The sequence below is a fragment of the Algoriphagus persicinus genome, from assembly GCF_035156415.1.
GTDB classification, from domain to species: domain Bacteria; phylum Bacteroidota; class Bacteroidia; order Cytophagales; family Cyclobacteriaceae; genus Algoriphagus; species Algoriphagus persicinus.
Window position 1 is genome coordinate 57,672 of record NZ_JAYEEY010000014.1, and the last position, 57,671, is coordinate 115,342.

Annotated in this window: 40 protein-coding genes and 1 other RNA gene (1 of these 41 only partly in view); 20 read left to right on the forward strand and 21 right to left on the reverse strand. The window is 40.9% G+C overall.

Going from position 1 to position 57,671, the window contains the following annotated elements; all coding sequences use genetic code 11:
- Positions 1-950: the 5' portion of a 6-bladed beta-propeller gene (locus U3A58_RS12485; protein ID WP_323823764.1), read on the reverse strand. It extends 151 nt beyond the left edge of the window; 950 of the gene's 1,101 nt are visible here — the first part of the coding sequence; the start codon lies at positions 948-950; its stop codon lies off the left edge, out of view.
- 351 nt (positions 951-1,301) lie between these two features.
- Between U3A58_RS12485 and U3A58_RS12490 the strand changes: the two genes are divergently transcribed.
- From U3A58_RS12490 to U3A58_RS12505, 4 genes are all read left to right on the forward strand, one after another.
- Positions 1,302-3,614 (forward strand): PSD1 and planctomycete cytochrome C domain-containing protein, encoded by a 2,313-nt coding sequence (locus tag U3A58_RS12490; protein WP_323823765.1) that lies wholly within the window; start codon positions 1,302-1,304, stop codon positions 3,612-3,614.
- A gap of 1 nt (position 3,615) precedes the next feature.
- Positions 3,616-5,070, forward strand: a complete 1,455-nt coding sequence (locus tag U3A58_RS12495) for a DUF1501 domain-containing protein (RefSeq protein WP_323823766.1) — start codon at positions 3,616-3,618, stop codon at positions 5,068-5,070.
- A gap of 7 nt (positions 5,071-5,077) precedes the next feature.
- On the forward strand, positions 5,078-7,207 hold the full coding sequence (locus tag U3A58_RS12500; protein WP_323823767.1) for a c-type cytochrome domain-containing protein: 2,130 nt from the start codon (positions 5,078-5,080) through the stop codon (positions 7,205-7,207).
- A gap of 348 nt (positions 7,208-7,555) precedes the next feature.
- Positions 7,556-9,766, forward strand: coding sequence for an adenylate/guanylate cyclase domain-containing protein (locus tag U3A58_RS12505; protein WP_323823768.1), 2,211 nt, complete (start codon positions 7,556-7,558; stop codon positions 9,764-9,766).
- 47 nt (positions 9,767-9,813) lie between these two features.
- Here U3A58_RS12505 and U3A58_RS12510 read toward each other — a convergent pair whose 3' ends face one another.
- Together U3A58_RS12510 and U3A58_RS12515 are read right to left on the reverse strand one after the other, a co-directional pair.
- Entirely contained in the window at positions 9,814-11,199 is a 1,386-nt protein-coding gene (locus U3A58_RS12510; RefSeq protein ID WP_323823769.1) for a S8 family peptidase, read from the reverse strand.
- A gap of 130 nt (positions 11,200-11,329) precedes the next feature.
- Positions 11,330-12,214 (reverse strand): PPK2 family polyphosphate kinase, encoded by an 885-nt coding sequence (locus U3A58_RS12515; protein ID WP_323823770.1) that lies wholly within the window; start codon positions 12,212-12,214, stop codon positions 11,330-11,332.
- A gap of 115 nt (positions 12,215-12,329) precedes the next feature.
- On the opposite strand from U3A58_RS12515, the gene U3A58_RS12520 reads away from it, so the two are divergent.
- The 4 genes from U3A58_RS12520 (at position 12,330) to U3A58_RS12535 (ending at position 17,502) form a co-directional block, all read left to right on the forward strand.
- Positions 12,330-13,475, forward strand: a complete 1,146-nt coding sequence (locus U3A58_RS12520; protein WP_323823771.1) for an acyltransferase family protein — start codon at positions 12,330-12,332, stop codon at positions 13,473-13,475.
- A 76-nt stretch (positions 13,476-13,551) separates the two neighbouring features.
- Positions 13,552-14,553 (forward strand): endonuclease/exonuclease/phosphatase family protein, encoded by a 1,002-nt coding sequence (locus U3A58_RS12525; RefSeq protein ID WP_323823772.1) that lies wholly within the window; start codon positions 13,552-13,554, stop codon positions 14,551-14,553.
- A gap of 226 nt (positions 14,554-14,779) precedes the next feature.
- Positions 14,780-15,115: a DUF5655 domain-containing protein gene (locus U3A58_RS12530; RefSeq protein ID WP_323823773.1), complete on the forward strand. Its 336-nt coding sequence runs from the start codon at positions 14,780-14,782 to the stop codon at positions 15,113-15,115.
- A 101-nt stretch (positions 15,116-15,216) separates the two neighbouring features.
- Positions 15,217-17,502, forward strand: coding sequence for a S9 family peptidase (locus tag U3A58_RS12535; protein WP_323823774.1), 2,286 nt, complete (start codon positions 15,217-15,219; stop codon positions 17,500-17,502).
- A gap of 124 nt (positions 17,503-17,626) precedes the next feature.
- On the opposite strand, the gene U3A58_RS12540 is transcribed toward U3A58_RS12535, so the two are convergent.
- The 4 genes from U3A58_RS12540 to U3A58_RS12555 all read right to left on the reverse strand — a co-directional run bounded on the left by U3A58_RS12540 (position 17,627) and on the right by U3A58_RS12555 (position 23,268).
- Positions 17,627-18,529, reverse strand: a complete 903-nt coding sequence (locus U3A58_RS12540; protein WP_323823775.1) for an NAD-dependent epimerase/dehydratase family protein — start codon at positions 18,527-18,529, stop codon at positions 17,627-17,629.
- Between the two features lie 365 nt (positions 18,530-18,894).
- A complete protein-coding gene (locus tag U3A58_RS12545) occupies positions 18,895-21,306 on the reverse strand; it encodes a TonB-dependent receptor (RefSeq protein ID WP_323823776.1) in 2,412 nt (803 codons plus the stop codon).
- Between the two features lie 14 nt (positions 21,307-21,320).
- On the reverse strand, positions 21,321-21,491 hold the full coding sequence (locus U3A58_RS12550; RefSeq protein WP_323823777.1) for a hypothetical protein: 171 nt from the start codon (positions 21,489-21,491) through the stop codon (positions 21,321-21,323).
- A gap of 433 nt (positions 21,492-21,924) precedes the next feature.
- Positions 21,925-23,268 carry a Gfo/Idh/MocA family protein gene (locus U3A58_RS12555; RefSeq protein WP_323823778.1) on the reverse strand — a complete coding sequence of 448 codons (1,344 nt, stop codon included), beginning with the start codon at positions 23,266-23,268 and terminating at the stop codon, positions 21,925-21,927.
- Positions 23,269-23,572: 304 nt separating this feature from the next.
- On the opposite strand from U3A58_RS12555, the gene U3A58_RS12560 reads away from it, so the two are divergent.
- Entirely contained in the window at positions 23,573-24,580 is a 1,008-nt protein-coding gene (locus U3A58_RS12560; RefSeq protein WP_323823779.1) for a glycoside hydrolase family 43 protein, read from the forward strand.
- A gap of 180 nt (positions 24,581-24,760) precedes the next feature.
- Positions 24,761-25,963 (forward strand): PQQ-dependent sugar dehydrogenase, encoded by a 1,203-nt coding sequence (locus U3A58_RS12565; protein WP_323823780.1) that lies wholly within the window; start codon positions 24,761-24,763, stop codon positions 25,961-25,963.
- A gap of 353 nt (positions 25,964-26,316) precedes the next feature.
- Here the strand turns inward: U3A58_RS12565 and U3A58_RS12570 are convergent, their stop codons facing one another.
- Together U3A58_RS12570 and U3A58_RS12575 are read right to left on the reverse strand one after the other, a co-directional pair.
- On the reverse strand, positions 26,317-26,880 hold the full coding sequence (locus U3A58_RS12570; protein ID WP_323823781.1) for a DUF3109 family protein: 564 nt from the start codon (positions 26,878-26,880) through the stop codon (positions 26,317-26,319).
- 39 nt (positions 26,881-26,919) lie between these two features.
- Positions 26,920-27,399 (reverse strand): DUF4442 domain-containing protein, encoded by a 480-nt coding sequence (locus U3A58_RS12575; RefSeq protein ID WP_323823782.1) that lies wholly within the window; start codon positions 27,397-27,399, stop codon positions 26,920-26,922.
- A 119-nt stretch (positions 27,400-27,518) separates the two neighbouring features.
- On the opposite strand from U3A58_RS12575, the gene rnpB reads away from it, so the two are divergent.
- Together rnpB and U3A58_RS12585 are read left to right on the forward strand one after the other, a co-directional pair.
- An RNA gene (gene rnpB / locus U3A58_RS12580) (RNase P RNA component class A) lies at positions 27,519-27,929 on the forward strand.
- A gap of 17 nt (positions 27,930-27,946) precedes the next feature.
- Positions 27,947-29,104 carry a sigma-54-dependent transcriptional regulator gene (locus U3A58_RS12585; protein ID WP_323823784.1) on the forward strand — a complete coding sequence of 386 codons (1,158 nt, stop codon included), beginning with the start codon at positions 27,947-27,949 and terminating at the stop codon, positions 29,102-29,104.
- A 186-nt stretch (positions 29,105-29,290) separates the two neighbouring features.
- On the opposite strand, the gene U3A58_RS12590 is transcribed toward U3A58_RS12585, so the two are convergent.
- Positions 29,291-30,286 (reverse strand): LuxE/PaaK family acyltransferase, encoded by a 996-nt coding sequence (locus U3A58_RS12590; RefSeq protein WP_323823786.1) that lies wholly within the window; start codon positions 30,284-30,286, stop codon positions 29,291-29,293.
- A gap of 67 nt (positions 30,287-30,353) precedes the next feature.
- Between U3A58_RS12590 and U3A58_RS12595 the strand changes: the two genes are divergently transcribed.
- Complete coding sequence (locus tag U3A58_RS12595) at positions 30,354-31,025, forward strand: hypothetical protein (protein ID WP_323823788.1); 672 nt, start codon at positions 30,354-30,356, stop codon at positions 31,023-31,025.
- A 190-nt stretch (positions 31,026-31,215) separates the two neighbouring features.
- Here the strand turns inward: U3A58_RS12595 and U3A58_RS12600 are convergent, their stop codons facing one another.
- From U3A58_RS12600 to U3A58_RS12610, 3 genes are all read right to left on the reverse strand, one after another.
- Positions 31,216-31,395 carry a hypothetical protein gene (locus U3A58_RS12600; protein ID WP_323823790.1) on the reverse strand — a complete coding sequence of 60 codons (180 nt, stop codon included), beginning with the start codon at positions 31,393-31,395 and terminating at the stop codon, positions 31,216-31,218.
- 53 nt (positions 31,396-31,448) lie between these two features.
- Positions 31,449-32,456, reverse strand: a complete 1,008-nt coding sequence (gene galE, locus U3A58_RS12605; protein ID WP_323823792.1) for a UDP-glucose 4-epimerase GalE — start codon at positions 32,454-32,456, stop codon at positions 31,449-31,451.
- A 159-nt stretch (positions 32,457-32,615) separates the two neighbouring features.
- Entirely contained in the window at positions 32,616-35,720 is a 3,105-nt protein-coding gene (locus U3A58_RS12610; protein WP_323823794.1) for a PKD domain-containing protein, read from the reverse strand.
- A gap of 163 nt (positions 35,721-35,883) precedes the next feature.
- Between U3A58_RS12610 and U3A58_RS12615 the strand changes: the two genes are divergently transcribed.
- The 4 genes from U3A58_RS12615 to U3A58_RS12630 are packed head-to-tail and all read left to right on the forward strand — an operon-like array spanning position 35,884 to position 40,576.
- Entirely contained in the window at positions 35,884-37,503 is a 1,620-nt protein-coding gene (locus U3A58_RS12615; protein WP_323823796.1) for an ABC-F family ATP-binding cassette domain-containing protein, read from the forward strand.
- A 10-nt stretch (positions 37,504-37,513) separates the two neighbouring features.
- Positions 37,514-38,917 (forward strand): high affinity choline transporter 1, encoded by a 1,404-nt coding sequence (locus tag U3A58_RS12620; RefSeq protein ID WP_323823798.1) that lies wholly within the window; start codon positions 37,514-37,516, stop codon positions 38,915-38,917.
- A complete protein-coding gene (locus tag U3A58_RS12625; protein ID WP_323823800.1) occupies positions 38,904-40,085 on the forward strand; it encodes a class I SAM-dependent rRNA methyltransferase in 1,182 nt (393 codons plus the stop codon). Before U3A58_RS12620 ends, U3A58_RS12625 begins: the two co-directional genes overlap by 14 nt.
- Before the next feature lie 56 nt (positions 40,086-40,141).
- Complete coding sequence (locus tag U3A58_RS12630) at positions 40,142-40,576, forward strand: hypothetical protein (protein ID WP_323823802.1); 435 nt, start codon at positions 40,142-40,144, stop codon at positions 40,574-40,576.
- Between the two features lie 413 nt (positions 40,577-40,989).
- Here U3A58_RS12630 and U3A58_RS12635 read toward each other — a convergent pair whose 3' ends face one another.
- The gene (locus tag U3A58_RS12635) at positions 40,990-42,567 is read right to left on the reverse strand and encodes an NAD(P)/FAD-dependent oxidoreductase (RefSeq protein ID WP_323823803.1); all 1,578 of its coding nucleotides are present in this window, start codon (positions 42,565-42,567) and stop codon (positions 40,990-40,992) included.
- A gap of 494 nt (positions 42,568-43,061) precedes the next feature.
- Positions 43,062-45,476, reverse strand: coding sequence for an alpha-ketoacid dehydrogenase subunit alpha/beta (locus tag U3A58_RS12640; RefSeq protein WP_323823805.1), 2,415 nt, complete (start codon positions 45,474-45,476; stop codon positions 43,062-43,064).
- A gap of 434 nt (positions 45,477-45,910) precedes the next feature.
- Between U3A58_RS12640 and ald the strand changes: the two genes are divergently transcribed.
- Positions 45,911-47,029, forward strand: coding sequence for an alanine dehydrogenase (gene ald, locus U3A58_RS12645; protein WP_323823807.1), 1,119 nt, complete (start codon positions 45,911-45,913; stop codon positions 47,027-47,029).
- On the opposite strand, the gene U3A58_RS21850 is transcribed toward ald, so the two are convergent.
- The 3 genes from U3A58_RS21850 to U3A58_RS12655 all read right to left on the reverse strand — a co-directional run bounded on the left by U3A58_RS21850 (position 47,026) and on the right by U3A58_RS12655 (position 49,455).
- Positions 47,026-47,205, reverse strand: coding sequence for a DUF6992 family protein (locus U3A58_RS21850; RefSeq protein ID WP_416377303.1), 180 nt, complete (start codon positions 47,203-47,205; stop codon positions 47,026-47,028). The genes ald and U3A58_RS21850 overlap by 4 nt on opposite strands.
- Before the next feature lie 82 nt (positions 47,206-47,287).
- Positions 47,288-47,908, reverse strand: coding sequence for a LysE family translocator (locus tag U3A58_RS12650; protein ID WP_323823810.1), 621 nt, complete (start codon positions 47,906-47,908; stop codon positions 47,288-47,290).
- Entirely contained in the window at positions 47,905-49,455 is a 1,551-nt protein-coding gene (locus U3A58_RS12655) for a GH3 family acyl-acid amido synthetase (protein WP_323823812.1), read from the reverse strand. The genes U3A58_RS12650 and U3A58_RS12655 overlap by 4 nt, the downstream gene beginning before the upstream one ends.
- Before the next feature lie 48 nt (positions 49,456-49,503).
- On the opposite strand from U3A58_RS12655, the gene U3A58_RS12660 reads away from it, so the two are divergent.
- The gene (locus U3A58_RS12660) at positions 49,504-50,172 is read left to right on the forward strand and encodes a YggS family pyridoxal phosphate-dependent enzyme (RefSeq protein ID WP_323823814.1); all 669 of its coding nucleotides are present in this window, start codon (positions 49,504-49,506) and stop codon (positions 50,170-50,172) included.
- A gap of 292 nt (positions 50,173-50,464) precedes the next feature.
- Here U3A58_RS12660 and U3A58_RS12665 read toward each other — a convergent pair whose 3' ends face one another.
- On the reverse strand, positions 50,465-51,748 hold the full coding sequence (locus U3A58_RS12665; protein ID WP_323823816.1) for a PAS domain-containing sensor histidine kinase: 1,284 nt from the start codon (positions 51,746-51,748) through the stop codon (positions 50,465-50,467).
- Positions 51,749-52,594: 846 nt separating this feature from the next.
- On the reverse strand, positions 52,595-53,626 hold the full coding sequence (locus U3A58_RS12670; protein WP_323823818.1) for a chemotaxis protein CheB: 1,032 nt from the start codon (positions 53,624-53,626) through the stop codon (positions 52,595-52,597).
- Between the two features lie 549 nt (positions 53,627-54,175).
- Here U3A58_RS12670 and U3A58_RS12675 point away from each other — a divergent pair.
- The gene (locus U3A58_RS12675) at positions 54,176-54,625 is read left to right on the forward strand and encodes a KTSC domain-containing protein (RefSeq protein WP_323823820.1); all 450 of its coding nucleotides are present in this window, start codon (positions 54,176-54,178) and stop codon (positions 54,623-54,625) included.
- A gap of 405 nt (positions 54,626-55,030) precedes the next feature.
- Here U3A58_RS12675 and U3A58_RS12680 read toward each other — a convergent pair whose 3' ends face one another.
- Positions 55,031-57,442: an ABC transporter permease gene (locus tag U3A58_RS12680; protein WP_323823822.1), complete on the reverse strand. Its 2,412-nt coding sequence runs from the start codon at positions 57,440-57,442 to the stop codon at positions 55,031-55,033.
- Positions 57,443-57,671 lie beyond the last annotated feature (229 nt).

Genomic DNA, 57,671 nt, shown 5'->3' on the forward strand with positions numbered 1-57,671 from the left:
ACTTCCCGATCAAATAGTTGCTTTAAATGAATTAGTGGACGATTGTTCACTAAATCAATTACCGCATGATAGATACGATTTTCATATACAACACGTAAAAACGCATAACTATCGGACATAACTACATGGTTTATTGCCAACTGCTGTGTATTGTCAAATCCAGTTAAATTAATCAGGTATTCCGGAACCAAGTGATCCTCCTCCTTTCTAAAAATCGTATCCGTGTCACTATGAGATGATATATCGTCCCGAATAATTGGCATATAAAATAAGTTTGTGTTTTTTACCCGGCTTAATATCCTGGGGATTGAATGGATACTTGTGTAATCTGAATGATAGCCGTAAAGCGGCCTTTCCCAGTGTTTGACATCAAGGGTTTTTGGTTCAATCGAGCTTACCAACACCTGCCGGGGTTTTTCTTTGGTACCAATAAGCGTCTCCTGAACTACCAAAAGAGTGTCATTATTCTTGTAAAAGGAGATCGGCTGCCCTGGCAGTCTTTGACTTGACGAATCAAAGGTCCCCTCAAGGTCATACGAAATCACTACCCTTTTCTGCCAATCTAACACAAGGACCACCTTTTCCTTATCATCCAAGTGAATCGCATAGGGCATACTATATTCATCAGGACCTTCTCCCATCTCTCCGATTTTCTGGAGAAAACTACCGCTATTGTCAAACTTTAAAAGGCCCTGTCTGTTATCCAGGATAAGAAAAAAACCCTGGGAAAAAGCAATATCCTGGACTGATGTAAGTGAAGGATTTCCAGGAGCTTCAAGATTTATAGTATCTAGAATTTCAATTTGTAATCCCGGTGAGTCACCCGAAAAAAAATCCCTGGATATCTCTATTGTTTTGAAATCCTGAGATTTATCATCAACCCCTTTATTATTGCAACTCTGCAATAGAGAAACGATAAGAAACAGCAATGTCAGTTTAGCGAATTTCATATTGAATTGTTGAAGGTTTTTATGGTAAAATAATCCGTGAGCGTCATGACCTCTACAGGTGCAAAGTCTTTGAAAATGGATTTGTACGATCTAATTCATAATTTTATTTTTTGTTCTAGACAAAATTCAAAATATTCACACTACAATATTCCTAATAATGCAAATGTAGTTCTTCAAAGCTAAAAACAGAGTTAATTATATAATTAACAAAACAATCTTCTGTTAATTAATATTTAAACTTAAGTAATCATCCTTACATTAAAAGCGAAAGTGAAAATATAAGGGTCAGGATACTATTTGTTCAAATTATCACTAGTTTGAGGATGATTCTGACATTGATTTGACCCAAAAATGACTCTTTCCCAAATTCTAAGGCTCTTGGCTTTCTCTTGCTTTGGCGCGGCTATTTTTAGTTGCAATCCAAAACAAAGCGATGAAATACAGCTATCAGATATCGGACAGGTAAGCTACAATTTTCATATTCGCCCAATTCTTTCTGATAAGTGCTTTGCATGTCACGGACCAGATGCCAATAAGCGAGAATCAGAACTGCGCTTGGATACAGAAGCAGGCGCTTATGCAGCTTTGAAAGATGATCCAAACCAATTTGTCATCAAACCCGGAATCTTAGAAGAATCAACTGTTTACCATAGAATCACATCTGAAGATCCAGGAGAGCTTATGCCTCCACCAGAATCCAATCTTGCCTTATCTGAAGTAGAAATCCAACTAATCAAAAAATGGATCGAACAGGGAGCCAAATATGAGCCTCACTGGGCTTTTGTAAAAGCAGAAAAAGCTAAGCTTCCTGAAGAAACAGATTGGACTATCAATGAAATAGATCGCTTCACTTTGAAAAAAATGAAGCAAAAAGGTCTTCCACCAAATTCTGAAGCGAAACCGTATGAGTTGATCAAGCGAGCAAGTCTTGATTTAACTGGATTGCCACCAAGTCCTGAAGTGTTGGATAGATTTGGAGATTTCACTGGTAAACTTTCCTATGAAGATTTACTGGATGGATTGCTTGAGGATTCAGGATTCGGAGAGAAAATGGCTATCCTTTGGATGGATATCTCCCGATATTCCGACAGCTATGGCTATCAGGATGACAATATCCGTACGCAATGGCCTTATCGGGATTGGGTGATTCATGCATTCAATGAAAATATGCCCTATGACCAATTTGTCACCTGGCAACTAGCAGGTGATCTTTTACCGGATGCAAATAAAGAACAAATTCTAGCTACAGCCTTCAACAGAAATCACAAATACACTGAGGAAGGTGGTGTAATCGATGAAGAATACCGAATAGAATACGTGCTTGACAAAACCAACACCGTGAGCAAAGGTCTTCTAGGCATCACCATGGAATGTGCCCAGTGCCATGATCATAAATATGATCCTGTTTCTCAGAAAGAGTATTATGAGATGTTTGCCTTTTTCAATAACACCCCCGAAAAAGGGTATCAAGGAGATGTATCCCAGTCAAAGCCAGCGAAAACTCCAATTCTCTGGGTAGATCAGGAAGACTTATCTGGTATCATGAGTTTTATAAACTATTCCGACACCTCCAAATTAAGTGTCTCTGTGATGGGAGAATTGGAAGAGCAGCGTCCTACCTTTATTCTCGATCGAGGAGTTTATGACGCACCTACCGTAGAAGTGGAGCCATCCACTCCGTCTTCTATTATGAAATTCCCGGAGGATTTGGAAAAGAACCGCCTAGGGCTGGCAAAATGGATCACAGCAAGGGAAAATCCTTTGACAGCTAGAGTATTTGTCAATCTGATGTGGCAGGAGATTTTCGGACAAGGCATAGTCAAGTCTGCAGGTGATTTTGGGATGCAAGGGGATCTTCCCACCCACCCCGAATTATTGGACTGGCTGGCAGTTGACTTTATGGAAAATGGCTGGGATATCAAGCACCTGATGAAGCAAATTCTAAGTTCGGCTACTTACAAACAGTCTGCTGAAATCTCTGATAAGCATCTCAAGGTAGATCCTGAAAACTTGTACCTGGCCAGAGCTCCCCGTCTGCGTTTACCTGCAGAAAATATACAGGATTTGGTGCTGGCGAGCAGTGGCTTATTGGTGAGAAAACTAGGTGGACCTAGCGTAAAACCCTACATGCCGGAAGGCATCTGGGAAGCAGCGACCTCAGGACGTGGCGTGCTGGCAACTTATATCCAAGACAAGGGTGATAAATTATACCGAAGAGGGCTATACAATTTTATCAAACTAACAGTCCCGCCTCCTAAAGCAATTATCTTTGATTCCAGTAATAGAGATCGATGCGAGATCGGAAGAAGCCGCACAAATACGCCGTTGCAGGCACTGGTGATGATGAATGATCCAATGATATTGGAAGCATCTCGCGTCTTAGCCGGAAAAATGTGGAATGAAAATGAAGATAAAGAAACAGCCATCGCTACCTCATTCAAACGTATCGTTTGTAGAGATTTAAGCAGTAAGGAAAAGTCCATCCTTCTCTCCTATTACGAAGATCAATTAGAGCGATTTAGGGAAAATCCAGATCAGATTCTTCCTACCTTAAGTGTAGGTGAGTATCCATTGGAAGAACAGCATATCAATCCAGAAACCGCCGCACTAATGCAGGTAATCGTGAGTATTTATAATTTGGAGGAAACCATTACCAAGAGCTGATATGGAAAAGGAAATAGTAGAAGAAGGACTGAATCATAATCGAAGGAAGTTTCTATCCAGACTTAGCCTAGGCGTTGGAAGTATTGCACTGGGATCGCTTTTAGTTCCTGATCTTTTTTCAGGAAGATCAGAAGCTGAAGAAGCTATGATGAATGCACTTCCCCATTTTGCTCCCAAAGCCAAAAGAGTAATTTATCTGTTTCAGAATGGCGCTCCAAGTCAATTGGAATCTTTTGATTACAAGCCTCTTTTGAATGAGCGAATGGGAGAGGAACTCCCTGAATCCATTCGAGGCTCACAGCGCCTAACCGGAATGACCTCTGGTCAATCCTCTTTTCCTTTGGTAGGATCCCATTACACGTTTGATCAGTACGGAGAATCAAGAGCTTGGATATCTGAGGTATTTCCACATACCGCCGGCATAGTCGATGATATCTGTATCATAAAATCCATGCATACCGATGCCATTAATCATGATCCCGCACTTACATTCTTCCAAACTGGAGCACAGGTTGGAAACCGACCAAGTATGGGGTCATGGCTGAGCTATGGCCTAGGAAGTGAAAACAGTAATCTTCCCGCATTTTCTGTACTGCTAAGTCGCGGACGTGGTAATGGTCAGGGAGTCTATTCCAAACTTTGGAGTAATGGATTCCTAGATGCAACTCACCAAGGAGTACAGTTTTCCAATTCTGAAGACCCTGTGCTGTATCTCAAGGATCCTGATTCCATGAGCCGTTCGGAGCGTAGAAAAATGATAGATCAAATTGCTGCGATGAATGAGCTAAACATGCAGCAATTCAATGATCCTGAAATCACCGCCAAGGTGAAACAATACGAAATGGCGTATCGCATGCAAACAGCCGTTCCGGAAATGACGGATGTTTCCAAAGAACCTGAGAGCATCATCAAACTTTACGGACCCGATTGCCTGGTTCCAGGGACTTATGCTGCCAATTGCCTATTGGCTAGAAAACTATCAGAAAGTGGCGTTCGATTTGTGCAACTCTATCATCAAGGATGGGATCAGCATGGCAACTTACCCAATGAAATGCGACTACAAGCAGAAGATGTGGATCAGGCTTCAGCAGCTTTGATCACTGATTTGAAACAAAGAGGCTTACTGGATGAGACATTGGTTATCTGGGGCGGTGAATTTGGAAGAACTAATTACTGCCAAGGGAAAATATTGGTGGACAATTACGGCCGTGACCACCACCCTCGTGCATTCTCCATCTGGATGGCTGGTGGTGGAGTGAAATCAGGAATGGTGTATGGAGAAACGGATGAATTTGGCTATAATATCACCGAAAACCCCGTACACGTGCATGATTTCCAAGCTACAGTCCTTCACCTCATGGGCATTGACCATGAGCGAATGACCTACAAGCACCTAGGTAGAAGATATCGCCTGACGGATGTTTCTGGCAAAGTAGTAAAAGACTTAATTGCTTAGAATACTTATGCTCAAGATTTCTTCGATCAGATCCATTCTGGAAAGCACCCTTTTTATCTGGATAGGACTCACACTTATCATCACTCTTGCTGGAAATTCGGTGGTTTTGCCAGATTGGCTACAGGTAGTAGGCAGAAGCCATCCTATTCTTTTACACTTTCCTATTGTATTATTATTGATGGGCGTGCTGTTTTTCTGGATTCCGGGGATTGATAAAAAACCTGAGATCAGAGAAATAGGAGAAATCAGCTTTTTGGCGGGATGCAACTTCGCTGGAATCACAGTGCTTGCTGGGTTGATATTGGCTCAGGAGGAATACACCGGAGATATTCTAACCTGGCACAAATGGGGAGGTCTTCTGGTTTTCTCAGGCTGCATAATCCTCTATTTTTTTAGATCCATCCAAGCCAAACTAATTCGGATTTCCAGTATCGCATTAGCTATTGCGATAATTGCCACGGGGCATTGGGGAGCGGGATTGACACATGGTGAGGATTTTCTTTTGGCCCCTATTCAGTCAAATGAAATTGAGGTAATTCCACTAGCCGAAGCTGAGATTTTTGGAAACGTTGTCCAGCCAATCTTACAAGCAAAATGTATCAGCTGTCATAAAGAAGGCAAGGTAAAAGGTGAACTTAGAATGGATCACATCCAAGGCTTGCAAAAGGGCGGAAAAACAGGGCCGTTTGTACTTGCAGGTGATTTTGAGAAATCCCTACTTATTCAGCGGATTAATCTTCCAATGGATGACAAGAAGCACATGCCTCCAAAAAATAAAACTCAATTGACTGATGAGGAGATGCTGATCCTTAGTGAGTGGGTTGCGACTGGAGCTAGTTTTGATCAAAAACTAGTTTCTCTGCCTGATACAAATGAACTATACCAGTTGGCATCAGTGAAGTTTGAGGGAAATAAAATCTATTCCTTCGAGCCTGCAGACCGAGACGAAATTCAGGCGTTAAACACTTCCTTTCGCTCCGTCCAACCACTTTTCCCAGAATCTCCAGCGTTGGATGTCTCCTACTTTGGTATTTCAGCTTTTCCCCCAAAGTCCCTTTCTGATCTAAAAAAAGTCAAGAATCAAATCGTTCGATTTAGTCTGAATAAGATGCCTTTAGCCAGAATCGACCTTACCTTTATAAAGGATTTCAAACACTTGGAAGAACTCCAATTGAATTTCACTGACTTGGAGGCTGAGCAGCTGAAGGTGATTTCCGAACTCAATACACTTGAAGTTTTGGCGGTTTCTGGTAACACAATTGACCATGCATCGCTACAAAATCTCGCTAACATGAAGTCATTGAAAAAGCTCTATTTATGGGAAACGGGATTGAATACTCAAGATCAGCAAACTATTCAAAGGGCACTTCCAGACACCGAAATAGACTTTGGTTTTGATGGGAAAGGTATAATATATGAGCTGAATAGTCCTATCATCACTCAATCTGAAATTATTTATCAAGACAGTCTTGAGCTAAAACTTTCTCACCCGATTAAGTCAGTCGAAATTCGTTATACCTTGGATGCTACTGAGCCTGATAGTATTTCAAGTGCTGTTTATAGCCATCCGATTTTTGTCAAAACTACGGGCAAGATAATGGCTAAGGCCTATGCCGCAGAGTGGAAAGGTTCAAAAGTAATAGAATCAGTTTTTATGCATTCTGGAATCAAGCCTTCTGAATCATCTCTATTCTACGAGCCAAACTCAAAATATAAGGCCTCAGGCACAGCAACCCTTTTTGATTTGGAGAAAGCTGATGCTACAAACCATGGTCAAAAGTGGCTGGGATTTCAGGATGAGCCGATGGTTTTAGATGTCAGTTTTCTAAGCTCCAAGAAGCCAGCTGAAGTTTCACTCAGTTTACTTTACAATGAAGGCGCACATATTTTCCCTCCTGCAAAGGTGCTAATTCAAGGCTTAGAAAATGGAAAATGGAAGCAATTGGCAAGAAGTACTCCTACACCTTCCTCTAAAGCATCTTCTGCAAGATCTGAATTACTAAGCTTTGAACTTGCAAATACAAATTACGAAAAGCTAAAAATCACAGTAACACCTCTTCCTCATCTACCAAAATGGCATTCAAATGCTGGCAGTAAGGGCTGGGTATTTGTAGATGAGGTGATTTTTAATGAATAGCTATTAAGAGGAGATTTAGAATTCTTTTGAACCTAGTTTAAATGCAAAATAGCTATCCGATATGATTCCAGTAACATGATTCCTACAAATAAGTAGGTTGAAAAAACTTATTTTGCCTGCATAGAAGACTAAAAATAAGTAGCTTTCAATAGGGCAAGTGTTTTGCACATCCTATTTTTATTACATCTCACTACTGGAAAAAATCGGATACGCCTATAAATTACCTATCGAATCGTAAATCAGATTCAAGCAACCCCTGTGATTTTCTAAGCTCCTGAAAAATGCTTAGATTAATTGGCTGACTAGCATGAGTTAATGTAAGGTTATCACCCACTTTTGCGATTTTTTATGAATCAAGAGCTAAATCGGAAGCAATCGATCGTCTATTTTTCTGACATAGTGGGCTATACCCTGCTAATGGGGCAAGACGAAGACCAAGCGTTTGAGCTGATGAAGCAAAACCTAGATCTTCACAATCGCATTCTTCACAAATACCACGGATTAGTAATTAAAGAACTTGGGGATGGAATTCTGGCTACTTTTGAGACAGCCGAAGAAGCCTTAAAAGCAAGTCTTGAGATTCAGCAGGAATGGATCAAAAGAGGAGACCTTAAACTACGAATTGGTCTGCACTGCGGTGGGGTAATCTTAGATCATGGAGACGTTTACGGGGATGCTGTCAATATCGCTTCAAGGGTTCAAAGCATTGGCGTACCCTCCTGTGTCCTTTTTTCTTCCAAAGTATTGGAAGAACTCCCTCCTAATTCAAGCCTTAGCCATGTAAGTTTAGGCTCCTTTAGGTTGAAAAATGTAACAAAAGCGCTGGAGCTTTTTGCCTTATCCAATAGACCTTTGGCTATCCCAAAACGTAAGGAAATGATCCAGACAGTGAAAAGTCAGGAAAAGGAACCTTGGAAATTTTGGGCAGGTCTAGCCGTTTCGTTTGTCCTCTCAGTGTTCCTGATCTATTCCTTACTGTGGAATGAATACACTTGGGAAAAGGATAAATCTGTCGCCGTATTGCCCTTTACCAACATCATTACCAATCCCGATCTGGCGTTTTTTGCAGATGGTCTGACTGAGGATATAATCTCTCACCTTTCCAAAATTGAAAGTATCAAGGTGATTGATAAGGATGCCGTTTCCAACTATCAAGACTCTGATATCCCTTTAGATTCAATAGCTAAAATGCTGGATGTCACCACCATTCTCAAAGGTTCAATAGAATGGATTGGAGATAAAATCCGGATAAATGTCCAGATGATTGATCCTATAGAAAACAAAAATCTTTGGACAGAAACCTTCAATAGAGAGGTAAAGGATATCTTCAAGGTCCAAACAGAGATCGCTTCCAAAATCGCCACCGTCCTCAATAGCAATCTAAGCTCCAAAGAAAAAGAACAGATTTCCAAAGAGCAAACTAACAGTTTTGAGGCCTATGAGCTTTATTTAAAAGCAAAGGAAAGTTATGGTAAAAGCACAAAAAGCGAAACTTTGGAAGCCATAAGGTATTACAAAGCCGCACTTGAAATTGACCCAAATTATGCCTTAGCCTATACCGGGTTGGCTGATTCCTACGCCAGATTGGTGTATTTTGGTGAAGGGGAAAATTGGCTTGATTCCAGTTTAAATGCCAGTGCACATGCCTTGGATATCGATCAATATCTCGGAGAGGCATTTAAGTCTAGAGGATCGGTGTATTACTATCAGGGTAAGATCGAATACGCCCAGATTTCTTTGGAAAAGGCTTTGGTACTCAACCCAAACTTTAGTGGCGCCATGGGGAATTTGGCAACTGTCTATATGACACAAGGTGAACTAATCCCTGCCCTAAAGCTCCAAATCAAATCAGCATCGCTGAATCCTTCAAATTACATTCCCAGTCAAATCACAGGCTGGATTTATAGAATATTAGATCATCCGAAGCTGGCAATAGACTGGCTTGAAGCATCAAAGGCTATCACCTTTGATGCAGTCACCTGCGAACAACTCGCTTATGTCTATCTGGAACAAGGCAAATTGAGAGAAGCAGTAAAGATTATTGATATAATCCTAGAGAATAACACTACCAATTCAGTCTATAATTACTCATCTGCGGGATATATCTCCTTTATGGCTGGGGATATGGACAGGTCTATCGAACTGTTTGAAAAGATCCTTGTACTTAATCCTAATACGCTGAATGACATTTATGATTCCACCCCAATTTTCTTAGCATATGCATATTTACAAAAGGGCTATGAACAACAGGCCAAGGAACTGATAGCAAGCGCAATAGAGGCACGGGAAAATTCCGTGGAATCTATTAAAAATGATTCGAATCTTTGGTTTGATCTAGCCCAATTGGAAGGAATAAGAAAAAACAAAACCAAACTAATCCAATACCTATATCAAGCATTTTCCACTGGCTTCAGGGATGAATTTCAAATTAGAGCTAATCCTATTTTTAGAGACTATATAAAAGATCCTGCGATGCAATCAATTCTCAATCAAATAGATGAAAAATTGTATGAACAAAATCAGCAATTACAATCCAATGATCTCAATCAAGGAAAGTGACAGCAGTAGTTGTTTGCTTCACCAGAGATAGGAATAAGTTAGGCTTGCTAATTTCTTACTTTTGCTATCGGATAAGAAGGGTCGGCAGCTCCTGCGGCGGCACCTCTAGTAATCATCGCTAAGGTATCTGGATTGGAGTTGCCATAAAGAATTCCAGAGAATATAGCTGCTGATATGGATGTACCCGACACTAGCACATATTTACCATCTGGTGCTGTAGTAAATACATCCTCTCCCGGAGTCAAATAATCAATTGAAGGTTTTCCGTAATTTGAGAAGATCGAGTAATAATAGGTTCCAGAAACAGGAACCTCAACAGATCCGATAGTGAAAATTTTAGATTTAACCGAATCAGGTCTGGAATCCAAATTGATACAACCGGGGAAATTGGTCAAGGATTCTTCTGCTTCATTGCCCGCTGACATCACAATATTTACTCCTTTTGATGCCAGTGAATCAATCACTTCATATATTTTATTATATGGGGGATCATCACATTTTTTTGGAGATAAATTTATCCCCCAACTTAAATTCACTATATCTCCCGAAACTGATTGGATCAATATGTACTCTAAAGCAGATGTTATACTACCACTATTTGCTTTACCGTTGTTGTCTTTAAAAATCTTAATAGAAACCATTTTTGCCCCAGGCCACACCCCGTTTACGCCATAGCCCTGTGTATAACTTGGATCTGTAGAGCCTAGTCCGCCGATGGCTCCAGCCAAGAAAGTACCGTGCCCAATGACATCTTTGAATGGGCCACTATTACCGCCACCAATAGTAAAATCTTGAGAAGATGCTACTTCAGCAGGACTAAATTTCAAATCCTGATGCGTAGAATCAATACCAGTATCTACTATCCATACACGATGAGTTGGATTTGAAGAGCCGGGTTGACCTCCGCCGATTTCTTTGATCATCAAGCTTGTTTTAGTTGTTGGATCATACCTCAGTTGCTCCTGCATGATGGGACGTCTAGCCTGCTGAATGTATTCCGTCTGCATAATTGGTCGTCTAATTTGGATTTCAAATGTAGAAGACAATAGGTAATGACCGTTAGCAGCATTCTCTGCCAAATTTTGATATTGAACTGCCGTCAGTCCGCCTAAATAGACAGATACATCTAGGTAAACTCTGATATGTAATTCGTCAACCTGAATAGATTTATCAATCTGATTGATTTTTTCAAGCACTTGATTTTTGAGCATCCTCACATCTTCTTGGCAAGGCTTGCTATCCACTCCACTTAGGCAGTTGGAAGTATTGATGAGTGGTGCCAAACCAGAGGATTCATCAAAAACCAATTCGATGTTATATAAGCCCTGCTCATCTGCTATAATTGAATTAGGTAAAGATTTACTTGAATTATCATCGGGTGCACAGGAAAATAAGACAAATCCAGTTATCAGGAGACTGACTAAGTTTTTCATAGTAGTAAAAATTCAACTAATTAAAAATCAATGGGTTAAAAGTCCATCAAAATACTAAAATTCAACATTAGTCAAAAATAAACCTATACTTTTTTCTGCATTTCTATAGCTTCAGAATACAAATTTCTACCTAACCAGACTCTTTTGCAAGAATATCTTTATACATATCGATATTCTCCATGATGTTATCATCAAGCTCAGGTTCTTGGATATCTTTAAAGGAATTCATGTGTTCCAAAATTGCTTTGGCCACCAATACACGAGCAGCTTCTTTATTGTCAGATGGAATAATGTACCAAGGTGCATGCGGTTTGGAAGTTTTATTAATTGCCTCTTCATAGCACTTCTGATAATTATCCCATAGGTCACGCTCTTTTAGGTCACCGGGGGAAAATTTCCAATTATGCTTCTCTTTATTTAGCCGACGAAGTAATCTCTGCCTTTGCTCCTCTTTTCCCAAGTGCAGGAAGAATTTGAAAATGATCGTTCCATTATCGCTGATCTGCTTTTCGAAATTATTGATTTGCTCAAATCGCTTTTCCCAAAAACCCACTGTGATATCATCTACTGAATTGATCCCGGGAATATTTTCGCCTAGAATATATTCAGGATGAACGCGCGTCACCAATACATTCTCATAATGAGTGCGATTAAAAACGCCATATTTACCACGCTGAGGCAAAGCCACAGTATGCCGCCATAAGTAATCATGCTGAAGTTCTAGTCTGGAAGGCGTTTTGAAACTATGAACCACCACTCCGCGAGGATTAAATTCTTTGAATACCTCCCGAATCAAGCTGTCCTTACCCGCTGTATCCATTCCCTGCAAACAGATCAGGACAGCATATTTATTATGAGCATACATTATATCCTGTTGCTTACTGAGTTTTTCTCTCAATTTATCCAATTCTTTCTCCTTCTTTTTTTCCGAGGCTTCCAGATCTATTGCTGTAGGAATTGATTTAAGGGAAATCGTCTTGGTCACTTTAAAGTCTTCAATGGAAATATCTTTCATGCGATTCGCGATTATATATGGATAAAAAGTAAGTTTTTAAGTAAAGAACAAGATAATATTTTATCTTAAGGCTGCATAAAAACCCAATCTTTCACCCCAATTTACCAACCTTAAAATGGTCCAAAATTCTATCTCTCCAGGTATAACTAATCGATACCTGGCTCTTGACGTGCTGCGCGGATTGACAATTGCATTCATGATCATAGTCAATACAGCCGGTGACTGGAGCAATTTATTTGCGCCTCTTGCTCACGCCAAATGGCATGGATTCACTCCCACTGACCTGGTCTTCCCTACTTTCCTATTTGTGGTCGGCAATGCCATGAGTTTTTCCATGAGAAAACTCCAGCAAATGCCCAGCAATGAGTTCTTTAAAAAAGTAGGGAAACGAACCATATTGATTTTTCTGATAGGATGGCTGCTCAATGCTTTTCCATTTTATGATTTGTCAGATACTGGAGCTATGAGTTTTATTGACATCACTGAAGTGCGTCTTTTCGGAGTTTTACAGCGAATCGCCCTTTGTTATTTCTTTGCAGCCATTGTGCTTTATTATGGAGGCATCAAATTAGGCTGGATTTTCAGTGCAATCGCGCTCCTAGGCTATTGGGCCATCATGTATTTCTTCGGGGAGGCCGCTGACCCATATAGCCTGACTGGCAATGCAGCCATCAAACTTGACCTAGCACTCATAGGTCCCGAGAGAATGTACGGCGGCGAGGGAATCCCTTTCGACCCGGAAGGACTCCTCAGCACTTTACCTGGGATAGTAAATGTAATCGCCGGCTATCTCGCCGGGAAAATGATTCAGAAACTGGGCAACACCATGGAGACTGTTAAAAAACTGCTTATGATAGGCATAGCTTTAATAGTAGTTAGCTACATCTGGGACCTAGCCTTTCCCATCAATAAAAAAATATGGACTAGCTCTTATGTTTTATTGACTATAGGCATTGGCCTATTCTTACTCGCACTGTTGGTTGGAGTTATTGAAATCAAAAAGTGGAAAGGTTGGACCTATTTCTTCGAGGTTTTCGGCAGGAATCCGCTTATCCTTTATGTGCTTTCCGGGTTGGTCATTAGCCTATTGTCTATGATTCCGTTGGGGGACACTACTTTAAGAAGATTCATTTATACTAACTTATTCACCAGTTGGCTGACTCCTAAAATGGCCTCCTTCCTGTTTGCATTCAGCTACATGCTAGTTATTTGGATGATAGGACTATGGATGGACAAAAGAAAAATCTACATCAAAGTATAAATACTACAAATTGTTAGTCAGATAAATATCTATAATAATGTAACTTAAGGTTGATTTTTAACCTAAGTATATTTTTATGATACTAACAATCGGAGTTTACAATGTAGAGTGGATGCGGGATCTTTTTGACACCGACGGAAACCCAAAAACAACCGGAAAAGAACTCACTAGAAGTCAGCAATTGGCAGATGTGATCAAAGCAATGAATCCGGATTTCCTTGGAATAGTAGAAGGTCCAAACACCCTAGTGGACGGATCAAAAACTGCTTCCCAACAAATGGAAATCTGGTGTCAAACCTTTATTCCAGGCTCGAATTACAAAGGTATTCATGGTTTCCCCTCTGCGGGTCAGCAGGAACTCTGCGCAATATACAAACCCGACAAAGTCAAGGTTCTGTTCACACCTGAAACAAAAACCGGAAGTCGATTTGACGAGCCTTTCTTACAAGACACCACAAATCGACTGATCAAAGAGCAATACAGACATTATCGCCCACCACTTGAACTGAGCATTCTAGGTTTAGACGATAGTTTGATCACCCGCGTAATAATCGCACATACTAAGTCAAAAGGAATTTTTGACATGGTAGATTATGCCCGATTCGAGCAGATTTCAGCTCGTGATAGACTCAAGCTATTTGCGGAGTGTATGTCTATTCGTGAGCACTGCGATAAGTATTTGGAGAAAAACCAACAAGTAATGGTGATGGGAGATATCAATGATGGATTTGAGCTGGATTTCTACGAAAATAAATTTTCAAAAAGTGCCGTTGAAATCCTTCTAGGAGATGTCTGGAAACCAGAATTTGTTTTGAAACCGGTTCTACCCAAGCCAAAACTCAATAGCTATGGCTACACGCCAAATTCCAGCAAGTACAAAGACCGAATCACGGGCGATCAAATCAATGTATTGATTGATCACATACTTGCCAGTCAAGGATTAAAGGTAATTCAAGGAACTGTTTGGAATCCATATTTAGAAAAGGATAATGCCACAATTCAAGCTATAAGTAATTCACTCAAGAAAGCCTCAGACCACTTCCCAGTTCTTTGTGAAATAGAAATATCAAACACCTAACATATTATGGATCAAGCTGCTCAAACAATGATCTACAATCTAGGAAAAAATACAGGTAAAAGCCTCGATCAGTTGGATTGCGATTGTTCAAAAAGAAAACTTCGAAAAGCATGGTGAAATAATCAAATTCTTAAAAACAGCACATCAATTTTCCCATGGTTTTGCAAATCTCGTTGCTCACAAAACACTAAAATCAGATGCCGGATCAGCTTATGACACAGATGAATTGATCGGCAAGCAATATAAAGGCAAGGAGCACTTTTTGCCTATTTATGAGAAACTAAGTACTGAAATAAAAGCATTTGGCTCCGACGTGGACTTTGCCCATATGAATTCCTATGTGAGTGTAAAACGTAAAAAGCAATTTGCAATGCTCATCCCTGCCACCAAAACCCGATATGAAATCGGCATTAACCTCAAAGGTCATCCAGCTGAAGGCATATTGGAAATCGACACCAAAACCAATGGTATGTGCAGTCACAAGATTCACTTGGCTAATGAAGCTGAAATAACGAGTGAGGTTATCAATTGGTTGAAAAATGCCTACGCAAATGCTGGATAAATAGTACCACTCACAAAATAAGATCACTTTCGGTCAATTGCTGAAGTGTTTCTTCTGAATTTTGGGGATATCTTGATTTTCAACGCCATATCCCCTTTTTTATGTCTAAAACACAGCCTCACAAATCATTCCTTCGTTCGTCTGTGATCCTTCTCGTCTTGGCTTTCAGTAGTCAATACACTCTTGCCCAGATCACCGAAGACACCTATCATAAAGCAGAATATTTCCTTAGTAATTCTATCCAAAAAGAAGTCTATCATTTGGATGTAAATCCGAATTGGTTGGATGATAACAAACGCTTTTGGCATCAGACCTACACCCGGGATGGCAAGCGGTTTTTTCTAACTGACATTGATAAGGGACAGACTCAAGAGGCCTTTGATCATGAAGAATTAGCCAAATTTCTCAGTGCCCAAAGCGGACAAAAGATAGATTCAAAAAGTCTCCCATTCAATCGAATTCAACTCAAAAATGATGGATCACTGGTCTTTGAATGGCTAAATAAAGATTGGAGTTATACCGATGGAAAGCTTGAATCCAAGAGAGCTTCTTCAGATTCCAGAGATAGAGCTGTTTCTATTTCCCCTGATGGCAACTGGAAAGCCTATGTGAAGAATTACAATCTTTTCGTAGAAAATCTGGAAACCGGCGAAGAAAAGCAACTGAGCTATGACGGGAAAAAAGACTATGAATATGCTTCTTATTGGGGCTGGTCAGATATGATTCTCGGAGAAAATGGTGAACGCCCAGCGCATTTTAGCATCAATTGGTCACCGGATTCTAAGAAAATCCAAACCCAAATAGTGGACTTACGCTTGGCAGAAAAGATGCTGCTAGTAGACAACAGTCAGGATGATAAATTCCGCCCCCAACTGATGGGGTATTACCGGGCATCACCCGGGGATTCTACCGTGGTGATGTACACGCCTGTTTTGTTTGAGATTGAAAGTAAAAAGGAGACAAAGTTCCCAAGACTCTCACTTCCACACTTTATTGGGATGAACTTAAGCTGGGATAGTGAAAGTGAAAATCTCTTCGGCACCTATTTACAAAGAGGATTTAAAAGTTTTGACCTTATCGAGATCAATACAGATTCCAAAGAAATCCGGAAAGTCTATTCCGAGACCTCCCCGACACATATCAATAACAACAATATTTTCAGAAGGCTTGACAAGGGACAATTCATAATTGGCACAGAGAAATCAGGCTGGAATCAACTCTATTTGCTGGATTGGAAGACCGGGAAACTTGTGAATCAAATCACTTCAGGAAATTATGTGGTAAAAAACATCCTATCCATAGATGAGGAAAACAGCACAATTTACTTCGAAGCTGCAGGAAAGGAAGAAAACATAAACCCCTATTATTCATTGGTTTACAAAGTTAATATTGATGGCAGCGGGTTAGAATTATTAACCCCTGAAAACGCTTATCATTCAATCAGTTATAGCAGAGGAAATGAGTATTTCGTCGATAATTTTTCTACAGTGAACCAGCCTACAGTCTCCGTGGTAAGGGAATTGAAAACAGGGAAAATTGTACACGAAATTTCCAAAGCTGACATTTATAATTTACTCAAAAAAGGCTATCAGAGCCCACAGCAATTCACTTCCACAGCTAAGGATGGTAAGACTACCATTTACGGAATCTATTACTTACCTACCGATTTTAACCCCAAAAAGAAATACCCTATTATAGACTATACCTATTCGGGTCCGCACATAGATATTACACCTAAAACTTTTAGGGCCGGATTAATGGGCTTGCAACAGCCCATGGCAGAATTAGGATTTGTGGTAGTGACGGTAGATGGATTAGGAACATCAGGTAGAGGAAAGGCTTTCAATGACATTTCCTACAAAAATCTTGGAGACGGTACAACAGACCATGTCTTAGCCATCACGAACCTTGCTTCCAAACATAAGTTTATAGACATAGACAAAGTCGGGATATTTGGTCACTCAGCTGGTGGATATGATGCAGGTAGAGCCATGCTGCTGTACCCCGATTTCTACAAAGTAGGTGTGGCTTCTGCCGGAGACCACGATCACAGAATGGAAAAAGCCTGGTGGCCAGAAATGTACATGGGTTATCCTGTTGGGCATTTCTACCATGAGCAATCCAACGTCACTAATGCTGCAAACCTAAAAGGATATCTTCTATTGGCGCATGGAGGAATAGATGAAAATGTTAATCCTTCGGCTACTTTCAAATTTGCAGAGGCATTAATCAATGCCGGAAAAGACTTTGACTTATTCATCTGGCCAAGTCGAAACCATAGCTTTGGTAGAACAGATGGTGACTACTTTACCAAAAAGCGCTGGGACTACTTTATTGAGCATCTTATGGGAGAAAAGCCGCTGCGGCACTATCAGATTAAGAAGTGATTCCCAGCCGAAAAGAAATGGAAATAAGGGTGCTGGTGTCTTTACCTAGAATCATAATTTTTCATCTCTCAAGGTAGAAAAAGCCCCTCAAATCTCCTTTGAGGGGCTATTGAAAAACAAGCTATCATTCCCATTGCAGGTATTTCTGCCAGTTATGCTGCTCTTTGAATCCAAGGACTTCACGAATTTTACGGTTTGAAAACAAGGCCTCATGCTCTCCCAATTCACGGGTAATAGGTACACCAGGGAAAAACTGCTCAGCCAATTCCTTGCTAGGAATGATCGCACCGTTTTGATCGTTTCCAGCATTGAAAACCTGAAAACCAAGCTCATCTTTTTGCAAGCATAAATCCACAATCTGTCCCAAGTCACGCGCATCAATATAACAGAATGCATTCCTTCGGCGTACCTCAGGGTGCCTGAAATAATGCGGAAACAGTTCTGCGTATTCATGAGGCTCAATCACATTTCCGATACGAAGGGCATAAATATCAACCCCTGAGCGTCTCTGGAAGCTGCGAGCTGTTTTCTCATTTACCACCTTGGACAACCCGTAACTGTCCATAGGATCTACGTCATAATCCTCCTCCAGAGGCAGCACTTTCGGATCAGTTTTGCCATCCGAAAAACAGATGCCGTAGGTAGTCTCGGAGGAAGCTATAATGATTTTCTTGATTCCAAGCTTTACAGCTGCTTCGATCACATTATAGGTACCGAGGGTGTTTACCCGAAAAGTTTCATTATCCGGATTGATTAAGATCCTAGGTACGGCAGCAAAATGAACTACGGCATCAAATTTAGGCACGCCATTACCCAGTTCCAATTCATCTAACCCGGCATACGAACTCATAGCATTAAACATTTGACCGGAATCCGTAATATCCGCCGTCAGATTATCCACACCCGGGTGATCCAAAGGCACCAAATCTACATTCATCACTTTATGTCCTTGGTCGAGCAGGTAGGTTACCACGTGCCTTCCTGCTTTTCCAGATCCACCAGTAAAAAATATTCGCTTTTTAGTCATGTATTCTTCTTTTTTGAATGAATTTATTTGTCAGCATCTGAGTGTTTATCCAGCAGGTGCCATGTGAATTTCACAAGTAGTGATTACAAATTTAGGGAAAATTGAATACTTTATTTTTTGATAGTGAATGGGAAATAGTGGACGATTTATCTGTCATATGTCATTAAGATAACTTGGACAGAACCCGGCGTAAAAGAAGACTTGAAGGATCAAATTTCAAATTCAAGGAACTGAGAGAATTTTCTATAATCCTATAACTAACCTGCCGCTTTTTCATCTATCGGCCAGGCTAGGGTATCTTGCAGCGGTGCCAACAGCCTATTTCCTGTAGCTTTTTTATGTCATGGTTAAGTCAGCTAAACCCCTTAAAACTTATAACTATATCCAACTCGGAATACTTGCGTCTCATAATAATCAGCACTCGTGTAGCTGAAGTCATTACCATTTATCATCTTATTGATCACCATGGTATTCAGCAGATCAGTCACATTAAAAAACAACTCTCCATTACCCGATTGGATCGCCTTTTTCAGCCCCATATCCAGTGTAAATATCTCCTGAATTTTACCTTGGGGAATGATATCAGGTGCCAGATAAATGGCAGTTAACTGTGCTGTGAAATTCTCCGAGAACTTGAATTTCGAATTCCATTTTGCACTTCCTGAAAAATTCTTCTGCTTGTCTGCAGTGAAAGTGTTTGGCTCAGGGTAGAGGTTCTGCACCTTGAATGCATCGATCTGATTGTGGTATCCATTCAGGTTTAAATCAAATGAATACCAATCATTTACATCCTGATCCCAAATCAATTCAAATCCAGTAGTATAGCTTTTTGCAGCATTTTGGAAGATGGCGTAGATCAATTTGCTATCTCCATAAGTGCTAGAAATCCTGGTGATCGTACCATCCACCTGTCGGTGATAAGCAGCCAAATACAGCGATCCGCTACTCCATCCTGTCTTCCATCCCAGTTCGTAGGAATTGGTAAACTGAGGTTTCAAGGCAGGATTACCCACTTTGATAATCTCCGCATCATCGTACTTCGGAAAGATCCGAATATCCACTTCATTTGGCCTATCCACTCTTCTGTTGTAAGATGCTGTGACTTTATTCAACTCATTGATTTTGTAGGAAATACGAGTATTTGGAAAAGGCTGGAAGTAATTGTAGCCATCACTTTTGTAGGTAGGATGATTTGGATTTACTTCATAGTTCAGCTTTATGTATTCCAGTCTCAATCCTATTTCAGCTTCCATTTTTTTGGACTCAAAAACGTAATTGCCATAAACTGCAGGAATCGTTTCCTTGTAGGTTGCAGCTCCACCGGCCAGAGAATCAATCGGGGAGTTTTCACCTGGGTAAAACTGCATATTGGTCGGAATCCAACGCCCTCTAAATTTCATACCCGTTTCCAACCGACCATTTTTCAAAGGCTTCACATAATCAAGTGTCACATCCACTACATTCTCATCCGAAAGCAATTTGAAAGCATCTTCACCTGAAGAGGAAGGTAGAATATTGGTAAAGAAATACTGCTCATCCTCCCGGTGAAAAGTATAATTAAATCCAGCAGAAAGGCTGTGCCCCGGATCTGTGAAATTATGTTTGTAAGCTGCCGTAGCCATCACAGTTGTCTTGAGCTCATCTTCTAAGAACTGCCAAAGCCGTAATCGCTCTGAATAATCTCTATTGAAAAAAGGTTGATCGCCTCTGTCAATGATCTTTTCACTTCCGAAAAGTCCTGAAATACTCAGCGTATTTGATTGGTCTATCGTCCAATCCATCCCTGCGCGGGTGGTCAGAAAATTGGTATTTCTGTTTCGCTTGAGCTGCTGATTGATGACAGTTCCATCATTATAAGTCCGGGAGACAAACTCATTTTTATTCAGTGTCTGTGTGTAGAGATTATCAGCCGAAAGGAAGAAATTCACATCCTTCTTGCGGTAATTCAGTGATATCGAAGGATTGATTTTTGGAGTACCTTGATATTGAGGTCTAATGTCCGGAAGGTTTGCTTTTTTCTCCCAAAGTGCCCCTAATCCCAGCGCTAGTCCAACTTTCCCGTTGAATCCTTCTTGGGTTTCTTTTTTCAAAATGATATTGATGATGCCTGCATTACCATTGGCATCAAATTTTGCAGATGGATTATTGATGATTTCGATTCGCTCCACTGCAGAAGAAGGAAGATTGTCTAAAGCAGTTTGATTACCAAATCCAGTCAAAGCGGTCTGCTTTCCATCGATCATTACAGCTACGCGGTCATTTCCCCGAATCTGAACTTTGCCATCCTGGACAGTTACCCCCGGAAGATTGGACATAGCCTGAAGAACGGAGCCTCCACTTTGGCTGATATTCTGACCTAAATCATAGGTTTTCTTGTCCATTTTAGTGCTCACAGCCTCCTGTTGTCCAACTACTTCCACCCCACCCAATTCTTGAAAAGAGCCGGACATCAAAATCTCTCCCAGATTCAGAAATGCTGAGCTTGACCCCACATAAACGCCCTTTCGAATAGTCTCATAGCCCATAAAGCTTACTTCCATTTCGTAGTCTCCCGGAACCACCTCAACTAGCGTAAAATGACCAGATTCGTCAGAAATAGCACCAGTTATAAAGCTGGTGTCCGTGGCAGTTTTCAGCACTACATTTACATAGGACAATCCTGCCTTCGAGGCATTATCCATGATTTTACCCGATAGGGTTACTTTTTTATCCTGCGCAAAAAGTACTTGAGGCAACAGTAGAAATACAATTAGAAACCAGTTTTTAATCTTCATCATCTTCTATCTCTTATTTATCTAATAGCTTCCCATTCAGTAGCAGATTCCGTATGCCATGTTACTTTTTTGGCAGCTGTAAATTTCAGAGAAAAAGCTTTTTTCACCAACTCAAGAGCCTTGGAACCCTGCGCACATGCGCTGGAGGTGACCAGTAAACGTGCTACTATAAAGTAGATTGATTTCATCCAGTAAATAAAGTAGGCAATTTGGTAGGAAATTAGAATTTTTGCTGAATTATAAGGAAAAGATTGATTTCACCACAAGCCCACGAAGTGCACAGAGTTTTCGCAACGTGTTTTTTGATGTAGTGAATGAAACCTTACGCGATCTATTGGCGGTCATTGTTGATGATAAAAAACTCAATGGTAAAAGTCAATATTCAGCAATTAGGTCTATTTTAAGTAAAAAAGCTATAAAACGGCTAAAGCCATTCTTCTACGACGGTTTATCAAATAACTATTTGATTCTAAGCCAATCCAAAAACCATTTCAATGGTTTGCCTTTTCGGTTGTCAAAAAATAGAGTTGCATGGTGAAACTGTAAGGGAATCCATAAAAAAACCTGTCAGAAATATGCTCTGACAGGTTTTTAAAGTAGCCAAAAATTAATAACAGTTCTCTAGACTTGATCAGGAACTTCAAATCCCGGTCTATAGTCACGAGTCAACATAGCATCGGCTTCAGAATCATTCACAAACGTCTCTGACTTAGGATCAAAGTCCAAAACTCGTCCTAGTCTGTAGGCGATATTTCCCAAATGTGCCAAGCCAGACGAAAGATGCGCGGTTTCTACCGGTCCGTTTAGGATAGATTTATCATGCTTGCGCACTGCCTCAATGAAGTTGGCAAAGTGACCATCTGTCCCTCCCGCTCCTCTATCCATACCAGAGGCTGCAGCTCCACCATCATCACCTGATTTTCCCGGAGTACCGTCATTACCCAAGAAGGTTTTATACTTGTCATAGCCATCTACCACTAGATACCCCTTATCTCCGTAAAAAATATTTCCCACGGTTGCCCCACCTTCAGCGTTGGTGTACCATGGTCTCACTTCAAACTGGATGATTTTATTTTCCTCTGGATAGTTATAGATAGAAGTCAATACTTCGGGTACTTCCTTACTGTCGTTCCACAGGTATTTCCCGCCCATAGAAGTGATCTTGGTAGGGAATCCGACGTCGAGCCCCCACATACAGAGATCCGTTTCATGGATTCCCTGATTGCCCACATCGCCATTTCCATAATCCCAATGCCAGTGCCAATTGTAATGGACCAGATTACGTGTAAATGGTACTTTAGGCGCTGGACCAGTCCATAAGTCATAATCCAATCCCTCCGGAACTGGAGAATTCCCCTTGTCACCAATATCGCCACGCATTCTAAAAACAAGACCCCGAGCCATATATACTCTTCCTATGTAGCCATCTCTCATTAATTCTATCGCCTCTTGCACTGCTGGAGAGCTCCGTAATTGAACCCCATGCTGTACAATCCTATCGTACTTTGTCGCCGCCTCTATCATCTTGCGACCTTCGGAAATATTATGGGAACCTGGTTTCTCCACATACACATCCTTACCTGCCTGGCATGCCCAAATCGTTGCCAATGCATGCCAATGATTTGGGGTAGCTAAACCTACAACGTCGATGTCCTTATTGTCCATTACCTTTCTAAGGTCTTGTTCCAAGGCCACATCTACTTTATATTTCTCTTTAAAGCTTTTTTGACCTTCCCGTAGGAGATTCATATCCGGATCGCAAAGGGTGGTTACTTGGACGTCCTTCTGTGCCATAAAGCCCTGAATATGGCTTTTTCCTCTGCCATTAATTCCCAAGACCGCCGCATTAATTCGGTCATTTGCTCCAAAAGCTGAAGCTGGGATAAAGGTAGGCAGCACCATCACTGCCGAACTCGCAATGGCAGTTTTTTTAATAAAAGCTCTTCTTGATTTTTCCTTCTTCATTTTATAATTCTATTTTGGGTTGTGATTGATTTCAATTTATTGAAAAAATAGTCCAACTGTTCATAAACTTACATGTACGGATAACTTTAAACAATTATCAATTTGATAATTTACTTATTACCAAAGTAAATTTTGTTTAGCTTGTAAACAAATTCGTTGAGGAAATTTTAAAAGTCCATTGCTGTTCCTAGATGTAAGTGTTTATTTCCCGAAAGTACTCTGTAAAAAACCACGGTTGACGAGCCTGTCGAACCAGAACTGGGTTATTAGACTTTCAGTAAATACACCTTAATTACGCCAAAATATGAAATTCAAACCAAAGAAAAACACCTCTTCTTGGTCTGCTAAACTACTTATTATCAGTCTGTTTATATTAAGTTCAACTACCAGCCTGTTTTCTCAGCAACTGACTAAATATACTTCCTTCAAACCCGGAGGCCAATGGCTTGCAGATGATGGAGTACACATAGATAGTCATGGTGGCAATATCATTTATGTGGAATCAGAGGAGGCCTACTATTGGTATGGGGAGCATCGAGGTACTCCCAGAGGAGCCTCCTGCTATTCTTCGAAGGATTTGTATAATTGGAAAAATGAAGGTGTGGTGTTGGAGAAGGGGGAAATAGAGGTTTTTGAAAGGCCTAAAGTGGTGTATGACGAAGTAAATAAAAAGTATGTCATGTGGTTTCACTTTGACAATTCCGCCTATCGTACTGCCGAGCTGGGGGTGGCAACAAGTGACAATCCAACCGGTCCGTTTGTAGTACAAGATCACTATCGACCAAATGGACATGAATCGCGAGATATAGGAATGTACTTCGAGCCTGACACTAAGAAAGCGTACATTGGCTATGCAGCAGACCATATCAACCAAACTGTCAGAATGGTAGAGTTGTCTGCAGATTATCTCTCTACCACCGCCAATGATGTGGACATAGAGGCGCATTGCGAAGGGCCAGGAATTTTGAAAAAAAACGGTAAATTCTACCTACTTACCAGCGGATGTTCTGGTTGGACTCCCAATCCGGCGACTTACTATACTGCGGAAAATATCATGGGGCCATACACCAAGCATGGCAATCCATTTATCGGCGATGCAGGTAACAATTCATTCAATTCGCAACCGTGTTTTATTTTCAAAATACCGGGATACAAAGACGCTTATCTCTACATGGGTGACCGCTGGAACGGTAGAGGTAAACCTGAATCAGAGTATGTATTTCTTCCCATTACCATCACAGAGGAAGGAGAAATGGAAATCCATTGGTACAATCAGTGGGATCTGAGCATGTTTACTCCTGAGAAAAAGTAATTCAAATAGGTTGTGATGAATATCCTTTTATTTCTAGAGCGCTTAGGATGTTCTAAATTAACCAAACAAAGAAAATACAGCTCCAATCCATTCTAAACAATAGGATTTACGTACGGAATACCAGACAAAGTTTGCTTGTCTAACCAAATTGCATTTATTGATCCTCTAGAAAATTTCAACATGAGTAAAAAACCAAAATACCTTATCACTATGAAGACCTATCTCAACACCTTCCTACTCCTACTTTTATCCTATAGTACGGCTTGTTCCCAAGAAAACTCGACTAATGGCTCTAATCCATCAGGGGATTTTAGAGTAGTAGAAGCCTTTCCTCAGTTGTCTTTCACCAGACCGGTGGATTTTCAGCATGCAGGTGATAACTCCAATAGGGTATTTGTGGTGGAGCAACGAGGAGTTATTTCAGTTCTTCAAAATGACCCAGGAACATCCGATAAGGGTGAATTTCTGGATATTGAAAACCGAGTGGATGATTCCGGAAACGAGGAAGGTTTATTAGGACTGGCATTTCACCCAGACTATGAAAACAACGGCTTTTTCTATGTAAACTATACTGCTTCTAATCCCAATAGAACTGTAATTTCTCGTTTTAGTGTTTCCACATCAAATCCTAATCTGGCAGATCCAGCCAGCGAACTGGTGCTTTTAGAATTTGACCAACCGTATTCTAATCACAATGGAGGGCAAGTTTCATTTGGTCCAGACGGCTATCTCTATATAGCAGTTGGTGACGGAGGGAGTGGTGGAGACCCTCAAGGAAATGGGCAAAATCGAAATTCCTTATTAGGTACTATCTTAAGAATAGACATTGACCAGCAAAATAGATCAACCAACTATTCAATTCCTGAGGACAACCCTTTTGTTGATAATTCAGAAGGCTTCCGAGAGGAAATTTATGCGTATGGCTTGCGCAATCCCTGGAGATTTAGCTTTGACTCTTTCAATGGGCAGCTATGGACAGGGGATGTGGGTCAAAACAAATTTGAAGAAGTAGATATTGTGAAAAAAGGTGGAAACTATGGATGGAACACAATGGAAGGCTTTCATTGCTTCTCGCCGGCTGATTGTAATCAGGAAGGGCTTGAATTGCCAATTTGGGAATATGACCGATCTCAGGGCGATATATCCATCACAGGAGGTTTTGTTTACCGAGGTGCTATCTTGGAAGAATTGGAAGGACTATATATCTATGCAGATTACGTGTCGGGAAGAATTTGGACTTTGGATGGCAGTGATCCAGCAAACCCAGTCAATACAGAATTGCTGAATGCAGATTTCCCTATCTCATCTTTTGGCATAGACCAAAATCAGGAATTGTATATCTGTGGCTTTGATGATAAAATCTATAAGCTTGAGTATGAGTAGGCTCAAATGTTAGTTGGCTCAACCCTGCCTGCTTCAGGCAGGTTGTCCGACTTATTTCTATCAATTTACTCTCGCATTTGTGCTATTATCGAAGCTTGGAATTGATTTTAATTCCTCGCTATCGCTCTACTTGACGGCACAGCCAAACCCACATAAATAATAGAAAACTATCAAGCGTCAGTCCCTATAGGGCAACTAGAACAAATGAGTACTATTTTTTCGCCTCTATTTTGTCATTGGGGAAAAAATTCTACTTTCGATTTACAAAATCAGCAATCAAGGAGAATGCTATTAGGCACTTTCTGGTTTCTAAGGGCTCTTAGCGGTGAAAATACTTGGAATTTCAAATCAACTTACCCCTCTATCTCCTCCACTAATTCAGCATACCATGCCTCCCCATATTTCCGGGTGAGTGCATCTTTCAGGAATTTATAAATCGGAACCTTCAAATTAGATCCAAGTTGACAGGCTGGGTCGCAGATATGCCAGCGATCATAATTCAATGCATCAAATTGATCGTATTTGGTGATACGAATTGGGTACATATGGCAACTGATGGGTTTTTTCCAAGTAATCTTACCATCGAGGTAAGCCTGCTCAATACCGCATTTCAGAATTCCTCTTGTATCATATAAGGCATAGGCACATTCTCTATTGTCGCCGATAGTAGGAGTTCCCTTATCTCCATCCTTATCGATTACCCAAGTTCCTTGTTTTGCGATAGCCTGACGCCCCTCTTCAGTGATGTAGTCTTTCACGATAGGGTAAATGTCTTCGATGATCTTGGTTTCCTCATCTTCCAAAGGAGCACCGGCGTCGCCTTCCACACAGCAAGCGCCCTTGCAAGCCTCTAGGTCACAAACAAAAAAATTCTCCTTAATTTCATCCGAGAGCACGGTATCACCTACTATAATCATGTTCTTTTTCGTTTGCCTGCAAAGGTAAGCAAACAAGCGCTAGGCATGCAGCTTCCCAACCTCTTTTCTTCGCACATACACACCTTTCCTCAACTTGGCAATGATATTCCCCTCCCTATCCTTTACTTCACAGGGAAATTCAAAAACCCCCTTACCATCACGATCAACGGCCATCTTTATCTCAGAAATTTGGGTTGGTGAGAGTTGGAATTCTGCATAAACAGTCTCCTTCCCAGGTTTTACAAATTCAATACTTGCTGTCTTATCCCAAACTAAGTAATCATCATTTAGCTGAGTGATTAGGATAAACATGAAAAATGGATCACACATGGAATAAAGAGATCCACCAAAGGCAGTCCCAATTAAATTCCGATTGTACCAGGTAAGTTTGAGTTTGGTGCGAAACATGGAGAAATCAGCTGCATAATCGATCACCTTGATCCCGCTAAACAAATACGGAGGATACCAATTGATCAGTCTAATAAGTCTTCTAAACTTCCTGCTTTTCCTACTATCCATTTGAAAAAGATAAGTCAAAAGCCTCAGAAAAAGAACGACTTACGATATCACATTTATTATCGATAATTTCCTAAACCACATTTGTAAAACCGATAGCTAGAAATTACCGTACTTTGCAAGGTGCAAGTCGTCTTGTCGCTGTCCTAATTTGGAGAGAGGAAAGTCCGGACAACATAGAGCGCCATACTTCCTAACGGGAAGGGGGCTGACTGGTGACGGTCAGTTTACAGCTAGTGCAACAGAAAATAAACCACCCTTCGGCAAGCTTAGGCAAGTCGATGGGAAAGGGTGAAACGGTGGAGTAAGAGCCCACCGCTTTGGCAGTGATGTCAAAGGCATGGCAAACCTTATGGGTTGAAAGATCAAATAGGTTCCGCGTCGGATTCAGTTCCGGGAAAAGTTGCTCGCTTTTATGCGGAACGGGTAGATCGATGGATCCCAATTGCGAAGTTGGGACTAGATAAATGGCAAGAAACTGATTCTAGAAATAGAAGAGGAAACAGAACCCGGCTTATAGACTTGCACTTTTTTATTTTATATTGAAACTATGTCGAAAATATTGATTATCGATGACGAAAAAGTCATCCGCGCTACCCTACGCGAAATTTTAGAATATGAGAAATACATTGTTACCGAAGCGCAGGATGGCGAAGAAGGATTGTCCAAATTGCAGGAAGAAGATTACGATCTGGTCCTATGCGACGTCAAAATGCCTAAAATGGATGGCCTAGAAGTGCTGGAGAAAGCAAAGGCTCTGGAGAAAGCACCCCAATTCATTATGATCTCCGCACATGGAAGCATAGAAACTGCGGTGGAGGCGACCAAGAAAGGAGCTTTTGATTTTATTCCTAAACCTCCTGACCTCAATCGCCTGTTGCTTACTGTAAGAAATGCGTTGGAGAAAAAGAATTTGGTGACAGAGACGAAGGTTTTGAAGAAGAAACTATCCAAGAAACTGGATATGATAGGAGAATCAGCGGCTATTCATCAAGTGAAGGAAACGATTGAAAAAGTGGCCCCCACTGATGCCAGAGTTCTGATCACAGGTCCTAATGGAACAGGAAAGGAGCTTGTAGCCCATTGGGTGCATGCAAAAAGTAACAGATCTTCAGAGCCATTTGTCGCAGTGAACTGCGCAGCCATTCCTTCAGAACTCATAGAAAGTGAGCTTTTTGGTCATGAAAAGGGGGCTTTCACCTCAGCTCACAAGCTACGTCAGGGGAAATTTGAGCAAGCACAAGGCGGTACGTTATTTTTGGATGAAATCGGAGACATGTCACTTTCTGCCCAGTCTAAGGTATTACGAGCTCTACAGGAAAATCTTATCAGCCGTGTCGGTTCTGATAAAGACATCAAAGTAGATGTGCGAGTACTGGCTGCGACAAATAAGGATCTGAAAAAAGAAATTGAAGAAAATAGATTCCGAGAGGATCTGTACCACAGATTGAGTGTCATTCTGATTCAGGTGCCTGCGCTGAAAGATAGAAAAGATGATATTCCTTTACTTGTAAATAAATTTTTGGATGATATCTCTCAGGAAAATGGAGATGCCAAAAAAAGCTTCAGTAAAGCTGCTCTGGCAAAACTACAGGAATACCCATGGACAGGAAATATCCGTGAACTACGAAATGTGGTAGAAAGACTGGTGATTTTAGGCGAAGCTGAAATTAGCTTGGAAGACATAAAAAAATACGCTGACTATTAAGTCGGCGTATTTTTTTTAGCTATTGGCGTCCTGAGAAGTTGGCGCTTTGGCGTAAGCTGGACATGGTTTACTGGAAGCACATGCTCCCAATGCTAATATTCCAATCAATAATGCTGCAGTGGCTAATTTTTTCATCTTTTAAGTTTTGTTCTGTTCAAATATGTTCAATAAATAGTTAGATAGCAATTACTGCACCAAGAGATTACAGCCTCTAATTTCGCTATTGTCAAATCTCCCAAGTACTTCCAGCATTCCATCTTGATCAAATCTTCCTAAATCCTGCGTTTCTATAAATGCACAGGAATGAAAATTTGCCAAATCAACCACATTGATTCCACCCTGGGATCGCTGTGAAATAGAAAATGGATCGTTCACATCCCTAAGCATAACGCGCATGGAGCTAGGTAAGGTATATCTCCCCCGGCCTTTTGAATATGCCTGAGACATCAGCTCGGTCATTCCGTATTCAGAGTGAATCACATCAACACCGAAAAAAGGCTTGAGTATGTCATGAACTTCCTCTCGAACCATTTCCTTTCTCCTACCCTTCATGCCGCCAGTCTCCATGACAAGGAGATTAGCAGATGGTGAAAAACTTTTTCCCGATTCTGCCAAATCCAACAACGCAAAAGTCACTCCCAGCAGTAATACCTTGCGTTGATCATTGGCTAGCAGCTCTATTTTCTCGATCAATTCATCATGATTGTACAAATAAAAACCTGAATGCGCTGATTTACTTTCACGAATGAAATGGTCAGCCATACTTACTAAGCTACTTCCTTTTCTTTCCAGATAGGCAGGCAAAAGGGCCAATACATGAAAATTATTTAACTCACCGAAAAAACCCTCAAATATGCGCTGAGCATGAGTTAAGTACCATTGCTCTGACCAAATGAAATGTCGGCTGCTGACCATGCCCGTAGTGCCAGAGCTGGAGAAATAATCTGTATAAAGATCCTCTATTCCAGATACTACTTTATGATCTTTGAAAAAGCGAATGGGTAAAAAAGGAATTTGATCCAAGGATTTCACCGATTCCTTATCTACTTTACGCGCCTCTAGATATTTCCTGTAAATTGGATTTGCTTGTGACTGGTATTGAAAAAGTTGTAGCGCAAGATTTTCAAATTCTTCTACCTTCAAATCTCTTAACCTACTTGAAAAACTTTTAAAATCCTGCATCGTTTTATATTTTGCAACAACCAACCAAAGTATTGGTTTAATTTGGTGGTAAATTTACTTTCGCCCTATGCGTTTAAAAAGCTATTTAGGAATATTCTTTTTGCTGGTCAGCACACTAGCCTGTATAAGTCCGCCGGATAACTTCCCTTCAGTACCCAAGATCTCCTTTGAATCAATTGAATATGTTCCTACTTCAGGTGCAGATTCCTTGATTATTGGGATAGATTTTCAGGATGCAGAGGGAGATCTGGGCTTATCAGCTACAGATGATGATCCACCTTTTCAGGATGTGGACTTCCAGCGAGACTCAAACGGTGAATTAATCACCTATAGTACTAGACCACAAACAGCACCTTCGTACAATCCAATAGACTGGTTAGTTGATCCAATCGTCAACAATAAGGTAGTGAAGGATACTATCTGGGTAAAACAGAATCCAAATCAGTTCAATATTTTCGTAAAGTTCTTCATCAAAAGAAATGGTCAATTCACAGAGTTCAAGTGGCAGGATCCGCCATTCTTTACTACTTTTAATGGACGGTTTCCTAGAATCCTGACTTCTGATATTGGGCAAGCTGTAGAAGGTAATATCAGATACGGGATGCTATCCTCAGGCTGGCAATCTATTTTCAGGACAGATACGCTACAAATCGCTGTGGAGATTCAAGATAGGGCGCTGAACAGAAGCAACGAAGTATTCAGCCCTGAGGTGACTCTCTCGCAAATCACACGGCCTTAAAACAAAGCTTTTTTCTAAAAGTCTGTTTTCACAGAGGGCATAGCTCAGTGATAATTGTCAGGCTGAACGCATGTGTCCTTCTGGCTGGAAATGCGATTTCATCTGTTTATATTTTGATTTTCAAAGGTCAGATGGAATCTCGCATGGTAGATATTCATCCCAGTGTGTGACGCTTGAGTCATGCTCGATTTCACATGATTATAATTTGTCTTTTAAAGGTCATAACCTGTCCCGTGACGAAGGAAACGGGATAGCCTGTCCCGTCCGCCGCGGCGGATCGGGAGAATCTCGCATGATTTATAATTATACCTCTGTATGACGTTGAGTGATGCTCGATTTCATCAGTGTTTTTAATGGGAAGCGGTGCCAAAGCGGTTATATCTGAAGATTTAAGAATTTATGTGCTTTTGTGAGCTAACATAATTATAATGCCTTCTGCCAATTCCAACTATCTCTCAAAGAATCTTCCAGCGAATAACTTGGAAACCACTTAAGTATTGAATTGATTTTGGTAGTATCCGCCCAGATCTTCACAATATCTCCTGGTCTTCTTGGACCAATTTCAAAGTTCACTTTTATGCGATTCACTTTTTCAAAGGTTCTGATCACTTCCAAAACGGTATTTCCATTTCCGCTTCCTACATTGAATACGTCATAGAAATCATCCTGCTGCTCTCCCAAGTAAGCCAAAGCCTTCACATGAGCGTCTGCCAAATCCATTACATGAATGAAATCACGAACACAAGATCCATCCTCCGTATCGTAATCATCACCATACACAGTAAGCTTCTCACGAATTCCTGCGGCAGTTTGAGTCACGAAGGGCACCAAGTTAGCCGGAGTTCCAATAGGCAACTCCCCTATTTTCCCGCTTGGATGTGCTCCTACCGGATTGAAATAGCGCAAAGAAATTACCCGGATTCCAGCTTGACTTTTTACTAAATCCACTAAAATATCCTCACAGATTTTCTTTGTATTACCATAGGGACTTTCTGCATCTTGTCTTGGTGTCTCCTCTGTCACAGGTAAAAATTCCGGCTGACCATAAACGGTACAGGAAGATGAAAAAACAAAATCTTTGATTTGCTTAGCCTTTATGAAATCAAGTAGTGTCAACAAGGAGCCTATGTTATTCCGGTAATACTTTAATGGCTCCATGGTACTTTCTCCCACAGCTTTGAAAGCGGCAAAATGAATAACACCCGATATTTCATGCTCTGACGCTATTTGATCTAACAAATTACGATCACTGCAGTCTCCCTTATAAAAAGTAAGTCTTCTGCCGATGATTTCTTCCAGTCTATCTAATACTTTAGACTCAGAATTGGACAAATCATCAATAATGATCGGCTCAAATCCTGATTTAACCAACTCTACTGCAGTATGAGAACCAATATATCCGGCACCTCCTGTGATTAAAATCTTTTTCATTTGGTATAAAAGTTTGCTTATACAAAACTATCCAAAAGGATGGATTATCGAATTCTTTTATGATAAGAGTTAGTCCTGGAATCTATCAATTTCCATACTCAGCGTAATGCTGTTGGTATCAGCAAACTGACTTATTATAGATAGGACTCCAAGGGTAGGCTATCTAATTAGAACAAAATTACCCCGCTTTTCCACAGTCTTAATCTCCCCATCTAAGGGAAAGCTATACTGCATCATGAAAGTGAAGGTTCCTGGACTGGCCTTTTCTCCATTCACCAATCCATTCCAGCCTTCTGCGCCTGAGTAAATCAACTGCCCCCATCTATTAAAAACCCAAAGGTTAAAGTTGATTTCACAATTTGATACACCTGCAAACAGACCTCCATCTCTCGTCGGGTTAAAACCCGTTGGCATTCGTACGTCCGGAGCTTTCTCTGATACCAATCCAATTCCTAGACTTACACAACCTGTAGCATCTAAGACGGAGATAGAATAGGCTCCTTTAGATAAACCGGTAAGTGTGTTATTTGTGGCATTTTCCTCCTCCCAATAATAGATATAGGGAGCTTTGCCTCCAGCTGGAAAGGCAAACAATTCACCATTACTGCCGCCAGGACAGGCTGGTTTGGTCAATCTCACATCCACATCTAAAGCTGCAGGAGATGTGATCTCAAAATTAAGTGGTACAGAGCAACCATTTTGATCTACCACAACAAGTTCATAAATACCTTGGGTCACGTCAGTCAAATTCAATTGACCCGTAAATTCAATTCCATCTTCTAACTCAATCGTGTAAGGAGCCGTGCCACCTATTACAGACAGATTTAAAACTCCATCGCGTTTCCCATAACAGCTCACCCCCTGCACAATATAAGTGGCAACCTCCAGCAAAGGTGGCTCTGCGATTTCCAGGTTTTCTATTACTCTTTCACATCCTAATTGATCTAATACGGCGACAGAATAGATTCCTACAGGTAACTCGTCTGCGGTGGACGAATTCAAATCAGGATCATGAGACCAAGTGAATTCAAATGGCGCTACTCCGCCTTGGATAGCAAGCACTATTTTTCCGTTAGTTTCCCCAAAACATTTCACATCTTCTATACTGCCAACAGTAAGCAAAAATTCCTCTTCTACTTTCACTTGCAGCGAATTTGAGGTTCCTTCACATGCTTGATCAATTAGGCTATAAGTAGAATAAGTAACCGTCCCAGTAGTCCCAGATACGTTCCAACTGATCTCAACCGTAGGTTGATTTTGTCCGGAAATAATTTCTCCTCCAGATACGATCCACTCATATCCACGACCTAATGAAGGATTAGGTGCGGAATAGAAATGTGTAGTGAGCGGATCAAAACAAACATCCAGATTTCCAATAGGATCTTCTGCATCCAGCTGAATATTGATAATCACATCCAAAGAAATAGGCTCAACCAAACAGCCATTGGTACTTATCAGAGTAGCGATGATTTTTGCAGTTGGATTGGCCGGTCCCCACTTGACTAAAACTGAATCCCCATAATTTTGAACAATCGTTCCACCTTCCACTTCAAAACTTACAGACTTAATATTTTCTTGTGAACTGAGCTTATAAACCAATTCTTCCACATCAGGGCATACTGATTGTGGCCCTAGCAGTTCTGCTTTAGATTCTAGTACCTCTACTTTAAAGGTCTCTTCTTCCTGTTGATCGCAGGTATTGGGACTGATGGAAGCAGTGACGGTCACATCATATATCCCGGGATTTTCAAATATATGAGTCACTTCTTGACCTTCTTGGAGAGTAGAACCATCACCAAAATCCCAGGTGAAATAAGTAAATGCTTCATTTTCGGGTGTAATACTCCACGTTCCTTCATGATCAAGACAGGCTACACGATCACCGTCCACTTCAAAATCATACTCAGCTATAATTTCAAAATTCAAATTATCCAAAGCCGCTCCCACTGCATACCCATAAGACTCCAAGAACCCAAATCCATATACATAAGCAATAAAACCTTCTGGATTTGACAACTGGTGCACTCCCTGGGAAATAAGAAGTCGGGCAAAATAAAACGCGGAGTTTCCTGGAACCTGTGAAAAGGAAGCGCCAATATTTCTTCCATCTAAAACAGTAGTAGTCTGTGCTCCAGATGGAACAATAATACTTACATAATGCGACTGAATGGACTGTAATGAGAGAGCAGAAAACTTCACATCCTTCAGCAATTGTTGATTTGGACTGTAGGTAATCATAAATGGATCACCTTGATCATATTTTGGATCCCCGATCTGATTACATCCTTGGCTTTTGGAAAACACAGTGACCGAAGATGGCTTAGAAGTACTAATGGAAACTGTCTCACCGGCTTTGAAATGCAAGGTCAGAAACTTAGCAGCGCCTATTACACCCCGGCTGTTGCCATTTACGAATACTTCAGTGTTGTACTCAGCTGCCAGTACTTTCACCAGTTCACCTGATGTCCTACCCTCTAATGATACATGGATGTAGGAGTTTCCCCAAGTGGTTACCGGGTATGCTTGTTGAAAAAGGTTGTCATTTGCTGCGCCACAATTACCCACTGATGTCCACTTGTTCCCTCCAAACACAGCAATTTTTTTACATGAATTAGCATCATCTCCTATCACTCTGACCCGGGAACCAGTCAGGTCAAATCTATCTTTAATCTGGTAGCTTTGACCGCGATCTAATGCTATTTCAATAGGTGCTGAACCATTGCTTTTAGTGATTTCTATTTGTGTATTATCTTCTGTGGCAATTACTAACAGACTGCTTTCATTATCAACATTACCATCGTATTCGACGGGATGAGTAAGTCTCTCGAAGTGAGAAGTGACCAAATAGTCTTTTCCTAAGGCTCCTATTGGCAATACTACCGTGCCATCCGCACTACGAATCCGTTCATTAAAAGCATAAACTGACAAATCTCCCGAAGAACTGATGTAAATTCCTTTATTTTCCACCCTATTAGAGAACCTATGGAGTAAATCAATATCCTGGGAATCAACGATCAAATTGAATCTTTCTCCTTGTCCTAGGGTGGCAGTTCTAGTCTGCCCAAAATATTCTATAGTAATAGTTGCTTCTTCGATGGCTGTTATTTCTAACATTGCCCGATCAGGCGCCCCTGGGAGAATACGGTTATTGTCCATAAAACCCACCCAAAACTCCTTTCCAATGGTAGAGATTTGGCCATAAGATGCCAGGGCAAGAAATTGCAGTGACAGTACTAAATAAACAATACGGTAAATTCTCTCCATCCAGAATTAGAAATTACTTCAATATCCTAATATAGCGAACTGAGAAAAATAAAGCATCCCCTCTATCACAAACCAGAATTCTCTCCCTTCAAAGCCTGGGAATCACTAAGTCTTCACATATATAATCCCTATCTTTGCGCCTCAAAAAAGAAGAAACACCTGTATGATATCAGTAGATAACCTATCCCTCAAATTTGGAAAAAGAACCCTTTTCGATGAAGTTTCCCTAAAGTTCAATCCTGGCAATTGCTATGGTGTGATCGGGGCGAACGGCGCTGGAAAGTCAACTTTTTTGAAAATTCTTTCCGGTGAAATGGATAGTACCAGTGGTGGCATCAGTATCACTCCTGGTCAGCGAATGGCCGTCCTAAGCCAAAATCACTTCGGTTTTGATGAAGTCGAAGTCTTGAAAACTGTCCTTATGGGACACAAGACACTTTATGCCATCATGGAGGAAAAGGATGCCATCTACATGAAGGAGGATTTTACCGAAAAAGATGGTTTGCTTGCTTCTCAATTGGAAGCTGATTTTGCTGAGATGGATGGATGGAACGCCGAGTCAGATGCAGCAGCCCTGCTTTCCGGTCTAGGGATCACCGAAGACCTGCATTATATGCAAATGAAAGATCTTGCGGGAAATCAGAAGGTACGGGTGTTACTTGCTCAGGCACTTTTCGGAAATCCGGATATTTTGATTCTAGATGAGCCTACCAATGATTTGGATGCGGCCACCATCGAATGGCTGGAGAATTTCCTGTTGGATTTCAAAAACCTGGTGATCGTAGTATCCCACGATAGACACTTCCTGGATTCAGTTTCTACTCATATTGTAGATATTGACTTTGGGAAAATAAAAATTTACTCAGGTAACTATACCTTCTGGTACGAGTCTTCTCAGCTCGCATTGAAGCAGCGTTCTGATTCCAATAAGAAGGCTGAGGATAAGAAAAAAGAATTGCAGGCTTTTATTGATCGCTTCTCTGCCAACGTCGCCAAATCTAAGCAGGCAACGGCACGAAAAAAGATGATCGAGAAATTGAACATCGATGAGATTGAGCCTTCGATGAGAAAATATCCAGGCATCATTTTCAAACCTGAACGAGAAGCTGGAGATCAGATTTTCATGACCGAAAACCTGGAATTGAAAGCTGATGGAGTGACCTACTTCACCGATGTGAATCTAATGGTGGACAAAGGCGATAAAATTGCTTTTATCTCCAAGACCAAACAGGCGGTAAATAAATTCTTCCAAACGATCATGGAAGAAACCCCTTCTACCAAAGGAAGTTTCAAATGGGGAGTTACCATCAACAAAGCCTACTTGCCAAATGATAACTCTGAATTTTTCAAAACAGATATTTCCCTGATCGAATGGCTAAGGCAGTTCTCCGGAAATCAGGAAGAGGCCTATGTGAGAACCTTCTTGGGAAGAATGCTCTTCACTGGAGAGGAATCACTGAAGAAGTGTTCAGTACTTTCCGGAGGTGAAAAAGTTCGTTGCATGATCTCCAAGATGATGCTTCAAAACCCGAACCTACTGGTCATGGATGAACCTACCAACCATTTGGATCTGGAGTCCATTACTGCATTCAACAACGCTATCATTGAGTTTACCGGCACTGTATTGATGTCCTCTTATGACCACGCTTTTGTACAGTCCTCTGCAAACAGAATTTTAGAATTCACTCCAAACGGAACGATTGATAGGAGGATGCCTTATGAAGCTTATCTTGAAAGCGAGGAAATCAAAGCGTTGAGGGAAAAGATGTACGCTAAGTCTTAACTTCGATTAGTTGCTTCTCACCGCAATCATAATTTATCTGGCGATCACCATCGCTATCGGTGCCTGGGCTTCAAAATTCGTAAAGGGGTCGAAGGACTTTGTTTTGGCAGGTCGTTCGCTCCCTTTATTTCTTTCCGCATCCGCCCTGTTCGCAACTTGGTTTGGATCAGAGACTATCTTCGGCGCATCTTCTGTGTACTTAGAGGAAGGACTTCAGGGAGTGATAGAAGATCCTTTTGGGGGAGCGCTCTGTTTAGTTCTTTTTGGCATGTTTTACCTCCGCCCCATGTACCGCATGGGTGTACTCACCATAGGGGATGTATTTAAGAAAATCTATGGCAACAAAGTAGAATTCCTCTCCACTGTATTTATGGTGCCTGTTTTCTTTGGGTATGTGGCTGCTCAGTTGGTTGCACTGAGTCTAATATTGGGTACAGTCACCGGATTAAGTATCACAGAAGGAATACTTATCGCTGCCAGTATCGTAGTGATCTATACATTTCTCGGAGGCATGTGGGCGATTTCTATCACGGATTTTATCCAGACCCTGATGATTGTATTAGGGTTGATCGTTGTAGCAGTCTTAGTTACAAAAGAAGCAGGAGGGATTGGGGTTATTTTGGATTCCGCTCCGGCAGAAAGCTTTCAGTTCTTTCCGGATCCTGGATTGAATTCTTGGATCAATTACTTTGGCGCCTGGGTGGTTCTAGGGCTAGGCAGTATTCCCAGTCAGGATATCTACCAGCGGGTGATGTCTTCCAAATCAGAGAAAGTAGCGGTCCAATCCACTTACTTGGCCGGTGGTTTTTATCTTACGTTTGGACTGTTGCCACTTTTTATTGCGCTTGGCGCAAAGGCACTCTACCCAGAACTTTACCTAGAAGACCGACAAATGCTGTTGCCATCCATGGTTTTGGCTCATGGAGGCATGCCCGTACAAATCATTTTTTTTGGTGCATTGATTTCAGCTATTATGAGTACAGCCAGCTCGGGAGTTCTTGCTCCTGCAGCTTTGATTTCCGAGAACCTTATCAAGCCACTTTTCAAGGGTAAGGACAAGCTTACAGATCGTTACCTACTTTGGATCTTACGGATCAATGTGCTAGCAGTGGCTGTTGTCTCGGTAATGATGGCAATACAGGATTCCAACATCTATGAATTGGTTGCTGGTGCATCTATACTCTTATTGGTATCACTTTTCGTCCCATTGACCGCGGGATTATATTGGAAAAGGTCTTCAAAAGTCGGCGCAATCTTATCCATGATCATTGGGATGCTTACCTATTTGATTATTGACAATTTTGAGCCGGAAATTTCTTCTCACATTTACGGATTACTTGCTAGTGCCATTGCTATGATAGCTGGAAGCCTGCTTTTCCCCAATAAACCCCAAGTCACACATGAACTATCCTAAAATCATACTCAAACACGGTAAAGAGATCTCTCTGAAAAGACAGCATCACTGGGTGTTTTCTGGAGCTATTTTCCAAAAAGACGCAGACCTTGAAAATGGTCAATTGGTTACCGTAGTATCTTCGAAAGATGAGTTTCTGGGAATAGGCCACTTTGCCGAAGGCTCCATTATGGTTCGAATCATTTCCTTCGAAGAGCGGGAAATCGACCAGGCCTTTTGGAATGAGAAAATTGCGGCAGCACTCTCTTTAAGAAAAAGCCTAGGACTTGCAGATAATGGAGAGACTAATGTGTACCGGTTGATCCATAGTGAAGGAGATTTACTACCAGGGTTGGTAGTGGATTTTTATAACGGAACCGCTGTGATTCAAGCGCATGAGATTGGGATGCACGCTCATCTGAAGGAAATCGCCCAAGCAATCAAATGGGTTTATGGAGATCAGATCTCAGGCGTTTACGACAAAAGTGCTGAGACTTTGCCAAAGAATCTGGATATCACTTCCAATGAATGGGTGCTTGGTCAGCCGAAAACTGATTTAGTGCAAGAATATGGAGCGACCTATAAAATTGATTGGGAAAAGGGACAGAAAACCGGATTTTTTATCGATCAGCGGGAAAACAGAAAACTGCTTGCCTCCTATTCAAAAGGCAAAAAAGTATTAAATACCTTCTGTTATTCTGGTGGCTTTTCTGTTTTAGCACTAATGGAAGGGGCAGCGGAAGTTCATTCCGTGGATATTTCCAACAAAGCAATAGAATTGACTGAGGTAAATCTTTCTTTGAACCCGGAGATCCAAGGAAAGTATGAATCCAAGGTGGCCGATGTGTTCAAGTTCATCCGAGAAATCGGAGATGACTATGATGTAATCGTATTGGATCCCCCTGCTTTTGCCAAAAACATAAAAGCAAGACATAATGCAGTACAAGCGTACAAGCGGCTGAATATGGAAGCTTTGAAGAAAATCAAATCGGGTGGAATTCTATTTACCTTCTCCTGTAGTCAGGTAGTGGATAAGGCACTTTTCCGAAATACCGTCACTGCCGCAGCACTGGATTGTGGCAGAAAAGTAAAAATTCTACATCAAGTCACTCAGCCTGCTGATCATCCTATCAATATTTTCCACCCCGAAACAGAATACCTCAAAGGCTTAGTGCTTTTTGTGGAGTAATTCGGGGGTTTCTATCCTCTTTTCCCCTATTTTCGCTTAGTCAATCAAATCTAACTATGTACACAGGAATACAACATCTTCATTCTGGAATCGCTTATCTGGCTTTGCTTGCCTTGGTAGTGGTCATTATTTACATGCTCATCGGATCACTCTCAAATCGTGAATTCACGGAGAAAGATCGAAAAATTGGGTTGATCGCATTTATTCTATCCCACATCCAACTGTTGGTAGGTTTGATTCTTTACTTTATCAGCCCATTGGGTTTGGAAATGCTTAAATCAGGCTCAGCCATGTCGGACCCGGCGGCAAGATTGATTGCACTGGAGCATCCCTTGATCAATATTATCGCGATAGTAGTAATATCTGTTGGCTACATCCGGGCAAAAAAACTGCGAACTTCACGTTCTAAATTCAGAAGCATCTACATGATGTATGCCATTGGATTGGTATTGATTCTGTCCAGACTTCCTTGGACTACTTGGATTGGATAAGGTTTACACGGGTCAAAAAAAACAGAAAGAGGTAACGTTTGATATGTTATCTCTTTCTGTTTTTAAACCATATGCATTATGGAAAGTCCCCCTAAAATTAGGATACAAACCTTAAAAGGAATCTTCTGCATTCAACATATTCAAGCCTTTTATTTAAGTCTCTTCATTTCTTTATGTCCTTTTGGCTTGGGCCAAAAGGACCAAAAAGCCAAGTCGCAGCAAAGCTTCCACCGCACACACCAGCCGCCTGGCCCACTGCTGCGACCTCCCTCCGCGCACTAAAACTAACCATCTGCTAATAGAAGAGCTATCTCTAATTGACAAAATTGTTCTGAGTGATATTTTCTCCCCGGATTTAAGTACTAATTCTTAAACTTTTCACAATTAACCTTTAACCTTTAACAATTTTCCCCTCACTTCACATAAGCCTCAATCAGACGCTCAGCACATCTCTCCCCATCCATTGCTGCAGACACTATTCCTCCTGCATATCCAGCACCTTCTCCACAAGGATAAAGCCGCTTGATTTGAATATGCTCAAATGAAACACGGTCACGTGGTATTCTAACTGGCGAAGAGGTTCTACTTTCTAGTCCGATCAACTGAGCATCATTGGTGTAATAACCCTTCATTTTACTACCAAAAGCCTTAAAAGCCATAGCCAAACGCTCTGAAATAAAATCCGGCAACACGCTTCTCATTTCCACTGAATTCAGGCCTGGTTGATAGGATGTGTCGAGCAAACTGGAACTTACTTTTTTCTCGACAAAATCCACCATGCGTTGAGCTGGAGCAACTTGGGTTTTACCTCCAGCCTCCCAAGCTTTTCTCTCAATAGCTGCCTGAAACTCCATAGCGGCCAATGGGCCAAACTTTTGATATTCATGTAAATCTTCTAACTCCACCGAAACCACAATTCCAGAATTGGCAAACTTCCCATCCCTGCGACTTGGGCTCATGCCATTTACCACTAATTCTCCTGGAGAAGTGGCCGCTGGAACGATAAAACCACCCGGGCACATGCAAAAACTAAAAACCCCTCGTTGTTTTTTCTTGAATTCTGTCTGATGAACAAGGGAATAAGCTGAAGCCGGCAGATATGGCCCTCGATCTAAACCACAATGGTATTGAATACTGTCGATAAGATCCTGGCTATGTTCTATTCTCACTCCTAATGCAAATGGCTTCGCTTCAATGGTGACTTGCTTGCTATGGAGTAATTGAAAAATATCCCGGGCTGAGTGACCTGTTGCCAGAATCACCCCCCTCCCCGTGATTTTATCCCCATGCTGTGTCACTACCCCTTTGATCTCATTTCCTTCCAATATAAAATCTTCCACACGGGTGCCAAACACTACTTCTCCACCAAATTGCATGATACTTTCCCGAAGGTCTTCTACCAATTTTGGAAGTTTATTCGTGCCTATATGAGGATGTGCATCCACTAATATCTCTTCGGTGGCACCATGTGCCACAAGGATTTCCATGATCCTTCGAATGTCACCACGTTTTTTAGATCGGGTGTAAAGTTTCCCATCAGAATAGGTACCTGCTCCACCTTCACCAAAGCAATAATTGGAATCTGGATTTACGATATGCTCTTTATTGATTGCCGCAAGATCTCTACGCCTTGATTTAACATCCTTTCCCCGCTCAATCACAATTGGCTTTACTCCAAGCTCTATTGCACGAAGTGCTGCAAAAAGTCCAGCTGGTCCAGCACCTACAATAATAATGGGGTCTTCGTTACTTACATTTTTGTATTCCGGCTTGTGATCAAGCAATGCTGGAGGAGTTTCTTTGATAAAAAGTTCAGCCTGAATATTCACCTTTACGTTTCTGCCTCTAGCATCAATTGAACGTTTTACTTGCCTGGCAATCGCCTCATTTGAATCTGCTGGAAGGCCAGCTTTCTTGCGTACTATTTCCTGAAAAGCGATAGGGTCATATGCCTCCTGAGGGCTCAATTGTAAGTTGAATTCTTTTTTCATTGTAAGGTAGTTATCCTTAAAAAGGGGATTGCAAAGATAGGGTATTAAAGTTGTTCACTATTGTTTCCATCAGTGCAGACAGCTGGATTTAGGTGTAGAAGCTTAAGTATAGGGAATTGAGGATGGATTCTACCAAGAACTGCACCGAAGTTTGAAGCCTGCTCTCGTCCCGGCAGGCACAACGTTAAACCCGGATTATGTAATAGGTTTCAAGCAGACTATTTCGCACTTGCTCAAATTGGTCTTCAGAATATGGGGCTATTTAATAAGTTAATTAGGCTGTGTAGATCCTCCCAGTAAGCCAAGCTTGATAGCATGGAGACAGGTAAATAATTAACTTGAAGATTACTGTCATAGTTGTTCTGCCTGTCAAAATCATCGAGGTACGGCAGACATCCAAGGATAAGGATATAATACCCTGCGTGTAAGTAGGCGAACCCCTTACCCTCTCACATTGACGCATATATCATCTGATTACTGAATGGAAATTCCGCTTATATCGTAGGGAATTTTTTAGGATTTACCTCACTCATCATCGCATATACTTTCTCCACTACATCTTCCACACTTGGTTTGGAGAAATAATCTCCATCGGAAGAATATGCCGGCCTATGTGCTTTAGCTGTAATAGTTAGGGGTTCAGAATCTAAGTATCGAAACACTTCTTGCCCCTCAATTACTTGTTGTAACATAAAAGACGATCCTGCACCAGGTACATCCTCATCAGCAAAAATCACTCGATTAGTTTTCTTGATGGATTCTCCTATGATCCCATGGACATCAAATGGCAATAGAGTTTGCACATCCAGCACTTCTATTTCTATACCCATTTCTGCGAGTTCACATGCTGCTTCCATCACAATTCTACACATAGAACCATAAGTCACTAGAGTCACATCAGAACCGTCTCTAAGCACTTCCGGCTTGCCCAATGGAACTGTATATTCCCCTAGGTTCAGAGGCATTTTCTCCTTTAGTCTATAGCCATTCAGGCATTCAATGACAATGGCAGGCTCATCAGATTTCAACAGCGCATTGTACATTCCAGCTGCCTGCGTCATATCTCTAGGCACGCACACGACCATCCCACGCAACGTAGAAAGAATCATACCCATAGGAGAACCAGAATGCCATACACCTTCCAATCTATGGCCACGGGTACGAACAATCATCGGAGCTTTTTGACCTCCTTTGGTACGATAGTGAAGACAGGCCACATCATCTGCTAGCATCTGAAGTCCATAAAGCAAATAATCTAGGTACTGAATCTCTGCCAGCGGTCGTAAACCTCTCAAAGCAGTACCTATCCCCTGACCTATAATCGTACATTCCCGTATCCCAGTATCTGAAACCCGCAGCTCACCATGCTTTGCCTGCAAACCTGCAAAAGCCTGATTCACGTCACCAATTTTACCTACATCCTCACCAAACGTAAAAAAGCGAGGATCTCTGGCTAGGGTGATATCAAAATAAGCCTGTAGAATTTCCCTCCCATCAACCAAAGGAGCCTTTTGATTGAACATAGCAGGAACTTCCAGCACATTCAATACACTCCATTCCGATTGGCTATAGAGGTGGCTGTTATACCTATCGAAATTCAAATCCGACTGCTTCGCATACCAGGCTTTCAATTCTGCCTTCACAGCAGGAGTATCCAATCTTAATATCACTAGCGCTTTCCGCACTGCTACCACGACATCTTTTCGTATTGGATTAATTGTCTTAGAAAGCTCCTCAGCGAGCTGATTGATGAGAACTTTTCTGGTACTTTGCAGAGCAGCTGCTCTAAGTAGCGTGACAGCTTCAACCAATTCATTTTTTATTTCGCTGGAAAACTTGGCCCAAGCAGCTTCCTTTTCTTGCTTTACCAGAGCTTGGGCTTCAGCTTCTATTTTGTCTAATTTATCTGCATTGGCAATTTTATTGCTCAAAATATATTCTCTGAATTTGGAAATACAATCCCAATCTTTCTCCCACTGAAGTCGCTTTGCATCTTTATATCGCTCATGCGAACCTGAAGTGGAATGTCCTTGTGGCTGAGTCATCTCCAGCACGTGAATCATTACTGGAATATGATAGGTTCTTGCCAACTCGCCAGCTTCCACATAGGCATTTAGCAACCCCTCATAATCCCATCCATTCACTCGGATAATTTCAATTCCTTTCTGCGAATCTGTACGTTCAAATCCAGCTAATGCCTCAGAAATACTGCCTTTTGTAGTATGGAACTCATTTGTCACAGAAATACCGTACCCGTCATCCCAAATGGAAATTACCATAGGAACTTGCATTACGCCGGCAGCATTGATAGTCTCAAAAAACATTCCCTCAGAGGTAGATGCATTTCCGATGGTACCCCAGGCCACTTCATTTCCATTGACAGAAAAGTTCTTCAACTCCTTCAATCCTTTATTTTCTCTAAATAACTTTGAAGCATATGCCAGCCCAAGAAGTTTAGGCATTTGAGCGGCTGTGGGTGAAATATCTGCTGCAGAATTATACAATTTGGTCAAATCCTTCCAGCTTCCATCCTCATGGAGAGATCGCGTAGCAAAGTGGCCATTCATCAGACGTCCCGCACTGGCAGGCTCTGCCTCTACGTTGGCATGTGCGTATAGTTGAGAAAAATATTGTTGTATTGTCAACTCACCAATTGCCAGCATAAATGTCTGGTCTCTATAATAACCTGAGCGAAAATCTCCAAGCTGGAAGGCTCTTGCCATCGCTATTTGGGCAATTTCCTTACCATCCCCAAAAATTCCGAACTTCGCCTTTCCCATAAATACCTCTTTCCGACCAACTAAAGATGCATGCCTACTAATCATAGCGACTCGGAAGTCTTCAAGTATTGCTTCTTTAGAGAGATTCGGAGAATTCAGGTTTTTTGGAACTGATTGAACTTCTGACATAAAGGTTAATTTACTAAAGTTATTTGGGTTTTGATTGGTTCATCATATCTATCATTCAAAAATAGCCAAATCAAATTTCTATGCAAATTTCAGTATTATTAATTTTCAATTAAAAATTTCGAAAGCCATGTTATTATCAAACTAAAACGGAATAAAATTTTGAAATTTAACTAATATCTAATAATAGAAGCAGGAAAAACAAAAACTCTGTGCACTAGAAACCAAGCATTTAGCAAAAAAGCAAAGTCAAAATTATCAATGCTTAAAAGTAATTTTTTAAAATTTACTGAACGATTATAGAATATATCAAAATATAATTCCGAAAATAAGCTATTATCGAAAGCATACCAAATACTATTCTTAATCTTGCAAATTGATAGCCTTGCGCTTATTATATTTGTGTGCGAATTAATTTAAATCCAATTAGTTAAGTCATGATTATAGGTGTTCCGAAGGAAATTAAAAACAACGAGAACCGTGTAGCCCTTACCCCTGCCGGTGCAAAAGAATTAGTGAAAAAAGGTCATTCTGTTTACGTTCAGCACACAGCTGGCGAAGGGAGTGGATTCCTGGATGTTGACTATGCCGAAGCAGGAGCTACTATTCTCCCTACTATCGAAGCGACTTATGAAATCGCTGAGATGATTATGAAGGTGAAAGAACCTATCGAAGCTGAATACATGCTGATCAAAGAAGATCAATTGTTGTTCACCTATTTCCACTTTGCTTCCTACGAGCCTTTGACTAAAGCTATGGTAGCAAGTAAGTCTGTATGTCTTGCTTACGAAACTGTAGAGAAAGCTGATAGAAGCCTTCCCCTTTTAGTTCCAATGTCTGAAGTTGCAGGTAGAATGGCCGTACAGAAAGGCGCTAACTATCTAGAGAAACCACTCGGAGGAAGAGGTATTCTTCTCGGAGGAGTACCAGGCGTACTTCCTGCTAAAGTTTTGATTCTTGGAGGTGGTATCGTAGGCACTCAAGCTGCATGGATGGCTGCAGGTCTAGGTGCAGATGTCACTATCATGGATGTCAATCTACCACGGTTGCGCTATTTGGCTGATGTGATGCCTGCAAACGTGAATACCATGATGTCTAATGAATATAACATTAGAAAATTGATTCAGAATCATGACTTGATTATTGGTGCAGTATTGATTCCAGGAGCTAAAGCCCCTCATTTGATCACTCGCGATATGCTGAAAGAAATGCTCCCGGGCACTGTACTAGTGGACGTGGCTGTAGATCAGGGCGGTTGTATCGAAACTTGTAAGCCTACCACCCATCAAGAACCTACTTTTGTAATCGATGAAGTGGTTCATTATTGCGTAGCCAACATGCCAGGTGCTGTACCTTATACTTCTACGCTAGCTTTGACTAATGCTACTCTTCCTTATGCTATGCAATTGGCGGATAAAGGCTGGAAAAAAGCTGCTCAGGATAATCCGGATCTAGTACCGGGTTTGAATATTATCAATGGTGACATTGTGTATCAGGCAGTAGCAGAAGCATTTGGTATGGATTACACTCCTGTAGTAAAATATTTGGCGGACTAATCTGGGCTAAATCTGGCAATAAGCAAATTCACCGAGTTCCAATAAAGATTCATTTGGTGAAATGCCTTCGTTTGTCCATTTGTCTGACAATTTAGAAACTGACAAGGCAGGTGAAATTTTAACTCACTTGTAAGGTAAATTGTTTTTAGAGCTACCCAATGACTTGCATCCCAAATACCCCCTGCGTGTCAAACGATTGGCAACAGCTACCTACCTGTGCAATCAGCGAAAACCTCTGTGCCCACTGCGGTTAAAAAGTTACCCCAAAGCAAACCATATCAGGCGAAAACCAAAACCTATCATTGCCAGGCCTACTGTTTTATTTAACCAAAACATAAATCCGGGAGTGACAAATTGGGACAATTGCTTTGCTATAAAGGCTTTAGTCAGGTCTATAGAGAAAACCGTCAAAAGGATTCCAGTATAATAAAGCCACACGTCCAATGAGTCGATAGACGCCTTCACGTGCACTAGGCTGGCAATTGAAATCCAGAAAAGCAGCACAAACGGATTGATTCCATTGATACTAAATCCTTTCAGAAAAGCACTCCGCTTCTTTGCCCGGCGTTCCTCCTCTAGGTTTGCATCAGGTTTAGCTGTTCGTCTTTTCAAGAAATAACTGAGTCCAAAACCAATCAAAATCGCTCCGCCTACTAAGCCTAAAGCAGATTCAAAATAAGTAGCCTTTGCCAAAAACTTAATGCCGAAAAAAGTAAGTAACACATAGAGTGTATCACTAGTCAGGATTCCCACAGCTACCATGGCAGCATGGAGAAATCCTTTTTCTAGACTACTTTGGATTAAAGTGAAAAACACAGGTCCGATCATCGCAGACAGAAGCAGCCCCATGCTGATCCCTTCCAGCAGTACTTGGCTCACAACTCAATCGCATTTTTGAGTAGAAATTGCTGCCAACTCGCGGCTTTATCTCCCTTGAGCACCCTAGGAAACTTGTACTGCCCTCCCTCTTTGCCTTGTTCTTTTAGCCAAGAATAAAATAAAGAGGAAGGCAAAACAGTAACTAGTACTTGCTTCAAAGCATGATTTCTCTCCACAGCATAGTCATCATTAAGTGTTTTAAGATGTTTATCTAAAGTCTTTTTAATGGTATTTTTTTTAACGGTGGAATCCGAACCTATAAACCAATGATGTGCAAACAGACTTCCATGAGGAACTCCCATCAAAGTAAATTCACAGATATTCATATCATGCTCTTCAGCGGTCAGTTCAATGGCCTTGTTCATATTGTCCACGGAGAGGTGCTCCCCACAAAGACTCAAAAAATGCTTTGTCCTGCCGGATATAACTATTTCTGATTCTTCCTTGGACACAAATCGAACCACGTCACCAATCAAATATCGCCAAGCTCCAGCGCAAGTACTGATCAGTAGGGCATAATCCTTACCCTCCTCTATTTCATCTATTTTTAAGGTATTTGCATGCGGTTTGATATTTCCCTCCTCATCAAAATTCTCCTCATTGAAAGGTACAAACTCATGAAAAATACCATTGTTGAGAACCAAACGCATGGATTTACGATTGGGCAGTGCCTGAAAGGCCAAAAATCCCTCTGAGGCTAAATAGGTCTCCAAATACAATAAGGGCTTGCCCAATAGTTTTTCAAAACCCTTTTTATATGGCTCAAAAGAAACTCCACCATGTACGAAAATCTGGAGGTTAGGCCAGATTTCATGGATATTATCTACCTGATACCTCTCTATGATTTTTTCGATTAAGATCTGTAGCCATGCCGGTACGCCCACGATAATCCCTATATCCCAGGACTTTGATTTCTCCACGATCTGATCCAGTTTGTCTCCCCAGTTTTTGCTTCGCGATATCTTTTTGCCAGGCTTATAAAAGCGTTGAAACCAGATAGGCAATTGTCCGGTAGTAATCCCACTGAGATCTCCAGAGAAATAAATACCATTAAACTCTAAATCGGTACTTCCCCCTAACATTAAAATCCCTCTTCTTAAAAGTGAAACTGGAAGGTCATATTTAGAAAGAGACAGAATTTGTCGAACGCCTGTTTTACGAATGGCTTTCACCATGTCCGTGGTGATGGGAATGAATTTGGAAGTAGCGCCGGATGTCCCACTACTCAGCGCAAAATACCTCACTAGACCCGGCCAAGTTACATTTGATTTACCTTCCAGTAGTTTGTACCACCACTCCTCATGAATGTGGTTGTAATCGTAGATAGGTACTTGGGATTTATATCGCTCATAAAACTCATTCTCGCCCCATCGGAAACCTTTCAAGATTTTAGGAAAATCATATTTCTGGCCAATTTCTGTGTCAACTGCTTGAATCAGCAATTTCTTCAATTCCTGACGTTGGAGTTCTAATGGATGAGAGTACTCTTGTTCTAGACTCTCTCTCAGGCGAATGCCTTTTTTTAGCAAAGTACTAATGATCGCCATATCTTTGTTTTGGGCCTTTTAGAAAAAAGTAACGCATAAAAATAGAAAATGAACATCAAAGCCAACCTTGAAGCAGTAAAAAAAACATTCATAAATCAAGAATGTCAGCTAGTAGCAGTGAGCAAAACTAAGCCCCTGGAAGATCTTAAAGTCGCCTATTCTGCTGGAATCCGAGATTTTGGAGAGAATAAAGTGCAGGAACTTCAGGCAAAACAACCTGAGATGCCCGAGGATGTCAACTGGCATATGATCGGTCACCTGCAAAGCAACAAGGTGAAATACATTGCACCTTTCGTGTACCTAATTCATGGAGTGGATTCCTTTAAGCTTCTTCGGGAGATCAATAAGCAAGGCAAAAAAATCGATAGAAAGATTAATGTTTTGCTTCAGATTCACATCGCTGAAGAAGAAACCAAGTTTGGTTTTGACAAGGAAGAATTAGATGAAATGCTCTCTAATCCTGACTTTGTAAACCTCAGTCATGTCAGTATTCAAGGGGTAATGGGAATGGCTACATTCTCTGAAAACAAGAACCAAGTTAGAAAGGAATTCAGAGGATTGAAAACACTTCTTGAAGAACTGAGAAGTCGTCAACTTCCAGAATTCGTCCAACTGAAAGATATTTCAATGGGAATGAGTGGAGATTATCAAATCGCTCAGGAAGAAGGAAGTACGATAGTAAGGATAGGCTCGGCGATCTTTGGAGGAAGGAGTTGATTTTAGGTGTTGCGTATTAGTTATTGATTGAAAGTTGGCAGGTTTAAAATTCTCTCCTAGCTCAACGTTCACAGGGTGAGGACAGGTATTGCTCATTAACTGTAGAGTTGAATAAATATTCTCCAGTATATGCGCTGTTTGATTTCAAGGGGATGCTTAGTGTGCTTCAGTGTCCTCCTCGTCAAGAAACGCAACACCTCTCCTCCATAAAAATTCGTTATTTGAAAGTCCTCTTAAATAGAATATCCAGCTTATTTGGTATAGTTAAGGGAAAGAGACCAAACAAGCTATATTATGGACTTTCATCAAACATAATTTCGTCTGAACTTTCATTTTTATGTATAGATTTCTCGATGGGTAATGTAAAATAAAAAGAGGAACCCTCACCTACAACACTTTCTACCCATATTTCACCACCATTTTTTTCTAAAAATCCTTTCACCAATAATAACCCAATTCCAGCCCCTTTATTTTTCTTTTTTGCTTCAGCAATTGCTTTCATATTAGGTTTAAAAAGGTTATCTAATATTTTTTTGGACATTCCAACACCAGTGTCCTTGACTTGAACTATAATCTTATCATCTTTAATTTTTGATGAAATCGCAATTTTTCCTCCTTTTTCTGTATGAGTTATCGCATTTGAAACGATGTTTTGAATGATGGAAACTAACATTTTCCCATCTGCAAATACAGAAGCATCCGCTTCAATTTCTTGATGAAGCACTATTGTGTTTATTGAAGCAGTTTCTTTTAAACTTTCAAAGACCTTTTTAATGTACTCGGCTAATTTTAGTTTTGTCGGGGAAAAGACGTCTGAGGCGTATTTTATTCTTGCCCATTCCACTAAATAATCTAACATCTCTAATTCATCCGTCGTTGATTTATAAAGTATATTAATCATTTCCTGAACTTCATCAGGCTTCATTTGATGATAATATGTTTTTAAATAATCAGCAGTTTGAATAATATTTGCGAGAGGGGTTCTTAAATCGTGCGATAGTATTGCAAGAACACTCTCTTTATGACTGTTAAGACCTTCCAAATCTTTGATGTATTTTTTTATGGAATCCTCCAATTTTTTCCTTTCGGTCAAGTCACGCAGAATTTTAACAAAGCCCAACTTAGCTCCATCTAAACCAATAAGAGGAAAAACTACCCCATAAGCATAAAACAAGCTCTTGTCTTTAGCAATGTGCCATCTATTATCTGTTGCTCTGCCTTCCTTTAAAGCTGTTTCAATTTCATTTTTCTGAATACCATTTTCTAAATCCTCCTCAGTGAATATTATATCGAAAGGTTTTCCAATAACTTCCTCCGTCTTATAACCAAATATTTTTTCAGAGCCAGAACTCCAGCTGTTTATGTTGAAATCATTATCTATTGTAAATATTGAGTAATCTTGTAGACTGTCAATTATTTGGCTATAGAACTCAGCAGTTGGTATATATGTGTTTCTCTTAATTTTCGGTTTGTTTTGTGTATTTCCCATTTGATTTATTTTAGTCGTTATGTTATTAGCGTCTAAGGCCAGATCCATCCATTCTTTTAAGGGCTTGAACAAAAATCCGTGTCCCATTCCCGTATTCAATTTGATCTCGCAGCTGGAGGTTTGTTTTTTGTTCAATGCAAAGACTCCTAATGGGTTAGACTTTCATAAATGGTAAGTATTTCACAAACATTGATTTCAGGAATATCCTGAAAGCCGCTATCACGAAAACTAGCTACAAACACAATATTCATATCTGGCTTAATTGCCAGCGTAGGAATGTAGTGAAAAAAGTATCCAACATTGGTGCCAATTGTGGTGATTTTTCTTGGCTCAATTCCACAGGCAAGTAAGCTGACAATTTAGTTTAGTATGCAGATAGCGTACTATCTAGCAGTACATTTCCTCTTCTTAACTCGCTTTTGACTTTGAAGTCATGTTTTTTGAATTCGGCAATAATCTCGGTGTATGCTGTTTACCCAAGTTCAGGATGCAGTTAATCATATCCCTATACTTCTAAAAAAACGGGGCTGAAGGAAAAAATAACTAGCTCTTCATTTTAGGAATGAGGAGTATTGTAAGACGAGTTAATTTCGTAATAGGAGCTCCCGAAACTAGTGAAACAGGCAGTATGAATCGAGAAGATCATGTACAGTAGATTTACCTACCCGACTGGCGGACGTTTACATACTTACCCACATTGATGATGCTCATTCACATGTATAATTGCTTCTTTGCTGAGTTCCTCTAATGTAGAAATGTTGATGTCTGAAAGTTTTCTTATGTATATGTTGTCTTATTTGTTGCCATACTATTGAATTTATTCGTTGTATCGAGTTCGATCCTACACAATGGCCGCTAACAGTCAAATAAAAGTAGTGTAAGCTGGCACCACCAGTCCTGGATTTTGCAAAATTATTTAGGCCTAAATTCTTATCAGGAAGGAATATCATCCCCACTAGCATTATCAGCTGATTTCAAAATTGCTCTAATTCTATCTATATGAACCTGGGACGTTTGTGCCCTTTCAAGAGCTGAACGAGAACCAGCACCTTTTTCTCCTCTTGCAATTTCAGTCAGTAGGTTTTTATGCTCCTCAAACATCCGAAGTGCAGTCCACATAGTTTCTTCAATCTTGTTAGTCTGTTCAGCTAAGAGGAAAGCTGCCGTATAGGCATGTCCGGTATGGCAACGATACCGTAGGTTGCTATCTTTTCCCACTTTCCACAATACCCCACCGCAACCCGGACAGTTAAAAGGAACCTGATCACCCAGTTTATTTACTGAAGACAAATCGCTTAACACACGTTCTGCAATTTTAGCTTCTATTAAAACATCTTCCGGAATAGATTTGTGTTTTTCTAATTTCAGTGGAATAATCTTGTGAAGAAGGGTCCCCATTTCAGCTATAGGCAGGCTGTAATCTACTTTTACGTTATTTAGGGCGTTTCTTGGCATATCAGGATACTCGGCTTCGTCAGGATCCTGTACAATACAGGTTCCTCCACACTTTTTAATAGCATGCATTCCGGCTGTTCCATCATCAAGATAACCAGTCAGCAATATCCCGATAACACCAGTCCCAAACGCGACCGCAGCTGATCGGAATAGCGGATCAATAGCAGGACGCGACCTGTTTTCGTGGGCTCCTTTGGTCACCAGCATTTTCCCGTTTTCCCCAATCAACAGGTGATGATCTGATGGCGCTAGGTACACATATCCAGGCTTCAGGCTATTGCCACTTTTAGCGTGCTGACATTTTAAGGTATTTAGCTTATTGAGCTCGTCCAATAGTACATTTCCCGTAGCGTCAGGAGAAATATGTCGGACAACCAATACCGGCAAAGGAAAATCTTTGGGCAGTTGGCTTATAAGTTTTTTCAATGCACTCAGCCCCCCGGCAGAAGTACCTACAACCACTACCTGGGTAATTTTATCCTGTTTTTCGGATTTACTGGTTTTTTTCATTTATGTATCAACTAAAATATAATCTAGTGGTAATTCAGGAACATTCATATCCGTCACTGCTATTGATTCTAAAAATCCAGATTGTTTTATATCATTTTATGATTTAACGTCAAAATACTGATTAAAAGCCTATTAAGTCTCAGTTAAAGCCAAATTACCGTAAACTGAGATTTAATTGATAGAGGAATTCATCTATCAAAAGGCGGCAATTTTTTAGCATTTTATCTGCTTCAGGCTGACCTAAATTGTGATATAAGCACCAAGCCTTATTTAAATGCTGAGCCACTGCTAGCATGTTTATACATTGTGTTCGCTTTTACTAGTTACTATAGACCAAAAAGAGAGCCATTCCAACAGGCGAAAGACGAAGTATTCATAAACACGATCAATACAAATTCATTCTGAAGTAGGTCTTAACGCTCTGGGGAATCCCATTTATCGGGATAGGCTATTCCAGAGCCAAGCAAGTTTCGTCCACACAAAGCAAAGACCCAATAGTAATAACCGTCAAATTAAGGCATACCTTTGCGCCCGCAAATAAAATTCTACATGAAGCGCATCAATGAATACAAGAAACTCTTTGGAGTTGAAAAGGAAATCGATTTGAAGACCTTGAAAAAGAAATACCGCGATTTAGTAAAGGAGTGGCATCCTGACAAATTTCTAAGTGGAGACCCTTTACAGGTAGAAGCTGATATACAAAGCAGAAGGATTATTGATGGGTACCATTTTTTGGTAAGTATAGCACCAGAAACCTTGGAGGCTAATTTAGAGGCCTACACTGAAACGATTAACAATGCTGGGATTGCAGATTATCACCACAAAGGCCTAGTACTGGAAATCACATTTCTTGATGGATCTACTTACGAATACTTTGGCGTGACCCCGCAAGTCTATCATAAAATGATCAATAGCGATAAGCTAAACCGTTTTGCGAAGCGAGCTATTTACCCAAATTATATTTATAGAAAATCTAAAAGAAGCCTGGAAGTAGTTTAATCTTCACTTGTTCAATTATATCTGTATCCGCTCTATTGCACGTATGGGTGAATTGCAGCAATAATCAACGGATCAAAAACGTCAACTACTATTAGAAAACCTTGGACTGAATTTCTTGAGGTTTTTAGATTTGGATATCAATAAAAATATGAGCTACGTTCTAAATGAGCTAAATTTTTACATTGATGATTGGGAAGATAAAAATGGAATTAGTAGGAGTGATTTTAAATAACAAATCCCCCTCGCCCCCTTTGTAAAGGGAGAGTTGCATCAAACGATACCTCAGACCTAAATTTTAAAAGTGATCAATATTAAGATTAATGATAGAAGTTCCATCGAGGCTATTCCCCCTTCTTAAGGGGGCTAGGGGGATTTCTAGAATGATTCCCGAAATCTCAAATTACCCTACTCACTCTTCAGCACCTTTGCAGGATTGGTCTGCGAAGCCACATAGGAATGAATTCCTACGATAAGCAGACAAATCACCATTACTCCCAAACCTGCTGCTGCAAATATCAAATAAGGCATATCCACTCTCGTATTGAAGCTATTTAGCCAGTTATTGAGGAAATAAAAGGCAGGAAATATCGCGATCAGAAAGGATAGGCCCACCAAAATCATATATTCTTTGGAGATCAGAAAAAGAATCTGCTGTAGTGTTGCTCCCAAGACTTTTCTGATGCTGATCTCTTTGGTACGCTGGGCTATCGTGAAACTGGACAGACCAAACAAGCCCAGGCAGGAAATCAATATCGCCAAGCCACAGGCAAAACCTAACACATTTTTGATTTTGACGTCTTCCTGATAGAATCGCGCTATCTGGCTATCCAAAAAGCTAAAAGATGCCGACTCGTATGGATAAACGCTTAGATAAATCTGCTCCAACCGCTGTTTTGCTTCAGCCAGGTTTTGATCGGAATTAAGTTTAACATTCACTGTCTGGAAATATTCAGGGTTATACGTGAAAAGCAATGGACGAATCCCCTCTCTGAGTGTCCGCGAATGAAAATCCGCAGTCACCCCAATGATTCTCACTTGTCGTTCACTATATCTGATTTCGGCACCTACCGCTTCTTCGGCACTTGCGAAACCAGCTTCTTTCACAAATTGGGCATTAACCAATATTTCTTCCTCTCGATCTATTCCATCTGAGCCTGCTAGCAGGGGAATGCCATTTACCCGCACAAATGCAGAATCCACATTCATCACCTGTATAGAAATATGCTTCTCAGTGGTGTCCTCTGGCACATAAGCCCCCGAAGTCCACAAACTAGTGGACGAGACCAAACTCCCGCTTAGGCTGGCTCCTTTTACCATCGTTTCCTGATTCAGTCTATCCTGAAGCTGGAGCATTTTGTCCGGATCCGACATAAAAGGAAGATAACTGTAAAGCACCGCTTCCTTATCAAACCCCAGTGGCTGACTAGTCACAAATTTCAGCTGGTAGTTTAAGACCAAAACCAAAATAATGAATGCAATGGAAGAACTGAACTGAAGAACTGTCAAGTTTTTGCGAAGAAACCCTCCAAAAGAAAAGCCCCTCCTAACTGATAACTCGCCCTTGAGCGCACGCTGAGGATGATATCCTGAGAGTACAAGCGAGGGATATATTCCCGTAATCAACGCGACAAGGATCGGAAAAGCCAAGTAAAAAATGAGATTAAAGCCAGAGAAATGCTCGATCTTAAAGTTTGCAGGCAGGTAGCTGGAGAAAAGTGTTCGTATTATCTCTACCAAGCCCATAGCTAAAAGAGTGCTGAATAGTACCAGTAAAAAAGTCTCTGCCAAAAACTGAGAGATCAATTGCGCCCTTGTACCTCCAATTGTCTTTCTAATACCAACTTCTTTAGCTCTGCTAAAGGCCTGAGCAGTTTCCAGGTTTACAAAGTTTAAACATGCTAAAACAAGTATAATCAAACCAATGTAAACCAGCCCATTGAGAAAGACTTTGGAAACCGAATCATCAGCATAATTTGGTGAAAAGTGCATGTCCGCAAGTGGCTCTACGAAAAAGCTTGTTTTACTATCTTCCCCTTTATCGTAGTTTTTTTCTACTAGCGAACCAAAGGACTCATCAATGCTTGCCCTGTCCCTGCCGGGAGAAACTTTTATAAAAAGTTGAGAGCTCGAATTGACATTTGTCCACATGTGTAGACCATACCATTCCTTTTTTTCTTGAGTGGCAATCGTACTAAAAGAGATAAAATCCGTGAAGATAAAGTCCGTGTTCTCAGTGTAATCTTTTACCACTCCAGAAATCTTCGCATAAATAGAGTCTGCATCCACATACATCATTTCTTTGCCCAAGACATCCGAAGGTTCCGATCCTGGGAAGTACTTATGCATGCTGCTTTCAGAAATCACAAGCGAACTTGGATCATCCAAAGCTGTGTGTGGATTGCCCGCAAGCCATTCTCTGGGGAAAATTTTAAAAAATCCAGGATCTGCAAAAGTGACCTTGTCAGATCTTCCAAATACTTTATCTGAAGAAGGCAAGGTGACTAAGGCCTGATACATCGTATAAAGCCTGCCTTTTTCTTCTATCCCAGACACTTCCACTTCGATTATCTCACCGAGTGGTCCCGGAGTCCCTGAATTAGGAAATATTCCTCCATCGCCCCAATCTGTCACTGTGTTTATGCGGTAAATTCTCTCCTTATCCGGATGGAATTGGTCAAAGCTATAAGAATGTGACACCACATTGAAGATCAAAAAGCAGATCGCAATTCCTATGGACAAACCCAGAATATGGATACTTGTCCTCAACTTATTACGTCTTAGATTTCTAAAGGCGATTTTAAAGTAGTTTTTCAGCATGTGGCTGTAATGTTTAAAAGTTAGAAAGTTTTAACCCGCATTATGCATTAGCAAATCTACTACGGCTTCAAACCGCTTCAAAATCAGTCGCTATGCTTCACTTTTCGCTCTCACCGTAGCGGTGCTACGACTCGATCTCCAAAGTGACTGATTTTCTTGCAGTTTGAACCCTCGTTACGAATCCTAATGCATAGTCCGGGTTTAAGGATCACCGATGAGTTCTAACTTG

Bases quoted from the DNA above. Each gene is read 5' to 3' on its own strand.
- U3A58_RS12570 (WP_323823781.1), bottom strand. From the start codon at position 26,880: ATGATTATAGTAGGTGATACCGTGCTCTCGGATGAAATTAAGGAGAAT.
- U3A58_RS12670 (WP_323823818.1), bottom strand. From the start codon at position 53,626: ATGAAAAAAACCAGTAAATCCGAAAAACAGGATAAAATTACCCAGGTA.
- U3A58_RS12525 (WP_323823772.1), top strand. From the start codon at position 13,552: ATGATACTAACAATCGGAGTTTACAATGTAGAGTGGATGCGGGATCTT.
- U3A58_RS12625 (WP_323823800.1), top strand. From the start codon at position 38,904: ATGAACTATCCTAAAATCATACTCAAACACGGTAAAGAGATCTCTCTG.
- U3A58_RS12510 (WP_323823769.1), bottom strand. From the start codon at position 11,199: ATGAAAAACTTAGTCAGTCTCCTGATAACTGGATTTGTCTTATTTTCC.
- ald (WP_323823807.1), top strand. From the start codon at position 45,911: ATGATTATAGGTGTTCCGAAGGAAATTAAAAACAACGAGAACCGTGTA.
- U3A58_RS12560 (WP_323823779.1), top strand. From the start codon at position 23,573: ATGAAATTCAAACCAAAGAAAAACACCTCTTCTTGGTCTGCTAAACTA.
- U3A58_RS12500 (WP_323823767.1), top strand. From the start codon at position 5,078: ATGCTCAAGATTTCTTCGATCAGATCCATTCTGGAAAGCACCCTTTTT.
- U3A58_RS12660 (WP_323823814.1), top strand. From the start codon at position 49,504: ATGAACATCAAAGCCAACCTTGAAGCAGTAAAAAAAACATTCATAAAT.
- galE (WP_323823792.1), bottom strand. From the start codon at position 32,456: ATGAAAAAGATTTTAATCACAGGAGGTGCCGGATATATTGGTTCTCAT.
- U3A58_RS12590 (WP_323823786.1), bottom strand. From the start codon at position 30,286: ATGCAGGATTTTAAAAGTTTTTCAAGTAGGTTAAGAGATTTGAAGGTA.
- U3A58_RS12575 (WP_323823782.1), bottom strand. From the start codon at position 27,399: ATGGATAGTAGGAAAAGCAGGAAGTTTAGAAGACTTATTAGACTGATC.
- U3A58_RS12655 (WP_323823812.1), bottom strand. From the start codon at position 49,455: ATGGCGATCATTAGTACTTTGCTAAAAAAAGGCATTCGCCTGAGAGAG.
- U3A58_RS12585 (WP_323823784.1), top strand. From the start codon at position 27,947: ATGTCGAAAATATTGATTATCGATGACGAAAAAGTCATCCGCGCTACC.
- U3A58_RS12595 (WP_323823788.1), top strand. From the start codon at position 30,354: ATGCGTTTAAAAAGCTATTTAGGAATATTCTTTTTGCTGGTCAGCACA.
- U3A58_RS12505 (WP_323823768.1), top strand. From the start codon at position 7,556: ATGAATCAAGAGCTAAATCGGAAGCAATCGATCGTCTATTTTTCTGAC.
- U3A58_RS12535 (WP_323823774.1), top strand. From the start codon at position 15,217: ATGTCTAAAACACAGCCTCACAAATCATTCCTTCGTTCGTCTGTGATC.
- U3A58_RS12540 (WP_323823775.1), bottom strand. From the start codon at position 18,529: ATGACTAAAAAGCGAATATTTTTTACTGGTGGATCTGGAAAAGCAGGA.
- U3A58_RS12565 (WP_323823780.1), top strand. From the start codon at position 24,761: ATGAGTAAAAAACCAAAATACCTTATCACTATGAAGACCTATCTCAAC.
- U3A58_RS12490 (WP_323823765.1), top strand. From the start codon at position 1,302: ATGACTCTTTCCCAAATTCTAAGGCTCTTGGCTTTCTCTTGCTTTGGC.
- U3A58_RS12515 (WP_323823770.1), bottom strand. From the start codon at position 12,214: ATGAAAGATATTTCCATTGAAGACTTTAAAGTGACCAAGACGATTTCC.
- U3A58_RS12520 (WP_323823771.1), top strand. From the start codon at position 12,330: ATGGTCCAAAATTCTATCTCTCCAGGTATAACTAATCGATACCTGGCT.
- U3A58_RS12545 (WP_323823776.1), bottom strand. From the start codon at position 21,306: ATGATGAAGATTAAAAACTGGTTTCTAATTGTATTTCTACTGTTGCCT.
- U3A58_RS12630 (WP_323823802.1), top strand. From the start codon at position 40,142: ATGTACACAGGAATACAACATCTTCATTCTGGAATCGCTTATCTGGCT.
- U3A58_RS12635 (WP_323823803.1), bottom strand. From the start codon at position 42,567: ATGAAAAAAGAATTCAACTTACAATTGAGCCCTCAGGAGGCATATGAC.
- U3A58_RS12555 (WP_323823778.1), bottom strand. From the start codon at position 23,268: ATGAAGAAGGAAAAATCAAGAAGAGCTTTTATTAAAAAAACTGCCATT.
- U3A58_RS12640 (WP_323823805.1), bottom strand. From the start codon at position 45,476: ATGTCAGAAGTTCAATCAGTTCCAAAAAACCTGAATTCTCCGAATCTC.
- U3A58_RS12665 (WP_323823816.1), bottom strand. From the start codon at position 51,748: ATGGGACACGGATTTTTGTTCAAGCCCTTAAAAGAATGGATGGATCTG.
- U3A58_RS12495 (WP_323823766.1), top strand. From the start codon at position 3,616: ATGGAAAAGGAAATAGTAGAAGAAGGACTGAATCATAATCGAAGGAAG.
- U3A58_RS12615 (WP_323823796.1), top strand. From the start codon at position 35,884: ATGATATCAGTAGATAACCTATCCCTCAAATTTGGAAAAAGAACCCTT.
- U3A58_RS12675 (WP_323823820.1), top strand. From the start codon at position 54,176: ATGAAGCGCATCAATGAATACAAGAAACTCTTTGGAGTTGAAAAGGAA.
- U3A58_RS12550 (WP_323823777.1), bottom strand. From the start codon at position 21,491: ATGAAATCAATCTACTTTATAGTAGCACGTTTACTGGTCACCTCCAGC.
- U3A58_RS12610 (WP_323823794.1), bottom strand. From the start codon at position 35,720: ATGGAGAGAATTTACCGTATTGTTTATTTAGTACTGTCACTGCAATTT.
- U3A58_RS12680 (WP_323823822.1), bottom strand. From the start codon at position 57,442: ATGCTGAAAAACTACTTTAAAATCGCCTTTAGAAATCTAAGACGTAAT.